General features: G+C 44.3%; 53 protein-coding genes (1 of these 53 running past the window's edge). 26 read left to right on the plus strand and 27 right to left on the minus strand.

Annotation, left to right across the window (positions count from 1 at the left end; translation table 11 throughout):
- Nucleotides 1-310 (plus strand): hypothetical protein (locus LZ23_RS25125; RefSeq protein WP_232300504.1); only part of this gene is annotated, 310 nt, incomplete at its 5' end.
- 64 nt (nucleotides 311-374) lie between these two features.
- On the opposite strand, the gene tsf is transcribed toward LZ23_RS25125, so the two are convergent.
- Nucleotides 375-974, minus strand: a complete 600-nt coding sequence (tsf, locus tag LZ23_RS14600; protein WP_045215205.1) for a translation elongation factor Ts — start codon at nucleotides 972-974, stop codon at nucleotides 375-377.
- Complete coding sequence (rpsB, locus tag LZ23_RS14605; RefSeq protein WP_045215559.1) at nucleotides 975-1775, minus strand: 30S ribosomal protein S2; 801 nt, start codon at nucleotides 1773-1775, stop codon at nucleotides 975-977.
- A gap of 255 nt (nucleotides 1776-2030) precedes the next feature.
- On the opposite strand from rpsB, the gene rpmE reads away from it, so the two are divergent.
- The 10 genes from rpmE (at nucleotide 2031) to LZ23_RS14660 (ending at nucleotide 10595) form a co-directional block, all read left to right on the plus strand.
- Nucleotides 2031-2249 (plus strand): 50S ribosomal protein L31, encoded by a 219-nt coding sequence (gene rpmE / locus LZ23_RS14610; RefSeq protein WP_045215207.1) that lies wholly within the window; start codon nucleotides 2031-2033, stop codon nucleotides 2247-2249.
- Nucleotides 2250-2464: 215 nt separating this feature from the next.
- Complete coding sequence (prfA, locus tag LZ23_RS14615) at nucleotides 2465-3535, plus strand: peptide chain release factor 1 (protein ID WP_045215209.1); 1071 nt, start codon at nucleotides 2465-2467, stop codon at nucleotides 3533-3535.
- Nucleotides 3536-3540: 5 nt separating this feature from the next.
- A complete protein-coding gene (prmC, locus tag LZ23_RS14620) occupies nucleotides 3541-4392 on the plus strand; it encodes a peptide chain release factor N(5)-glutamine methyltransferase (RefSeq protein WP_052507407.1) in 852 nt (283 codons plus the stop codon).
- A 147-nt stretch (nucleotides 4393-4539) separates the two neighbouring features.
- Nucleotides 4540-5463, plus strand: a complete 924-nt coding sequence (lpxC, locus tag LZ23_RS14625) for a UDP-3-O-acyl-N-acetylglucosamine deacetylase (protein ID WP_045215211.1) — start codon at nucleotides 4540-4542, stop codon at nucleotides 5461-5463.
- Nucleotides 5464-5604: 141 nt separating this feature from the next.
- Entirely contained in the window at nucleotides 5605-6285 is a 681-nt protein-coding gene (locus LZ23_RS14630; protein ID WP_045215212.1) for a DUF554 domain-containing protein, read from the plus strand.
- Between the two features lie 491 nt (nucleotides 6286-6776).
- Nucleotides 6777-7700, plus strand: a complete 924-nt coding sequence (gene era, locus LZ23_RS14640; protein ID WP_045215214.1) for a GTPase Era — start codon at nucleotides 6777-6779, stop codon at nucleotides 7698-7700.
- A gap of 55 nt (nucleotides 7701-7755) precedes the next feature.
- Nucleotides 7756-8823, plus strand: coding sequence for a M24 family metallopeptidase (locus LZ23_RS14645; RefSeq protein WP_045215216.1), 1068 nt, complete (start codon nucleotides 7756-7758; stop codon nucleotides 8821-8823).
- The gene (locus tag LZ23_RS14650) at nucleotides 8820-9056 is read left to right on the plus strand and encodes a DUF4911 domain-containing protein (RefSeq protein WP_045215217.1); all 237 of its coding nucleotides are present in this window, start codon (nucleotides 8820-8822) and stop codon (nucleotides 9054-9056) included. The genes LZ23_RS14645 and LZ23_RS14650 overlap by 4 nt, the downstream gene beginning before the upstream one ends.
- 405 nt (nucleotides 9057-9461) lie before the next feature.
- Nucleotides 9462-9860: a hypothetical protein gene (locus LZ23_RS14655; RefSeq protein ID WP_045215218.1), complete on the plus strand. Its 399-nt coding sequence runs from the start codon at nucleotides 9462-9464 to the stop codon at nucleotides 9858-9860.
- 15 nt (nucleotides 9861-9875) lie between these two features.
- The gene (locus LZ23_RS14660; RefSeq protein WP_045215220.1) at nucleotides 9876-10595 is read left to right on the plus strand and encodes a Crp/Fnr family transcriptional regulator; all 720 of its coding nucleotides are present in this window, start codon (nucleotides 9876-9878) and stop codon (nucleotides 10593-10595) included.
- A 19-nt stretch (nucleotides 10596-10614) separates the two neighbouring features.
- Here the strand turns inward: LZ23_RS14660 and LZ23_RS14665 are convergent, their stop codons facing one another.
- From LZ23_RS14665 to LZ23_RS22790, 11 genes are all read right to left on the minus strand, one after another.
- Complete coding sequence (locus tag LZ23_RS14665; RefSeq protein WP_045215222.1) at nucleotides 10615-11433, minus strand: TatD family hydrolase; 819 nt, start codon at nucleotides 11431-11433, stop codon at nucleotides 10615-10617.
- Between the two features lies 1 nt (nucleotide 11434).
- On the minus strand, nucleotides 11435-11635 hold the full coding sequence (locus LZ23_RS14670; RefSeq protein WP_045215224.1) for a Trm112 family protein: 201 nt from the start codon (nucleotides 11633-11635) through the stop codon (nucleotides 11435-11437).
- 100 nt (nucleotides 11636-11735) lie between these two features.
- Nucleotides 11736-12578, minus strand: coding sequence for a CheR family methyltransferase (locus LZ23_RS14675; RefSeq protein WP_045215225.1), 843 nt, complete (start codon nucleotides 12576-12578; stop codon nucleotides 11736-11738).
- 382 nt (nucleotides 12579-12960) lie between these two features.
- Nucleotides 12961-13464 carry a chemotaxis protein CheW gene (locus LZ23_RS14685; protein WP_045215228.1) on the minus strand — a complete coding sequence of 168 codons (504 nt, stop codon included), beginning with the start codon at nucleotides 13462-13464 and terminating at the stop codon, nucleotides 12961-12963.
- Between the two features lie 83 nt (nucleotides 13465-13547).
- Nucleotides 13548-15608: a methyl-accepting chemotaxis protein gene (locus LZ23_RS14690; protein ID WP_045215230.1), complete on the minus strand. Its 2061-nt coding sequence runs from the start codon at nucleotides 15606-15608 to the stop codon at nucleotides 13548-13550.
- Between the two features lie 77 nt (nucleotides 15609-15685).
- A complete protein-coding gene (locus LZ23_RS14695; protein WP_045215232.1) occupies nucleotides 15686-16750 on the minus strand; it encodes a protein-glutamate methylesterase/protein-glutamine glutaminase in 1065 nt (354 codons plus the stop codon).
- Nucleotides 16751-16947: 197 nt separating this feature from the next.
- Nucleotides 16948-19080 carry a chemotaxis protein CheA gene (locus LZ23_RS14700; protein WP_045215234.1) on the minus strand — a complete coding sequence of 711 codons (2133 nt, stop codon included), beginning with the start codon at nucleotides 19078-19080 and terminating at the stop codon, nucleotides 16948-16950.
- 323 nt (nucleotides 19081-19403) lie between these two features.
- Nucleotides 19404-19766, minus strand: coding sequence for a response regulator (locus LZ23_RS14705; protein ID WP_045215236.1), 363 nt, complete (start codon nucleotides 19764-19766; stop codon nucleotides 19404-19406).
- Nucleotides 19759-20088, minus strand: a complete 330-nt coding sequence (locus LZ23_RS14710; protein ID WP_045215237.1) for an STAS domain-containing protein — start codon at nucleotides 20086-20088, stop codon at nucleotides 19759-19761. Before LZ23_RS14710 ends, LZ23_RS14705 begins: the two co-directional genes overlap by 8 nt.
- 245 nt (nucleotides 20089-20333) lie before the next feature.
- Nucleotides 20334-22175: a methyl-accepting chemotaxis protein gene (locus LZ23_RS14715; protein ID WP_045215239.1), complete on the minus strand. Its 1842-nt coding sequence runs from the start codon at nucleotides 22173-22175 to the stop codon at nucleotides 20334-20336.
- Nucleotides 22176-22511: 336 nt separating this feature from the next.
- Nucleotides 22512-23279 carry a response regulator gene (locus tag LZ23_RS22790; protein ID WP_052507408.1) on the minus strand — a complete coding sequence of 256 codons (768 nt, stop codon included), beginning with the start codon at nucleotides 23277-23279 and terminating at the stop codon, nucleotides 22512-22514.
- A gap of 398 nt (nucleotides 23280-23677) precedes the next feature.
- Here LZ23_RS22790 and LZ23_RS22795 point away from each other — a divergent pair, with 398 nt between their 5' ends.
- Nucleotides 23678-25366 carry a GGDEF domain-containing response regulator gene (locus tag LZ23_RS22795; protein WP_052507409.1) on the plus strand — a complete coding sequence of 563 codons (1689 nt, stop codon included), beginning with the start codon at nucleotides 23678-23680 and terminating at the stop codon, nucleotides 25364-25366.
- 177 nt (nucleotides 25367-25543) lie between these two features.
- Here the strand turns inward: LZ23_RS22795 and LZ23_RS14735 are convergent, their stop codons facing one another.
- Entirely contained in the window at nucleotides 25544-26008 is a 465-nt protein-coding gene (locus LZ23_RS14735; RefSeq protein ID WP_045215243.1) for an RT0821/Lpp0805 family surface protein, read from the minus strand.
- Nucleotides 26009-26275: 267 nt separating this feature from the next.
- On the opposite strand from LZ23_RS14735, the gene LZ23_RS14740 reads away from it, so the two are divergent.
- Complete coding sequence (locus LZ23_RS14740) at nucleotides 26276-27622, plus strand: dihydrolipoyl dehydrogenase family protein (RefSeq protein ID WP_045215245.1); 1347 nt, start codon at nucleotides 26276-26278, stop codon at nucleotides 27620-27622.
- A 54-nt stretch (nucleotides 27623-27676) separates the two neighbouring features.
- Here the strand turns inward: LZ23_RS14740 and LZ23_RS14745 are convergent, their stop codons facing one another.
- A complete protein-coding gene (locus LZ23_RS14745; protein WP_045215247.1) occupies nucleotides 27677-28147 on the minus strand; it encodes a CBS domain-containing protein in 471 nt (156 codons plus the stop codon).
- A 45-nt stretch (nucleotides 28148-28192) separates the two neighbouring features.
- Nucleotides 28193-29449: an HD domain-containing protein gene (locus tag LZ23_RS14750; protein WP_045215248.1), complete on the minus strand. Its 1257-nt coding sequence runs from the start codon at nucleotides 29447-29449 to the stop codon at nucleotides 28193-28195.
- A gap of 242 nt (nucleotides 29450-29691) precedes the next feature.
- Here LZ23_RS14750 and rplM point away from each other — a divergent pair, with 242 nt between their 5' ends.
- From rplM to LZ23_RS14770, 3 genes are all read left to right on the plus strand, one after another.
- Entirely contained in the window at nucleotides 29692-30120 is a 429-nt protein-coding gene (gene rplM / locus LZ23_RS14760; protein ID WP_045215251.1) for a 50S ribosomal protein L13, read from the plus strand.
- Between the two features lie 20 nt (nucleotides 30121-30140).
- Nucleotides 30141-30533: a 30S ribosomal protein S9 gene (rpsI, locus tag LZ23_RS14765; protein WP_045215253.1), complete on the plus strand. Its 393-nt coding sequence runs from the start codon at nucleotides 30141-30143 to the stop codon at nucleotides 30531-30533.
- 127 nt (nucleotides 30534-30660) lie between these two features.
- A complete protein-coding gene (locus LZ23_RS14770; RefSeq protein WP_045215254.1) occupies nucleotides 30661-31920 on the plus strand; it encodes a radical SAM family protein in 1260 nt (419 codons plus the stop codon).
- A 3-nt stretch (nucleotides 31921-31923) separates the two neighbouring features.
- On the opposite strand, the gene purM is transcribed toward LZ23_RS14770, so the two are convergent.
- From purM to LZ23_RS14790, 4 genes are all read right to left on the minus strand, one after another.
- Nucleotides 31924-32970, minus strand: a complete 1047-nt coding sequence (gene purM, locus LZ23_RS14775; RefSeq protein ID WP_045215256.1) for a phosphoribosylformylglycinamidine cyclo-ligase — start codon at nucleotides 32968-32970, stop codon at nucleotides 31924-31926.
- Between the two features lie 681 nt (nucleotides 32971-33651).
- Nucleotides 33652-34956 (minus strand): TRAP transporter large permease, encoded by a 1305-nt coding sequence (locus tag LZ23_RS14780; protein ID WP_045215257.1) that lies wholly within the window; start codon nucleotides 34954-34956, stop codon nucleotides 33652-33654.
- A gap of 663 nt (nucleotides 34957-35619) precedes the next feature.
- Nucleotides 35620-36093: a TRAP transporter small permease gene (locus LZ23_RS14785; protein ID WP_045215259.1), complete on the minus strand. Its 474-nt coding sequence runs from the start codon at nucleotides 36091-36093 to the stop codon at nucleotides 35620-35622.
- A gap of 29 nt (nucleotides 36094-36122) precedes the next feature.
- Nucleotides 36123-37133: a TRAP transporter substrate-binding protein gene (locus tag LZ23_RS14790; protein ID WP_045215260.1), complete on the minus strand. Its 1011-nt coding sequence runs from the start codon at nucleotides 37131-37133 to the stop codon at nucleotides 36123-36125.
- A 781-nt stretch (nucleotides 37134-37914) separates the two neighbouring features.
- Here LZ23_RS14790 and amrS point away from each other — a divergent pair.
- A complete protein-coding gene (gene amrS, locus LZ23_RS14795) occupies nucleotides 37915-38925 on the plus strand; it encodes an AmmeMemoRadiSam system radical SAM enzyme (RefSeq protein WP_045215262.1) in 1011 nt (336 codons plus the stop codon).
- Nucleotides 38926-39568: 643 nt separating this feature from the next.
- Here the strand turns inward: amrS and LZ23_RS14800 are convergent.
- Together LZ23_RS14800 and fliJ are read right to left on the minus strand one after the other, a co-directional pair.
- Nucleotides 39569-40168, minus strand: a complete 600-nt coding sequence (locus LZ23_RS14800; protein ID WP_198146004.1) for a MotE family protein — start codon at nucleotides 40166-40168, stop codon at nucleotides 39569-39571.
- Nucleotides 40128-40571 (minus strand): flagellar export protein FliJ, encoded by a 444-nt coding sequence (gene fliJ / locus LZ23_RS14805; protein WP_045215567.1) that lies wholly within the window; start codon nucleotides 40569-40571, stop codon nucleotides 40128-40130. The genes LZ23_RS14800 and fliJ overlap by 41 nt, the downstream gene beginning before the upstream one ends.
- 353 nt (nucleotides 40572-40924) lie before the next feature.
- Here fliJ and LZ23_RS14810 point away from each other — a divergent pair, with 353 nt between their 5' ends.
- A complete protein-coding gene (locus tag LZ23_RS14810) occupies nucleotides 40925-42859 on the plus strand; it encodes a molybdopterin biosynthesis protein (RefSeq protein WP_045215264.1) in 1935 nt (644 codons plus the stop codon).
- A 243-nt stretch (nucleotides 42860-43102) separates the two neighbouring features.
- Here the strand turns inward: LZ23_RS14810 and LZ23_RS14815 are convergent, their stop codons facing one another.
- A complete protein-coding gene (locus LZ23_RS14815; RefSeq protein ID WP_232300513.1) occupies nucleotides 43103-43825 on the minus strand; it encodes an adenosylcobinamide-GDP ribazoletransferase in 723 nt (240 codons plus the stop codon).
- A 5-nt stretch (nucleotides 43826-43830) separates the two neighbouring features.
- On the minus strand, nucleotides 43831-44694 hold the full coding sequence (locus LZ23_RS14820) for a YitT family protein (RefSeq protein WP_045215267.1): 864 nt from the start codon (nucleotides 44692-44694) through the stop codon (nucleotides 43831-43833).
- 253 nt (nucleotides 44695-44947) lie between these two features.
- On the opposite strand from LZ23_RS14820, the gene LZ23_RS14825 reads away from it, so the two are divergent.
- Nucleotides 44948-45811, plus strand: a complete 864-nt coding sequence (locus tag LZ23_RS14825) for a DUF2156 domain-containing protein (protein ID WP_045215269.1) — start codon at nucleotides 44948-44950, stop codon at nucleotides 45809-45811.
- Nucleotides 45812-45900: 89 nt separating this feature from the next.
- On the opposite strand, the gene topA is transcribed toward LZ23_RS14825, so the two are convergent.
- A complete protein-coding gene (topA, locus tag LZ23_RS14830; protein ID WP_045215568.1) occupies nucleotides 45901-48147 on the minus strand; it encodes a type I DNA topoisomerase in 2247 nt (748 codons plus the stop codon).
- A gap of 465 nt (nucleotides 48148-48612) precedes the next feature.
- On the opposite strand from topA, the gene LZ23_RS14835 reads away from it, so the two are divergent.
- Together LZ23_RS14835 and LZ23_RS14840 are read left to right on the plus strand one after the other, a co-directional pair.
- On the plus strand, nucleotides 48613-49620 hold the full coding sequence (locus LZ23_RS14835; protein WP_045215270.1) for a DUF933 domain-containing protein: 1008 nt from the start codon (nucleotides 48613-48615) through the stop codon (nucleotides 49618-49620).
- 57 nt (nucleotides 49621-49677) lie between these two features.
- Nucleotides 49678-50424, plus strand: a complete 747-nt coding sequence (locus LZ23_RS14840) for an RNA methyltransferase (protein ID WP_045215272.1) — start codon at nucleotides 49678-49680, stop codon at nucleotides 50422-50424.
- A gap of 43 nt (nucleotides 50425-50467) precedes the next feature.
- On the opposite strand, the gene LZ23_RS14845 is transcribed toward LZ23_RS14840, so the two are convergent.
- Together LZ23_RS14845 and LZ23_RS14850 are read right to left on the minus strand one after the other, a co-directional pair.
- Nucleotides 50468-52087 (minus strand): response regulator, encoded by a 1620-nt coding sequence (locus LZ23_RS14845; protein ID WP_045215273.1) that lies wholly within the window; start codon nucleotides 52085-52087, stop codon nucleotides 50468-50470.
- A 33-nt stretch (nucleotides 52088-52120) separates the two neighbouring features.
- Entirely contained in the window at nucleotides 52121-52951 is an 831-nt protein-coding gene (locus tag LZ23_RS14850) for a purine-nucleoside phosphorylase (protein ID WP_045215275.1), read from the minus strand.
- 191 nt (nucleotides 52952-53142) lie between these two features.
- Between LZ23_RS14850 and LZ23_RS14855 the strand changes: the two genes are divergently transcribed.
- The 5 genes from LZ23_RS14855 to LZ23_RS14875 all read left to right on the plus strand — a co-directional run.
- On the plus strand, nucleotides 53143-53901 hold the full coding sequence (locus LZ23_RS14855) for a motility protein A (protein ID WP_045215277.1): 759 nt from the start codon (nucleotides 53143-53145) through the stop codon (nucleotides 53899-53901).
- Nucleotides 53888-54628, plus strand: a complete 741-nt coding sequence (locus LZ23_RS14860; RefSeq protein ID WP_045215278.1) for an OmpA/MotB family protein — start codon at nucleotides 53888-53890, stop codon at nucleotides 54626-54628. Before LZ23_RS14855 ends, LZ23_RS14860 begins: the two co-directional genes overlap by 14 nt.
- Nucleotides 54628-55038 (plus strand): PilZ domain-containing protein, encoded by a 411-nt coding sequence (locus LZ23_RS14865; RefSeq protein ID WP_045215280.1) that lies wholly within the window; start codon nucleotides 54628-54630, stop codon nucleotides 55036-55038. The genes LZ23_RS14860 and LZ23_RS14865 overlap by 1 nt, the downstream gene beginning before the upstream one ends.
- A 215-nt stretch (nucleotides 55039-55253) precedes the next feature.
- Complete coding sequence (locus tag LZ23_RS14870; protein ID WP_045215281.1) at nucleotides 55254-56660, plus strand: ATP-binding protein; 1407 nt, start codon at nucleotides 55254-55256, stop codon at nucleotides 56658-56660.
- A gap of 59 nt (nucleotides 56661-56719) precedes the next feature.
- Nucleotides 56720-57671, plus strand: the 5' end (the start) of a protein-coding gene (locus tag LZ23_RS14875) for an acetyl-CoA carboxylase (RefSeq protein WP_045215283.1). 1289 nt of this gene lie beyond the right edge of the window; the window shows 952 of its 2241 coding nt (coding positions 1-952); the start codon lies at nucleotides 56720-56722; the stop codon falls past the right edge of the window.

Here is a 57671-nt window from a genome sequence, read left to right on the forward strand (position 1 = left end):
CCTTCAGCCTTCAACCTTCCAACCTTCAGCCTTCAGCCTTCCAACCTTCAGCCTTCCATCCTTCAGCCTTCCATCCTTCAGCCTTCAGCCTTCAGCCTTCAGCCTTCCATCCTTCAGCCTTCAGCCTTCCAACCTTCAGCCTTCAGCCTTCCATCCTTCAGCCTTCAGCCTTCCATCCTTCAGCCTTCAGCCTTCCATCCTTCAGCCTTCCATCCTTCAGCCTTCCATCCTTCAGCCTTCCAACCTTCAGCCTTCCATCCTTCAGCCTTCAGCCTTCAGCCTTCAGCCTTCCAACCTTCAACCTTCCTAGCCTGACAAACAAATTTCCACATAAAAAAGGGCCTGAAAAGGCCCTTTATCATTATTATTATGGATTACTCGGCGTCTTCGCCAAGAGCCATGCGGGTAAAGCGTCCTATCTGAATGCTTTCGCCCAGCACGGCAATAGTTTCATTAATAAGATCGTTTATTGTCTTGGAATCATCTTTAATGAAGGGTTGTTCCTGAAGGCAGACTTCCTTGTAATACTTTTTAATCCTGCCCTCTACTATTTTCTCGGCAATATTGTCAGGCTTGCCCTCTTCCTTGGCCTGATGAAGAAAAATCTGCTTTTCCTTTTCCAGCAAATCCTGGGGCAGCTGATCCGGAGTCACACATACCGGAGAGGTAGCAGCTATCTGCATGGCCAGATCCTTGGCCAGGGCCTGAAAATTATCACTCTTGGCTACAAAATCGGTTTCGCACTTAAGCTCCACAAGAACAGCGATTTTGCCGTTGGAGTGAACATAAGATCCAATCCAGCCCTCTGATGTAGCTCTGCCGGCTCTTTTTTGAGCTTTGGCAAGGCCTTTCTCACGCAGCCACACCATAGCCTTTTCTTCATTGCCATTGGTGGTTTCCAATGCCTTCTTGCAATCCATCATCCCTGCTCCGGTCTTGTCGCGCAGGGCCTTTACCATTTTAGCGTCAATCATTTATTTTTCCTCCTGAACTGCTTCAAGAACCTCTTCTTGCTGTTGTGTGGGAACTTGTGCATCATTTGTCTGAACTTCTTCCATTTCAGCCATATCATCAAGGCCATCCCTTTCTCCTGCTCTGGCTTCACCTTCAAGACAGGCATCTGCTATGCTTGCAGAAAAAAGCTTAATGGCTCTTATTGCGTCGTCATTACCAGGTATGACAAAATCAATCATATCCGGATCACAATTGGTATCAACCACAGCCACAATGGGGATGCCGAGCTTGCGGCATTCTTTGACTGCTATGTCTTCTTTTTTGGGATCAATGATAAAAGCTGCTCCCGGAAGATCTTCCATGTCCTTGATTCCACCCAGATCAGCGTTAAGCTTCTTAATCTCGCGCTGCATCATAACGATTTCTTTTTTTAGAAACCTGTTTACAGAGCCGTCTTCAAACATTTTTTCCAGACTTTTCAGACGCTCAATACTGCCTTTAATGGTTTGAAAGTTGGTCAATGTCCCGCCGAGCCAGCGGTTGGTGATATGAAACATACCCACTCTTTCCGCCTCAGTTCTGACTACTTCCCGTGCCTGACGTTTCGTGCCCACAAAAAGAACCTTTTTACCCGAGGCCACCACATCCACAATAAAGTCATCAGCTTTCTGATAAAGCTTGACTGTCTGTTGCAGATCAATAATGTGAATGCCTTTCCTGGAACCGAAAATATAAGGTTTCATCTTCGGATTCCAGCGCCTTGTCTGGTGACCGAAATGGACTCCGGTCTCCAGCATCTGCTTCATACTAACGTATCCCATAAATCCTCCCTGGGTTAATCCTCCGTCCGCCTGAATTTTCAGACAACTTATACCCAACGCAAAGAGCCTGACACCCAAAGGTTGAAGCGAACGTGTGATTTGAGAACTGGTTTTCATAGAATAAATGTAACTGGATTGCAAGCTTTATGATTCCTAATTGTCTACTTTTTTTGTTCTGCAAAGAAAATCTCTTGCCAACCGATAAACCTTGGGATATTTGATTACGTTATTTAATTTTTTTCGGAGGTAATATTTATGAAAAAAGATCTTCATCCAAAGCTGCATGATACCAAAGTGTCCTGTTCCTGCGGTTATGAGTTTGAATCCAAATCCACAGTGGGCGACAGCATCCATGTTGAAATTTGCTCCCAATGCCACCCCTTTTATACTGGTCAGCAAAAATTTATTGATACAGCAGGGCGTATAGACAGGTTCAAGAGAAAATACGGACAGACCACTGCCAAGCAGGACTAATTGTCCACTCATTGGGGCTGGTTTCCCCTAGCAGAACGGTTCAGATCAATTAAGGAAAGCAGGGGTTTTTATTCGTGTCTTTTTTGAGGCAGGTGGGTCCCGGAAAATCCAGCCCCCATCCCACATGCAAAGGGATAAACTGTTACTAATAAACAGGTACTGGCTGTCTGTCCCTGCTATCCTTATAATCAACCCGGCAAAATCAGGCTACGACTATGCAGACAAAGTTGGAACAGTTAGAACAGGAATACCTTCAAATAGAAAGCGATCTCAGCGATCCGGAAATTTTCTCTGATCAGGATAACTACAGGCGCTTATCCAAATCACATGCCGACTTAGCTCCTGTTGTGCATGCTTTTCGGGAGTTTCGGGACATCTTATCTCAAATTGATGAGAACACCGAACTTTTACGAGACAAGGATCCAGAGATGCGTCAATTGGCAGAGGCTGAAGACAAACGCCTCAGGCAGGAACGTGATGACCTTGAAGAACGCCTCAAAATTCTACTGTTGCCCAAAGACCCAATGGATGAAAAAAATATCATCCTGGAAATAAGGGCAGGCACCGGAGGCGAGGAAGCCGCTTTGTTTGCTGCAGATCTTTTTCGCATGTATTCAAGGTATGCAGAAAATAACAGCTGGAAGGTTGAACTTTTAAGCGTCAATGAGACAGGTACCGGTGGATTCAAGGAAGTTATAGCCTCCATAAGCGGCAATTATGTTTTCAGCAGGCTGAAATATGAATCAGGCACTCATAGAGTTCAGCGGGTTCCTGAAACCGAGTCTCAAGGTAGAATTCACACTTCTGCGGTTACAGTGGCTATTATGCCGGAAGCAGAAGAGGTAGATCTCAAAATCGATCCCAATGAAATCAGGGTTGATGTTTTCAGGTCTTCAGGACCCGGCGGCCAGAGTGTTAATACTACAGACTCAGCAGTAAGGGTCACCCATATCCCTACCGGATTAGTTGTTTCATGTCAGGATGAGAAATCCCAGCATAAAAACAGGGCTAAGGCTATGAAGGTCCTGCGTTCGAGGCTTCTAAGCATGATGGAGGAAGAGCAGCAGAAGGAAATGGCTGCTACCCGCAAAGCTCAGGTTGGTTCCGGTGACAGATCTGAACGTATAAGAACCTACAACTTCCCTCAAGGCAGGGTAAGCGACCACCGCATCAACCTGACACTCTACAACCTTGACGCAATTCTGGAAGGGCAGCTGGACGATATTGTAGAACCACTCATCCAGAACTTTCAGGCTCAGGCCCTGAAGGAAGCAAAAGCGGCCTAACTCTTGTGGCAGGCAACACTACCGCAGATCTTTTAAACAAAACTGCTGCAATATTAAATAAGGCGGAAGTTGATTCACCACGGCTTTCAGCCCGCCTGCTCCTGGCTCATGCAATGGGTTGTTCCCAGGAATACCTTTTTACTCACCCTGATCATATACCTTCGCCAGAGCAGACTGAACTCTTTCTAACCCTTATTGAGCGTCGCAAAGTTAGAGAACCGGTTGCGTATATCACTGGGCATAAAGAATTCTATGGACTGCCTTTTCTGATTAGTAAGGATGTACTGACCCCCAGGCCTGAAACAGAACTTATTGTTGACCTGGTGCAGCAATTTTACTCCACCCGTACCCCTTTGCTTTTTGCGGACCTTGGTACCGGGTCAGGCATTCTGGCTGCTGCCATCACTGCCATGATGCCTCAATCCAGATGCCTTGCCTGCGATATAAGTTTCCGTGCCCTCCAGACAGCTGCTGCCAACTTTTCAAATCTTAAGCTTAAAGACACCATTTTATCCCTTCAATCAGACATGGGACAAGGCATCAAAGAGAACAGCCTGGATTTCATTGTTTCCAACCCTCCATACATCTCTGAAAAAGAATACTTAGAAACAAGCCGTGAAGTAGTTGATTATGAACCGCGTATCGCACTTGTCTCTCATGATGCCGGCATGGGGCATATTAAGCTTGTGGAAGCAAGAGCAAGGAATTTACTCAAAAAAAACGGCATGGTTTTCATGGAAATGGGAAGTAATCAGACCCATCAGGTAAAAGATATCTTCTCAACCTGGAAAAGTTTCATGGTTCACCAGGATCTGGCCGGCTTAGACCGGATTATCACAGCAAAGATGAGGACATAAAAGTTCTTAACTGTTACAAAAAAACAAACTTTGTAAAAAAAGTCACAACTCATCCTGCACCCTCAAAAATAAAACCAAACAATTTCAAAGACTTACATAAACAAATTTTAGGAACACTTTTTGCTTATGCCTCGTCAGGAGGACTTCATGAAACAACAAACCATCAAAAAAGAAATCAAGTGCGCCGGTGTAGGTCTGCACAGCGGCCGCAAGGTCTCTTTATGTCTTCGCCCTGCCCGGGAAAACACTGGCATTGTATTTATCCGCAAAAACAAAGACGGTGAATGCAGACTGCCTCTGAGTCCGCACAACGTCACCTCCACAGAGCTTGCAACTACAGTAGGTACTAACGGAACCAGCATTTCCACGGTTGAACATCTGCTTGCTGCTGTTTCAGGGCTTGGCATTGACAATATCGAGATCGAGGTTGATGGTTCAGAACTTCCCATCATGGACGGCAGTGCAGCATCGTTTGTCTTCCTTATCCGCTCAACCGGCATTAAAAAACAAAATCAGACCAAAAACATCCTTAAATTTAAAAAACCTGTGGTTTTCAAGTCTGACAGTCGCTGGATCAAGGTTACTCCATACCAGGGCATGAGAGTGAAATACACCATTAATTTTGATCACCCCATGGTGGGCAGACAGAACTTTATTTTTGAGAACCAGCCACACCAGTTCATCAGGTACCTTGCCAAGGCCCGAACATTTGGTTTTTTGCGCGACGTAGAACAGCTTCAGAACATGGGACTGGCTCTTGGTGGATCATTAGAAAACGCAGTAGTCTTAGATGAATATGGGGTTATCAATCCTGGTGGCATGCGCTTCACTGATGAACCCGTCAGGCACAAGATTCTGGACTTTATCGGAGACATGTCACTGTTTGGTGCTAATCTCTGGGGATCTTTTGAAGTCCATTGTTCAGGGCACTCATTCAACAATGCCTTTCTAAGGTTTGTTGAAGAAAATCAGGAAGACTTTCTGTGTCCTGTTGATTTTCATACTTCTCCCAAAAAGGGCAGACAACCCTCCTATAGACCAATGCCCGTGGCAGAACCGGCCATGGCCTGAGTCTAATTTCCTGCTTCCTTTTTTTCATGGGATTCGTCTCACATTTCACCGACAAATTAATGTGGACAGTTCCCGCTTCAGAGAATATCTTCTTTCCACTACTTCGAGCATGACCGACCTAAAGCCCATTAGGACCATAAAATGCCTGTTGCAACCATTGTCAATGCCTGCGCCATTATCCTGGGGAGCCTTATAGGAGTACTTCTTGGACGGAACTTTCCTGATCGGGTCAGAACCATAGTTTATCAGGGCATTGGTTTGAGCGTGCTGGTCATTGGAATAGATATGGCCCTGAAGTATGACAACATAGTGCTTGTGGTATTTTCTGTTTTGCTTGGCGCGGTCACAGGAGAACTCTTGAGGCTGGATCAGAGACTTACCAATCTTGGAAACATTCTTAAAAATAGAATCAAGTCCAGAGATACAGGGTTTACTGATGGTTTTGTTACAGCATCATTGATTTTTTGTATTGGCTCCATGGCCATCCTGGGTTCCATAGACGAAGGCATACGAGGCGAACGAACCATTCTGCTGACCAAGTCCATTCTGGACGGATTCATCAGTATCCCTCTGGCCTCAACCTATGGAATGGGTGTACTTTTTTCCGCCTTGCCGGTCCTTATCTATCAAGGCTCCATTACCATAGCTGCATCTCAATCCCAGGCTTTTTTCACTCCCATGATTATCACCCAGATAACCGCTGTTGGTGGCCTTTTAATTATGGGCATTGGCATTTCTCTTCTTGACATCAAGAAAGTAAATGTAACAAATCTACTTCCATCCATCGTCTATGTTGTATTTTTTGCCTGGATTTTGAATTAAGGCAGGTTACGCACAAAATATTATGAAGCAACGCATATTCCGTGTCATTCTAAGTTTTCCTTGGGCATGCTTTCTTGCCCCTGAATAACCTCTTTTTAGCAAAGATTAGTGGCAAGGACATAGTGCTTCTTCTAAGTAACTAAAATCAAATTATTAACAAAATCAGACGGTTATAGTTTTCACAATTTTAAGATTTTTACATATGATTGATTCTCAATTACCAGAAAAGTTCCGTCAAAGATGAGAGCTTTGCGCCTGGCACAGGGACTGTCCCTCGCTGTGTAAATTTTTTCATTTAAGCAAATTTTTCCAGGAACCAATGCAGCATCAATCTTTTTTATAGTACCTCGCGGGGACTGTCCCAATTTCCAGAAAAGTGACAGACTCGTTAAGTTACTCACAGGTTCGACTACCGGACCGCCCGGGTGAAAAGATTTTAAACAAATTTCAGAGTCATACGCAAATGACTAAACAAATACAATTTATACCATATGAATCACAATCCATCTCAAATATCTCATTATCGTTTCGGAGTGGTAGCTTTGATAGGTTTACCCAATGCCGGAAAGTCGACCCTGATGAATACTCTTGTGGGAGAAAAGGTGGCCATTGTCACCCCGCGGCCCCAAACAACCCGAAACAGAATTACAGGCATCCTTACTAAAGATGACTGCCAGATAGTTTTCTTGGACACTCCCGGAATTAACAGGGCTGGAGGCAGAATGAATGATCTGCTCAACAGAACTGCCATGGAAGGTCTTGTGTCTTCAGATGCTGTTATACTTCTTGCAGATACAGCCCGCTATACCGGCAAAGAAAAATTATTGTTACAGGAGCTTAAACCCCTGGCAAGCCGGGTCTCTGATCTGCCCAACCTTCTTGTTGCAGCCAACAAAATCGACAAAATCAAATTCAAAGACAGCATGCTGCCTGTAATGGAGAATATTGGACAACTCTTTCCGGAAAGAGAAATATTGCCTGTAAGCGCTTACAAAAATGATGGTTGCCAGGAACTGCTCAAAAAGATAATTGCAATGCTGCCTCAGGGAGATGCCCTTTATCCTGCTGATCAAATTTCCACTTTACCAGTTCGTTTTATGGCAGCTGAAATTTTAAGAGAAAAGCTTTTTATGAAAACCAGACAGGAAGTTCCGTATGGTTTGGCTGTTGAAATTGAGTCATGGCAGGAAGATAATTCGTTAATCCGTATCAATGCGTTGATTTATGTCTTAAAAAGCTCACACAAATCCATTGTCATTGGAAAAAAAGGTCAGCTTTTAAAGCAGGTCGGCATTGAGTCCAGGCAGGAAATCCAGGACTTGACCGGCAAAAAGGTCTTTCTGGAAACCTGGGTCAAGGTCAGGCCAGGATGGAACGAAAACCAGGGCATACTTTCCGCCCTTGGTCTTGGTTGATCCAGAAAGTACGTTTATCAAAAAAATCACCAAATTATAATAACTCTGCAAAAAAATGAACTTATCAAAATACCAGCACAGAATTCAGCAATTACAAAGTATGATGAGTCAGAACGGTGTAGATTTTTTCCTGATACAAAGCCCTGCCAACAGGTTTTATCTCAGCGGCTTTGAACTTTTTGATCCTCAATGCAATGAGAGTTCCGGTTACCTGATTATTTCAAAGGACAAAACATATCTTCTGACAGACCCAAGATATCAGGATACAGCAAAGCAGCATAGTTCTATAAATGAAATTTTTATCTACTCTGCAGACAAATTCAAAAAAATTAATGAATTTCTAAAAAAAATTGGTGTAAAATCTCTTGCCTTTGAACCGCAATGGATGAAGTTTGATTTTTTTCAGAGCCTCTCCAGAGAGTTTGATCTCAAGCCAGTCCAGAATCTTGTTGAAAGCCTGAGAATGATAAAAGATGCTGAAGAAATTCGTTTGATAGAAAAGTCATGTCAACTTAACCACCATGTCTTCAGGCTTTTGGAAAAAATTATTGAACCAGGCATAAGTGAAACTGAGGTAGCCTGGAGAGCAGAAAAATATTTCAGAGAACATGGAGCATCAGGTTTGAGTTTTTCAACCATTGTGGCTGCTGGTAAAAACGCGGCTCAGCCGCATGCAATACCCCGTAACAGGCCAATTCCCGAGGAAACTCCCTTACTAATTGATATGGGTTGCCGTCTTGATGATTATTGCTCTGATCAGACCAGAACCTTCTGGGTGGGTAGTACTCCAACCAGAAAATTCATGGAAGTTAAGGACCTGGTTATGGAAGCCCAAAACATTGCTATCATGGAGATAGGGCCAGGAATGCCCATAAGGGAGGCCTATTTTCTTGCAAGATCATTTTTTGAAAAACATAAAGTACATGAGCACTTCACTCACGCTCTGGGCCATGGCATTGGCCTTGAAACTCACGAACCGCCAAGTGTTGGGCCAAGAACCACTGGCACGTTCAAGGCAGGCATGATCATCAGTGTTGAACCGGGATTATATTATCCTGATTGGGGCGGGGTAAGGTGGGAGTACATGGTACTAATTACAGATAACGGAGCCAGAATTCTTTGAGTACATCCTCTTGTTTTTCTCAACGCCTCTATATCCGTCTTAACCGCAAAGACATTGCATTTTTTAAGTTTTTGCTTGAGTCCCGGGACAATTTGGCTTACCTTACTGTTATTGATAAATACCTTGCCGTAGTTCAAATTGTCTTTGGTTACGGATTTGAGCATGCTATCCAGAACTTTTTGGATGAGGCCGGTCAGGATCTCGTTTTCAAGATCATTTATATGCCTGTTTGATTTCATAAACCCTGATATACAACACACAATGAATCTAAGTATCAGTTTAGCCTGTTTTTTTAAAGTTAGCAGAGGAACATGGCATCCCAGTCTTTTTTTTTTGATTTAAAAATAGTTTGTAACTTTTCACCATACAGCTGCCACTTTGTAAATCGAAATGCCCAATACTGGACCCCGAATCAAGTCCGGGGTGACGGTTAAAGCAAATTCTTACTCTTTACCGTCATTCCGGCGAAAGCACGGAATCCAGAAAAAAAAAGGGAGCACAGAAGACTGCCTGTAGAGAAGCATAAAAGTATGCTGAATAGATACAATAGACTTAACAAAAAAGGTACTGGAAAATCCAGTCTCTCTGACACATGCAAATGGCTAAAGGTTAGAACTGTTACTTAACTGGAGAAAAAAATGAAAATAAAAATTACTGCCCTCATGCTTCTGTCGTTTCTTTGCCTGGCCATGTCCGGCGCCCCTGGCATGAGTCCATCCGGAGCTGCTAATGACCGACTTTTCAGGGCAACCATCATTGATGAGCAGGACAACACATTTGATGTTCAAAACCTGTCTGCTGAGGGATCTACCCATCTTAAGGCACAAACCGGAGCAGCCGAGGCAAGCATAGATTTTGGCAAAGTAAAACTCATCAGGCTTTATCTCCAGGATGAGAAAGTACTGGCTAAGTTGCATTTTCTCAATGACGATGTCATGGACTTTTACATCCAGCCTGATACCACCTTTGTCGGACTGACTGACTGGGGTAGAGTCAGCTTTCAGGCCCGCGACTTAAAAGAAATTCAATTCAGATAATAAAGAGACAATATCGTGACACTTGTTGATCCAGGCACACAGATTATTTCCCAGGGTATGGAAGCTGACAGGATATATGTTATTCTTTCCGGTCGTGTGGATATCCTTTGCCACGGTAAAAAAGTTATTGAACTTGGACCTGAATCTGTTCTCGGTGCTGAGCCGGTTTTTTTTCCGGAAACCAGCTACCTCTACTCAGCAATAGTCAGCAGGCAAACAAGAATATCAGAATACCATTATTCTGATATTCTGGACATGATCAGCACCAGTCCGGATCTTTTCCATCAGATTTTCAGCTCCATGAGCAAACAGCTTGGTAAATTGTGGAATGAGATTGGTGAGAACGTTGAGCATGAACAGAATGACATGCATTTTGTAGGGGAAATCAGGTCATACACTGAAAACCAATGGGTAATTCAGGAGGGTCAGGAGGATACGGATATATTTCGCATTGTTTCTTCAGATAAAGGTCTTGAAGTGTCGCGCAGTGGTCACAAACTCGCTACATTGAATACTCCGGGGGAATTTTTTGGAGAAATGGCCATTATTCTCGGTGAAAAAAGGACAGCCAGTGTCAGATCTCTTGGCAACTCTATTCTGGAGGTATATCCAGGCCACCAGTTACAGAATATACTTGCAGACTATCCAGGCATAGCCATGAGAATCATAAAAGCCATGTCACAGCGCCTGGCTCATACCACTAAAGCTCTCGCTGACTCCACTGCAGGGCAGTGAAAAAAAATTGCATGTTCTTTTAAGCCTGAAAAAAATTACGGCAATTGTCTCCGGCCTGAATCCAGACTTTTTCCAGATCCATATCTTTTATTTCAGCTATTTTCTGAGCAGTAAATACCATTAAAGCAGGTTCGTTTTGTTTGCCTCTGTAAGGTTCTGGAGCAAGGAACGGGCAATCAGTTTCCATGAGCATTCTGTCTAATTCAATAATAGCTGCAGCACGACGCAAAGCATCATTTTTTTTAAAGGTAACACTGCCTGGTATGGATATGTGCCAGCCCATGGCCATGATTTTTTTTGCTTCATCAGGACCCTGCCCAAAACAATGCCATAAAAGAGGACGGTCTCTGAAACCCATATCCATGAGTATTTTAATGGTATCCTCATAAGCATCCCTGGAGTGCACAACCACAGGCAGGTCTAATGAAGAGGCCATTTCCAGCTGCATTTTAAAAGCTTTTTGCTGCTCCTCAACAGGACTGTGCTTGTAAAAATAATCAAGGCCGGTCTCGCCTACAGCCTTTACTCTGGGATTATGTTTTACAGCATTCCAAATTCTTTCATGTTCATCATCTGAGTAGTGTCTCGCTTCATGAGGATGAACTCCGTGAATGAGAAAAACCTGATCTAAATTATCAAAAAGCATATGTTGTTTTTCATAAGCTTCACTGCCGAGTACAACATTACCAATGGTGGTAACTCCACATTCCCTGGCCCTTATAATGACCTCATCAATTTCTTTTGCCAGATCGCCCATGGTCAAATGGGCATGACTGTCAGCTCCGCCTGGAGGCAAAACAAGATCTTGGGGCTGAGGCCTTGGTTTTTTCCTTGACATGCTATTTTTTCTCTCTAACGCCCTGTTCCCACTGATCAAGAGGAATGGCCTCGTCAATAAGCATTACCGGAATCTCCTCCCTGACAGGATAAACAACTACACAGCTGGAACATTTTAAACCTTCTTCATTGTTCATCAGCTGCAAATCCGACTTGCATTTGGGGCAAGCCAGAATATCCAGAAGTTCTTTATTCAGCGCCATTATATCTTCTCTCCTTTGCTGAAAATGTCTTACCCGGGCGCGCCCAGGTAAGACAGATGTTATTTGCTATGGTCACACCCGCTTTTGGAAAAATAAAAAATCAGGCTTTCCTGTAAACAGTAGGTGCTGCCTGCTCAAGACCAAGCTCCATACCGCTAAGGCTCTCTGAATGCCCAATGAATATGTATCCTTTTGGTGCTAAATGAGAAACAAAGTTACGCAATAGTTTTTCCTGCACTGCTCTGTCAAAATAAATCATCACATTGCGGCAGAAAATTATATCCATAGGCTCTCTGAAGCCAAACTCTTCCATAAAGTTAAGACGTCTGAACCTGACCCTGTTTCTAAGACTTGGTACAACCCGAACCAACCCACGTTTCCTGTCCTTGCTGCGCAATAGATATTTACGCCTTAGCAGTGGAGGAATGTTTTCCGCCTTGTCCTGAGAATATATGGCTCTTTCAGCCTTTTCCAGAACCTCATTATTGATGTCTGTAGCCACAATCGTGAATGAAAAGCCCTGGTGTTGTTCAGCAAACTCTGACAACACCATGGCGAGAGTATAGGGCTCCTCACCCGAAGAACAACCCGCACTCCAGACAACTAAATCCTTTTGGCCATTAAACCTTTGATACCACTTTGGCAGTACCTGGTTATACAGATAATCAAAATGCTTGGGCTCTCGGAAAAAGTGAGTTGTATTGGTAGTAACCGCATCCATCAGATGAGGCATCTCAATTTCTAAGCCCTTTAAGCTGAACAGGTACTCACAATAATCTTTGTAATCATTCATGCTAAGAGATCGTAAACGTCTTTGCAGCCGTGACTCCAACATAGTTCTTTTGGTGGGAGGTACTTTAATTCCGCACTCAGAACTGATAAACTGACTGAGTTTTTTAAAATCTCGATCAGACAGCTTCTTATTCGTAAGATTGGTTGCCATTTATTAAGTTTGATCCTCTTATGATCAACAGAGTATAAATATGATGAACAGTAAGCAATGCAGCCAAACTTATATGTTGGTACCAGGAAACTGGCTTTTCTGCCTTTAATATTATTATGCTGCTTAAAACTTTCCAACGGCAAAAATGCCTGTCCCAATATTTTAAAATATTTCGTAACAGTTTAGCCATTTGCATGTGGCACGGCTTCCTGCCCGGAGGCATACAGCCCGGAGGGGGACTGGCTCTCCCAGCCCTTGTTTTATTAGAAAAGAAGGGGACAGTCCCAAAACTCTAAGCTGTTACATACCTGCCTGCACTTAAAGTTAACGTGAGTTCTCACAAAAAATTATTACGCGGACGTACGGTAAACCAGACTTCTTACTATTCCAGCCTGCTATCTCCTGCTTCCTTGACCATGCCAATTTCTTCTGATGAAAAAACCTTATTAACATCAATAATTATTACAAATTCATCATTTTGTTTGGCCATGCCATATATAAATTCTGTTTTGACCTTGGCTCCCATCCTGGGTGCCGGTTCAATGTCTTCCGGTTTGATTTCAAAAACTTCCTGCACAGAATCAGATAAAGCTCCCATAATAGTTGATTCACCATCCATGAGCACCTCAACAATAATAATGCAGGTGTGTACGGTTCGTTCTGTCTTTTCCAGACCTAACTTGAGTCGTAAATCAGCAACAGGTACAGCTTTGCCTCGCAGATTGATGATCCCAAGAAGGAAGTCCGGAGTTCTTGGCACCTTTGTTACAGGTACATAATCCAAAACCTCCCAGACTTGCGAAATATCAATGGCATAAAGCTCATCAGCCAAAGTAAAGGTCAGGTATTGATTGGCCGCAATAGCAGTTTTATCTTTTTCAGCCATATCTACTCCTTATTATGGTAGGCTTGCATAAAGCAAAACTTCAGGCTTTCAGGTTCAGAAAAAATCATTTTTTATGTAATTAACTAAAACTTTTCAAAGTCTTTATCCAGGTCATCATCTCCCATATCTAAAGCAAAGCGACCCTCTCTGCTTTTATTTCCGCTGTTCAGAGATTGCTTGTTGTGAGGCTGTGGATTATTTTTAGTCTGTTTTTTTAAGGCAACTTTTGGCCTTGATCTTCTGCCTGAAAAAGCCTGCTCATCACCCACCTTGAAAAAGGCCATGGTGGCCTGCAATTGTTCAGCCTGGCTGGAGAGTTCTTCAGCAGTAGATGACATCTGTTCTGCTGCAGAAGCGTTTTGCTGAATGACCTGGTCAAGTTGCTGAACTGCCTGGTTGATCTGTTCCACACCTGAATTCTGCTCCCTGCTTGCAGCAGAAATTTCCTGTATAAGTTCAGCAGTTTTCTGTATATCAGGAACTATCTTTTTCAGCATTTCTCCTGCTTTTTCAGCTACTTCTACGCTGGATCCTGACAGATCGATAATTTCAGCCGCTGCAGTCTGACTTCTTTCCGCAAGCTTTCTGACTTCCGAAGCTACAACCGCAAAACCTTTACCGGCTTCGCCTGCTCTTGCCGCTTCAATAGCAGCATTTAGCGCAAGCAAATTTGTCTGGCGGGCAATTTCTTCGATAATTGAAATCTTATCTGCAATCTGCTTCATGGCATCCACTGCCTGAAAAACAACCTTACCGCCTTCTTCAGCATCTCTTGCTGCCTGGATTGCAATTTTCTCAGTTTGTGCGGCATTGTCTGTATTTTGCTTAATATTGGCTGCCATCTCTTCCATGCTTGAGGAAACCTCTTCCACTGAAGCAGCCTGCTCAGTCGCTCCTTGAGACATCTCCTCTGATGATGCTGATAATTCCTGGCTTCCAGAGGCAACATTTTCCGAGGCAGTCTTAACTTCCTGCACCACCTCGCTCAACTTGTTGCGCATGGCCTGCATTGCGCCAGCCAAAATACCTATCTCATCCTTTTGTTCCACATCAAGATGTGCAGTCATGTCACCTGCAGCCATTTTTTGTGAAAATGTCACACCCTTGGCTACAGGATTTGTAATTGCCCTGGTTAACAAAATGCCGAGTATTATAGCCAGAAAAACTCCTATGGCCATACCGGCTATGGCAATGGTTACTGCCTGGGCCGCGTCTAAGTTTGCCTGGGCAACTCCTTCTTCAGCCACCTGCTCGTTAATATGTATGACTCTTTCCAGGACATCCATGGTGGCCCGCTGTGCTTCCACTCCATCTACCATGGCCAGTATGTTCATTTCACCATAAAGTGCATCTGCCTCTTCAGCCAGATTAATCAACCGATAGAAATAGTCAAAGGTAGCGTCAGCAGCCAGCACCATAACGCTGATAAATTCATCTACAGCCAGCTGTTCATTATTCTGGTCAACATGGCTACGCACTTCAGCCACACTTCGGTGAAAGGCATTATGTCCTGGAACAATATCCCGCAGGATACTGTTAATCTGTTGATTGTCTATACTAAAATCAGACAGCCACCGCCCGAAATTACAGGCAGTCGGATCATCCTGTCCCTGAAAAGTCTGGCCGGTCAGAATCATCCTGCCGACATTATCCATCAAGGCATAGTGATCACCTCTAAACTGCTGCAACTGCCCTATAAACTCCTCTGTATTGAGGATTCCAATGGATTCAAGCTGCCTGGACATCTGCAGGAACTCATTGTTCACTCTGCCCCATTCCTGCAGTCTCGGCATAAAATCCCTCCAGATAGCAGCTTCTTCCTGGGTCTGGGGAAGTGGTTCAAACCGTTCAAGCGCGCGCTGATATCTGTCTCTTGCTGAATCTATATTGGCATATTGTTCCCTTCTGAGTTCCATGCTCAAATCAGGATTGAGCAGCGTACGAATTGAAACCATGATATTTTCAAATTCAGCTTCAATCTGTCTAAGATAATCTATACTGGGCAACCTGACTTCACCAATTTCTTCGATATGACCGGACAGATTGTTTGCACCCCGCCAGCCAAAAAAGCCTACAATGAGAACAATAACTGCCACCACAATAAATCCACCAAGCAATTTGACTCCAAGCTTTATGTTCTTCATCTGTAACCTCCTTGGGCTTTTGGCACTAATTCAGCCGTTACTCGATATTAATAAGCGTCATGACTGAAAGTATGTAATTACTTTCTGATGACAGCCTTAATCAACTCCCGGGGTATAGCCTGCAATGGTGCTACTTTGTCCACACCACCAAGCTTTATTGCCTCATGCGGCATTCCGAATACTACACTTGTCTCCTCGTCCTGAGCTATACAAAAGGCACGGGCATCGTGCATTTCTTTCATACCTTTGGCTCCGTCATCGCCCATGCCTGTCATTATGATGCCAATGGCGTTTGCTCCTGCATATCGCGCTGCAGAACGAAAAAGTACATCCACTGAAGGTCTGTGTCTGGAAACCAGCGGACCATCTTTAATCTGAACAAAATATCTTGCACCGCTGCGTTTGAGCATCATATGCCTGTTGCCCGGGGCAATCAATGCATGCCCCCTTAACATTGTTGCACCATCTTTCGCTTCCTGGACAGAAATCCTGCAAATACTGTTGAGACGGGCAGCAAAGGCTGCAGTAAAATTCTCAGGCATATGCTGGACTACGGCAATGGCAGGACAGTCTAAGGGCATGGCTTCCAGAAAAATGCGAAGTGCTTCTGTACCTCCTGTTGAGGCACCTACAACAACAACTTTTTCTGTAGTTTCGGCCATTGCCCTGGTGCTTGGCGGAGGCAGAACAGCGTCTGCACTCATTTTTTTCTTAACCTGAACCATTTTGGACAGAGGCTTGAGCTTGGCCTGAGCCGCAGCTTTTACCGCATCGCATATTCTAACCTTGGACTCTTCAAGAAATTGTCTTGTACCAACTTTTGGCTTTTGAATGATTTCCACAGCACCGTATTCCAGAGCCTTCATTGTAGTTTCTGCACCCTGGGTGGTTAATGTGGAACAGATAACCACAGGAATAGGATGTTGCGTCATGATTTTTCGCAAAAATGTAATACCGTCCATACGGGGCATTTCTACATCTAAGGTCAGAACATCAGGAATCTGCTCTTCCATTTTTTTTACTGCTGCAAAAGGATCAACTGCAGCGCCGATGACCTTGATGCCCGGGTCACTGGACAATATCTCAGTCATGGTCTGCCTGACCAAAGCTGAATCATCAACAATCAGTACTTTTATTGCCATATTGATATCTCTCTAAGTAATGCTACAGCACAACCTCATTATTGACCTGCCTGAACTGGCAGTTCTGTATCCTGGGTTTGCAGGCATTTGACAGCTGAAAAAATGCATGCCCCAATTTGAAACATCCTGGAAAAATTGATAAGTTTTGCTATAGTGATAATATTTTTTCAAGCTCTCATAGACTGCATGAAAGCTCGCTATTGTTCAGCCACAACATCCTCAACCAGGGTCGGCACATCAAGGATTAAAGCCATGCTCCCGTCTCCACGCACTGTGGCCCCGGATAAGCCCCTTACGTTCTGATAAACATGACCAAGACTCTTGATTACTGTCTGATGCTGCCCGACAACCTTGTCAACAACAAGTCCCACCCGCTGATTTTTAACATTGACAATGACAATCTGCTCAATATTGAGTTCATGGCTGGTAATATTGAACCAGTCACCAAGTCTGACATAAGGTACTATCTCACCGCGCAGATTAATAACACTTTTAGATTCTTTGGCCTGACCGTCAGATTTCAGCTCTACACACTCCTCAACAACAGAAAGGGGTATGACCAGATTGTCATCGCCTACTTTAATCTGCAGACCGTCAATAATGGCCAGAGTTAGAGGAAGTTTAATGGAAACCCTGGTGCCTTTATCCTTTTCACTTTCCAGAAAAATGTGCCCCCGCAGGGCTTCAATGCCTCTTTTTACGACATCCATACCTACACCGCGGCCTGAAACCCCGGTCACCTTAGATGCAGTGGAAAAACCCGGCTCAAAAATCAATTGCTGCACTTCTCTGTCACTTATATCAGAATCAGCAGCAATCAGGCCCCTTTCTACTGCCTTTTGTCTTATGACCTGGGAATCCAGACCTTTGCCGTCGTCTGCTATTTCAATGACCACTTCTCCCCCGGCATGAGCTGCAGAAAGAGTTATGGTCCCCTGCTTGTTTTTGCCGGCTGCCTTTCTTATGTCAGGATCTTCAATTCCATGATCGATACTGTTACGCAGTAAATGAACAAGAGGATCGTTGAGGCGTTCTATCACAGTTTTATCAAGTTCAGTATCAGCTCCCTTGGTAACAAGCCTGATTTCCTTATTTAGATCTTTGGAAAGATCCCTGACCAGTCTGGTGAACTTGCTGAAGGTTGCACCTATGGGCATCATCCTGATACCAAGGGTGCTGTCACGCAAAGAATCGGAAAGTCTTTCCATTTCTTCTGCAAGAGACTGGAGACTGGAAGAGTGAATCTCTGTAACGATTTGATTAAGCCGGGCCTGAGCTATGACCAGCTCACCCACGAGATCCACAAGATTATCCAGCTTGCCGGAATCAACCCTGATGCTGGCAACTTCAGCAGTTGCCTTTTTACGTGACTCAGCCTTTTGGACTATCTCCTGTTCAGCCAGTGCGGAAGCTACTTCCTGGGCTGACACTTTACCACTTTGCACAAGCATGCTGCCGATTTTTTTCTGCAGCCTTAAAACTTCATCAACATCATCAGGCGTCAAGGCGCCCCTTCGTATAAGAATCTCTCCAAGCTTGTCATGTGCCTCTTCTGTATCAATTTCACCGGACCGGGTCAGTTTTTCAACTATCAATTCGCAATCATCTTCTACAAACATGAAGATATCCCTGATGGCATTCTCATCCTCGGTTGTAGTCAGAATAATATCCCACCAAGTATAGCACATCTCCGGATTCATTTCTGAAATGTCAGGAATGGCATCTGTCCTGGCAATTATCCTGCAAAGAGGGCTGTCCTTGGGAACATCCGACTTAAGCTCACAAATCCCCATGTCGAACAATTCGTCCAGCAGGGCCAAAGGCTTGGCACCTGTAAAAAAAATATTTTTATCCGGCTTGAACTTGACTCGGTAGGTATTAAGTTCACCGGCTTGATTGTCATCATCAGAGTCCTCATCTAAAGCATTATATTCTGAATCTTGGGCAGTTGTATTTGACCCTACATTTTTCTTAAGATTTTCAATGATCTCCTTTGTTCTGGCCGGCCTGTCCTGTCCACGATCATAAAGCATATCACTTATAAGATCTCTGGATTTGAAAAGAATATCAACAAGTTCCATATTAAGAGCTACTACGCCTTCCCTGACCTGATCCATAACCGTTTCAACTTCGTGGGTAAAATCAGCGATCTCATCAAAGCCAAACATTGAACCTGATCCCTTAATGGTATGCATGGCTCTGAAAATTCGGTTGATCAAGTCTTGATCGTCAGGGGTTTGCTCAAGATCAAGCAGCCCCTTCTCAAGTTCGTCCAGAAGTTCCGCAGCTTCTACCAGATAAGCCTGGCGGCCTTGATCAGCAATGGACATTCAAGCCTCCTGATGGAATGAAAAAAAAACAAGATTACATTGAACTTTTGTGCAAAAAAACATCTATATAGACTTACCGCTTTAATCCTGTAACAAAAAAAAGAAAATTACTTGACACCGACAAGAGCAGTAATATCCATAACCCTAAACCTTCAGCCTTTACCGCTAAAATTCCAGTTCTCCCCCAAATTAAATGTTCATGTATAAAATGCGTTATGAGCACAGCCAGCATTAGCACGGCAATAAGAGCAAACAATAACGTAAATAGACAATGCAGGACCGCCGGATTTGGGCTTGATTCACTACTTTATGATACCAGACTCTCAGCCCAGTACCTTTTTAACAACAGCAAGCAATTGTTCCGGCTTAAAAGGCTTGACAATCCATCCTGTAGCACCGGCCTGCTTGCCCTCCTGCTTCTTTTCAGCCTGGGATTCTGTAGTCAGCATAATGATAGGAATAAACTTGAACTGGCTCTGTCCCCGTGCCTGACGTATCAGTTCCAACCCATCCATATTGGGCATATTCAAATCTGTAATTATCATATCTACAGGAGAAGACAACTTGCCAAGAGCGTCCTGCCCGTCCACAGCCTCAACTACATCATAGCCAGCGTCTTTAAGAGTAAAGGCAACCATCTGTCGCACACTTGCAGAGTCGTCTACTGTCATAATTTTTTTAGCCATCAACATCTCCTTTCCAGAAATATCCCCCAGTATACTCCTCAGTAAAACCCATTTTTTCAGCTTTATTCTGAATTCTATCTGGAACTGGGTCAAAAACAAGCTTTTTACCTTCTATTACCGCCTCTTTATATAAGGCGCATACAATCTGCAAAAAAGAAAGATCAACCCCATCCACTTGTGCCATATCCACCCTTATGACCTCGTGTACACTTATGGTATCAACAATAACATTGTGAAGCTCTTTGGCACACTCGATATTCAGATTGCCCTGCAATATCATTACAGCACCTTGATCATCTGTTTTAATTTCTACTTCAGCCATTAACGACTCCTTAACTTAACCATTTTAGCGCACAATTTATTGTGCAAACAGCATGGGAGCATTGCCCGTTTCTGAAAAGTCAATTGGGGACAGTCCCGAAGCCAGGGACAGTCCCTGTGCCAGACCGTCACAATCAATTTTTAACTCCAAAATAGTTATGACATACAGCTCGGATTTATAGTTTTCAAAAACACGTAATGCTCCCAAAAGCATACTGCTTGCTGTAAACGTGAAAACTTTATCAGTTAAAAAAGCTCTATATTATCCCCAAAATCATCACCATCCTGAGTCTCCTCATTTGCGCCCTGCTCGTCATCATCCCAGAATATTTCATCCTGATCCTGGGTTTCTCCTTCAAGCTGCACTTTATGCACTAAGCGCTGTGACTCCATAGTATATCTGTCAAACATCCTTTGCAGGTTGGCCGGCCATTGAGTATCTTCAAAATCAGAGTGAAACTCTGACTCTGTCTGCTGAACAACCTGTTGTAAAAAACTTTTGGCTTCACTGATGCCGGTGCTTACTTCGTGATGAAAATCCAGATTTTCAGACAGAAAAGAAATGGTACTGGACAGGTTTGAACCTTCTGAGATAATCAACCCGAGTTTTTGTTCAATTTCAGCGTTAAGTTCACTCATTTCATTAAGGCTTCGATCTATTTTTTTGCTTAAATCATCAAAACCGCTAAAGTCTACTGCCTGTGCAGTGAGCTTCTGCAGCTCCTCTGCATCACTGGATATGGAGTTCAAGGTAGCAGTAACCGCTCCTGTTTTTTCCCTTGCTCTGCCTGACAACTGCTGAATGGCAACGGCAACAACCCCAAGGGCCATGCCTTCAGAACCTGTATGAGCGGCCCTTACACTGGCATTAAGGGCAATGAGCTCAATCTCTGATCCCACTTCTTCAATATCATTCACAAAATCCGACATCTGGGATACACTGCCGCCTACAGTTTCCATGACAGTGCTTATTTCGTGGCTTTTACCGGTAAAATCATGAATGCTGAGTTTGACATGGGCTATTTTTTCTCCAATATTTACCAACAGATTGCCCTGTTCATCGTCCCCTAAACCTAAGGACTGCTTCAGTCCTTCTGCCATGCTGGATACACTTGAAGCAATGGAGTCAAGACCTTTCTTAAGGTTCTCAACAGCCTCATAAAAGGAAATCCCCGCCTGATCCATCTGCTGAATCTGAAGTGAACAGACTTTATTTATCCATCCAGCAAGCTGGGTAGAAGTATAACTCTTAGTCTCCGAGCCGTTTCCATTATTTTTAATAAGATTGACGACTTCTTCCAGGGTTTCCTGCACATGTTCCACAATCTGTCTGGTGATATCATGAAACTGCATCGAGGAAACCATTTCCCGAACATAGGAAGTGATCTCAGAAGCTTTCTGAGCCAGGTCCTCTGAAGCTGCTTTGGAGCTTTGCCTGATTGTCTCCAGATCATTGAGGTTAGAATTGATATCCTCCAAAACTTTCTCTACACCGGATTTCTGATCCTGCACCAGCATCTCAACTCTAATTTTAGCTGATTGTACCAGGTCATACAAAGTTGAAGATTCATCTACAATCCTTTGCCAGTGACCTACCATCTTCCGCCCCAGAGCTTCAACATCATCAGCCAGAGTCATAAATCCCCTGCCAATATCTCCAAGTCTGGCGCTTTCAATTCTTGTGGTAAAACTCAGCACATTAAGAGTTCTGACAATCTTTTTGAAATCATTCATCTCTAAAGACAGCGCCCTGCTCTGGTCAAGCACATTACCTAAAAGCTCAGTGCTTTTCTCCCCCCAGCCAACATCACAATACTCGGTAATATCCTTGAGTTCATCCTGCAGGTCCTGCTGGGCATTTAATATTTTTTCACCACTGGTCAGCTTCATCAACTCATCCGCCATATTAGAAAGCCCGGCTGACTTTGATGATATTTCGTGCAAGTTCTGACCGAGATCAAGAAAATCCTGCTCTTTATCCTTGATTATAGAACCAAGAAATTCAGATACCTCACTCACTTGACGGGCCCAGTCTTCAAAAACTGCACTGCCATGCTGATCAGTAATTTCCACTGTCTCCTTTTTCATAAATAGTCTTTGCTTTGTTATTGGTTGATTAAGGTTAAAACCTTTCAGCCAGGTGTACCCTGAAAAGAATTCTCGGGTCTGCCGGGAAACATATAAGCTCTCTTTTAATGCTGGTCCCGGTAATTTTTATAAAATGAACGAATAGCTCCTGTTAAAAAAAGCAGGGGCCAGACACCCCAAGCACCACTTGATCAACAAACCATGTTTGAAGCATGCCATTTTTGAGGCAAGTGGTTTCCTGAAATGCCAGTCCCCCTCCGGGCTTTATGCCTCCGGACAGGGGAGCAGTGCACATCCAAAGGTCTAAACCATTACTCATAAGGTACTGCAATTCCATCAGGCGTTCAAATCAATAAAATGTTTTTTTGCGGGCTGCTTTTTTTCTGCTATGCACAAAACGCCCGTTACATTGTTCTGATCGTCTCTTACAGGAACACATCTAAAACTGTCAGCTGGTATACATGATCCTGAATGTCTGCTGATTTGAGCTCGCCCCTCTTCACCTTCAAGGGCCTTCTGGGCACAGATCAGGAGTTCTTTTCCGCATTTTTCTTCAAGACTGACACCTCTTACCGAACTTGAGTCAATGAGATTAAGAAAGGCCGGGTTACACTCGCGTATAATCAAACCTGCATCAAGGTATACAACAGGAATATCCAGACAGTTCATAAGAGCCTGGAACTTACTGTCTTCGGATAGAAACATTCTACGAACAAAAGAATTTCTTTCCACTGAGTATTTTATTGATCGTGCCAGCAGTCCACCGTCAAAATTTCCTTTGGGCAGATAATCCTGCGCACCGAGTTTAACTGCCTTTACACCAAGTTGCTCATCATTTATGGTAGTCATCACGATGATTGGCAGCTCAGGGAAGCCGCTCATAATGCGCTTCACTGTATAAAGTCCCATACTATCAGGAAGACCAAGATCAGAAACCACCAAGTCAAAGTCATTGCTTTCAAGATTTTGCAGAGCCTCTGACAAGGTGCCGGCATTGGTCAGCTCAATACGTATCCCCCGCAGCTCTTTGGCTATCTCCTGGAAAAATCTTACATCCATGGGATTATCTTCGAGATAAAGAACTTTATAAATCTGCTCATCCATAGTAAGGATTCTCCTTGAAACAATTGGTTGATAAACCCGACTCATGCAACGGAATCATTACACGATTATGAAAACTGAAACAAGACATACTTTTGAATAAAAAACCCGAACCCAGCTTCTTAAGCAACTAAAAACGAAACTAAATTTCAAACTACAGAAATATAGCACTACTAACAAGTAAAAAAATTGCCGCTTGTGAAAATTATTTCATAGCTACCAGCTCAAAATGTTTTATGTATAAATTGACAAAAGAGTGAAACCAGTACATTCGGCCTTGAGCCTGGGCTTTTTATTTTCGGAAGCCTCATTTTTTTACCCTGGCCGGGTTTGGCCGCAACCCAGCTGAAAGCAAAGTATCGTAAATTTTTTCCAAATAATCCAAATCAGCTTATTTTATCATGCCTCAAGAAAATAACTCAGAAAAAATTCTCGTGGTCGATGACGACCCCACAGCCAGGCTTTTTGCGTCAAGAATAATTCGCAAAGCAGGTTATGAGGTAGACGATGCAATTGACGGCAACACAGCACTGAAAAAAGTCAGGCTGTTTGAACCTGACCTTATTCTGCTGGATGTAATGCTTCCCGACATCAACGGAATAGAGGTCTGTAAAACCATTAAGGCTGACCCTCGCCGGCACAGCCCATATATTATCCTTTTTTCTGCCATCCAGACAGGTTCCAGCGACAAGGCTCTGGGACTGGAGTCAGGAGCTGACGGATACCTTGTCAAACCTGTCAACACTCGCGAACTTCTGGCCCAGATTCGCGCAATGCTCAGACTAAAAAGGGCAGAAGAAAGACTGTCCAATCAGAAACAATGGTATGAAACTGTTCTTAACAGTTTGCAGGAAGTAGTCATCTGTATGGATTCAAACCTTAACATCACCTGGGCCAACAAGTCTGCTTTAGACTCCATAGGGCTTCAACAAATAGATGTAACTGGAAAAAAGTGCAGTGATGTATTTGATTGCACCGTAGACTCCATGCAGAAATGTCCTGTACAGAAATCCATCCGCACAGGTCAGACTGAAGACGCATTAATCAAAACCCAGGATGGCCGAACCTGGGATACAAGGGCCTATCCGGTTTTTGACCAACATGGCAATTTGAATGAACTGGTTGAAGTAGCCATGGATGTAAGTCAGAACATAAAAACCCGGAAGGCCTTAGAAAGAAGTGAAGCGCTTTTAAGCGAAGTCACCACCAGAATGCCTGGAGCTATCATACAATACAGGGTTCTTGACGGACAGCGGCTGCAGATGGTTTATATCAGTCAGGGCATATTCAATCTGACAGGCATCAGTGCCGAAGCAATCCTGGCATCCCCTGAAAAGTTCGTCTCCATCATATTTGCAGAAGACTATGAACGAATCTTCAGCCAGCTTATGGAGAGCTTAAAGAAAAACAAAGCTTTTGGATCCGACTTCAGAGTTTATGGACCCGGCAATAACATAAAATGGCTGCGCTTAAGTACAGTCCCCTACGAAACAGATGAAGTTACTGCCTGGTATGCCATGCTTACAGACATAACCCCTCTGAAAATTGTAGAGCAGGAACTGACACGCAAGGCTCTGCATGACCCTTTGACAGGTCTCCCCAACAGACAACTGTTTAATGATCGTCTGAGTCAGGCCCTGTCCTATGCAGAACGGTACTCTCAGAAGGTAGGTCTCATTTTTATTGACTTGGATAATTTTAAACCCGTCAATGACCAGTATGGACATATGTTTGGGGATGCTGTCCTGCAGACTGTAGCCCACAGACTCAACACATGTGCAAGAAAAACCGACACTGTGGCCAGATTTGGAGGAGATGAGTTCGTAATTATTCTGTCCAGTCTGGCGTCACGTGAGGATGTTGACAGGATACTAAAAAAAATTACCGAGATATTGCAGACAGACTTTTATGTGGATAATCTCCATCTGCAATTAGAGGCAAGCATTGGAGTAAGCATCTACCCGGACGATGCAGAAGAAAAGGAAGATCTGGTAAAAGCAGCTGATAAGGCCATGTACAGCACCAAACAGGACAAGGGGATAACCATAAGGTATTATGATGATATGTCGGAATCAGACAGCCGGTCCTGATTGCTGTAACTGATCGAGGCTTCAGCAGGTTAAAACTGACTGGACAATAAAATTATCATGCAAACTTTTGGTTTATTATAAAGGGCGAACATAAGGTTCGCCCTTTGTAAGAATACAATCAACGTATCTGATTCATAATCATACAAACTTAAACCATGGGCTGAAAAGTGATAGTCCTCAGCTCACAATTTCCCATGCACCGTCATCTCTACGGCACGCCTTGCCATAAGCCTTTTCCACTTCACCGCCAATGATGACTTCAGTGGTATATTCCCGGCAGTATCTTCCGGTGTCAGGCTGCTGAAAAGTATTTGTAGGAGTTACCTTGTAAGACGTATTAGTGTCAGGATTGCTCCATTGCGTTGTGGTACCGGTAGGACGGGTTTCCAGAGTGTTGTTCAGATTTCTTTTGTCCATCTGATCCATGCGGTCAAGATAGCTGCCAACATAACCGCCAAGGGCCGCGCCGAGAAGAGTGCCACCGATTATAGCCGCTGTCTGACCTGTTCCTTTACCTATTTGAGCACCTGCTATACCGCCGGCTATGCCGCCAAGAGCGGCTCCACCAACAGTATGTTTACTTTCTCCGCAGCCGGCCAGCAACAGAACCGCCAGTAAAGGAAAAATCATAATTGTTTTCATACCTTAAACCTCCTAAAATGTTCAAAATATTCTCAAAAGTTAAACTCGCTCGACAGTCAAAGATGAGGTAACAAATATTGACATTGCACTGCTTGTCTGAAATTGAATAATGTCAATTTTGTTACAGGCATACTGAGTTGCAATAATCTTAACTGTCGCTTATAGATATAGCAATGAAAAATTCAGTAGACAAGATATATTTTTCAAATCAAAAAAACAGTCGGGCAGAAGTAATTTAAGCCCTTCGTTCTAAATGCAGGAGTATTTATGAAAAAGTATGATGTTATTGTCATTGGAGCGGGTCCGGCCGGAGGAGCCTGTGCTTCAACCTGTGCAAAGGAAGGCTTGAAAGTAGCCATGATTGAAAGTTATGGCTTTGGCGGTACTTGTCCATTGCGCGGTTGCAACCCCAAAAAAGTCCTCACAGGTGCTGCAGATATAGTTGCCCTTGCCCGGGGCATGACCGACAAAGGACTTATGGCCGATAATCTCAGCATTAATTGGGAAGATCTGGCTGCCTTTAGGGACAGCTTTGTATCCGGCAAAAAGGAGAAAATTCAGGAAGCTTATGCAGGTCTTGGTATTGACACATTCAATGCGCAGGCTGTTGTGCTGGATGATTATCAGGTTCAGGCTGGTGAAGATATTATGACTGCTCAAACCATTGTCCTGGCATCAGGCATAAAGCCCGCTCCCATTAATGTGCCTGGAGCAGAGTACATATCCACTTCAGACGACTTCTTAAGCCTTGAAAAGCTCCCTGACAGCATCGTTTTCATCGGTGGTGGTTTTATTTCATTTGAATTTGCATCCATAGCAGTCAGAGCAGGCTTAAAAACGACCATAATCCACAGAAGCGCTCAGGTGCTCAAGCAGTTTGACCCTGATCTTACAGCTGAACTTGTGGAAGCTATGCGGGATGCAGGCGTTACAATTAATCTCAATACCGACATTAAATCCATTACCAGGGATAAACAAAAAATTAAAATTCAGATAATGGAGAATGGAAAAACCTCAACCATTGACGCACACATGGTGGTGCACGGCGCAGGCAGAATTCCGGATGTTGATAAACATACTCTTGAAAAATATAGTATTAATGTCAGTTCTGTAGGGGTTGAGGTAGATGAACATATGCGCTGTAAAAATAATGATCGCTTTTTTGCTGTGGGAGATGTTGCGTCCACTCCATTTGCCCTGACTCCTACCGGTGACATGGAAGGCAGGGTTGCAGCCTCCAACATCATCAAACCTGGAAGCAGTGCAGTTGATTATACTGGCACGGCAAGTGCGGTTTATACAGCCCCGCCTCTGTGCGCAGTTGGTCTTCTGGAAAAACAGGCCAGAGAGGCTGGCATCAACTTAAGAATAGTCAGAGAAAATATGGCCCAGTGGTTTTCATGGACACATCTGGGGCAAAAATTTGCCGGCTGCAAAATCCTCATTGATGAGGACAGGGATGTTATTGTGGGTGCCCATATTCTCGGTGCAGGTGCCGAAGAGATGTCCAACCTCTTTGCCATGGCCATCAGGATGCAGACACCCGTCAAAGAGTTAAAAAAGGTTTTATGGGCTTATCCCACCAAGGGATATTACTTTAAATATATGATATAAAAAAATGTAATGCCCGCAACTTCCTGCAATTTCCTGGTTTCGGGCATTACAATCTCATACTTTGACTGCAATTTCCCGGTATACATCGTCCAGCATGATAGCACCCATAACCTTGTCTCCCTCTTCCACCACAGCAATATCCTGTCGATAGTCCAGAAAGGCTTCCAGAACTCTGGCCAGAGTATCGTTAGGACGAATCCTGGCTGCTTCTTTCTGATAAACTTTCCTGATATCTGCCTGAGCACCCAGTTCGCATGAAAGTTTGAAGGCTTTTTCATAGTTTTCCGTATCTTTTACCTTTGATGCATTTTTGAGCAGTTCAGGCCCCATTTTCTTGACTATATCCCAGGTAGTTATGATTCCGGACAGCTTTCCAGCCTTACTCAGCACAACTGCACTATTATTGCCCGGATAAACTTTTCGGCTTTCCTGAATCTTCAAAATAACATCTTTGATTGATACTTCCTCATCTACTTTGGGAAAATCATCATGCATGATATCCCAGGCTCTTTTTCGGTAAAGCATTTTGTTCCTCCTGAACTGTACATGAATCAATTAAAACCAAATCCCTTAATCAAAGTCCGCCAGTAAAGCTCCTATATGCACTCCTTCAATGTACGGCTCGTTTTGATAAAGATTGCGGATTTTCCATTGGGCATGCTGCAGCTGTTCATTGGTAATGCCGTTTCTGGTAGCAGTATAAGCCTCGATAAAAGCCGCAAGATTATCGCAAACCTTAAGCAGATAACCATCTTTGGGATCAAACTTGTCAAAATTATACTTTTGCTGAAGCTCCTCCCAGCTGACTTTACTGACCTTGCCATCTACTGAAATTGTATTGTCGAATTCACTAACTTCATCATTCCCAAGATAATACCGCAGCCTTTGCGCGAGGCCAGTATATTCGGGTTCCTGAAGGAGGGAAAAAACCCTTTTTTCCAGTTCTTTGTTTTCATATTCTTTGATTATATCCCCCATGGTCTGAACTGATTTTTTAACAGGAGAAATGATATCTCGGGTAAGAAGTTCCGGTAAATCATGTATCAGCCCTGCAAAAAAGTTATTCTGCCTCCTCATGGGACAGGCGTTAACCGACATGCTGAAAAAAAAGGCATAGCATGCAACTATAAACATGTGACCAAGAACTGAAGTCTCTGGAATTCTTGGAGTTTGTGACCAGCGCTTTTGAAACCTCAGCCTGCCGCAGAGATTCATGAATCCACTCAGCCCGCCCTGACCTCCCAGCATGAGTTCTTCCATACCCTTGAGATCACTATATTGCTTTAAAAGATTCAAGAAATTGTCTTCAATCTCTTTTAGCTCCATATCACCTGGATTTATTCCTTTAATCAGGCTGAACTCCCAACTGCTGGCAAAGACATGAGCGCCGTTAAGTATTCGTCTGGCAAAAGTACTGTCCTCAGAGTCCTGCAGGTAGGTCTGCAATTTTTCTTGGAATTCTGAACCAAGGGGCTGCAGCCTTGGCTCAAGTTGTTTAATAACCCAGCTGGTCAATTGCCTGTAATGCACTGGATTAGACTTGATTTCATAAAAAACAGGTGGTTTGATGTCTGTAATAACCAACCTGTAAAGGTAGTCAAATATCCCTCCCAGAATAACTTCTTCATACAGATCAGCCTTTTCCTCCGTCGACATGGACCTGGAATTCAGGTTGAGCAGAGCAAAGGCGGTAATCATTTTATGAGCCTGCTTATCCACTTCCACAAGCTCCACTGGTCGTAGCTTGTCATTCCATCTTTTCATGAAAGAACCGGAAAAAATTAGCTGCAGGAGACCTTTTCTTACACTTGGAAGTTGTGATACCATGATATTTTGCTCTTAAAAAAAATATTGAATGTCGAGATCAGGATAGTTTTTGCTGAACCACTTCCTGCCAGACTTTTGACAGGATCATCCAAAGGTCTAAACTATAATGGTAAATTAAATAACTCCGTGAAGCAAGAGCCAACTACATGCAAAAAATCTTGCTATTTGGTCATTTTTATATTGACACCTGCAGCAAAACTCAATAATAATCCCTTTCTTTCAATTCAGACAGGAGTTCCAAAATGAAGACATATAGCCCAAGACCCCAGGACGCCAGACGCGACTGGCATGTAATAGATGCTGAAGGAAAAATTCTGGGCCGAATGGCTACAGAGATCGCCACCAAACTGCGAGGAAAGAATAAACCGGAATTCGCCCCGCACATGGACATGGGTGATTTTGTTATCGTAGTCAACGCCGATAAGGTAAAGGTAACCGGCAACAAACTCAGTCAGAAAAAGTACTATCGTCACACCGGATATCCAGGCGGCATCAGAGAAATATCTCTGGAAAAACTTCTGGACAAAAAACCAGAAGAAGTAATCCGTCATTCAGTACGTGGAATGTTGCCCAAAAACAAGATTGGTCGCAATCTGCTCAAAAAACTCAAGGTCTATTCCGGGCCTGACCATCCGCATAGTGCTCAGAAGCCGCTAAACCAGGATAACTAACCCTGCTGGGAGTATATCAGATGAAACAAGATTTTTATTACGGCACAGGCAGAAGAAAAACATCCATTGCCAGGACAAGACTCTATAATGGCTCAGGACAGATACTAATCAATAACAGACCCTATGATGAGTACTTTCCACGGTCCACACTGCAGATGATCATTAATCAGCCATTAAAGTTAACCAAAGTTCACGGCAAATTTGACATAAAAGTCAATGTTACGGGCGGCGGGCTGGCAGGACAGGCCCAGGCAGTACGACACGGTATTAGCAGGGCTTTGCTTGAGGTCAGCTCTGATAATCGTCCGATCCTTAAAAAAGCAGGACTGCTGACCAGAGATGCCAGGGTAAAAGAAAGAAAAAAATATGGCCAAAGAGGTGCCAGAGCACGCTTTCAGTATTCAAAGCGTTAAAATCAGCACTTCTGAATACAGATATGTTTACTCAAGGCAGGGTCCGTTGTTGCGGCCCCTGCCTTTTTTATTTTTGTATCTGCATAGCTGTACCTGCAAAGCTTTGATGAAGTGAAGAAGTTAGAAAATGAGCAAGAAGTCAATACCGCGTATGATAAGCGCAGATGAAAACGGAGAGATTTTTGAAGATCCTGAACTGCTGATGCTCTTGCGCCAGGGCGAGGGATTTGTGCCGCCCAGGCCTGATGAACTCATCCCTTTGCCTGCAGACAGTGACCTATTTCTTCTTCCAGGACGTAAAGCCATAGGGCTCGATCCGCAAAGGGGTACTGTCATGGCAACTGACAGCCTGGCTGTAGCTGGTTTTGCCAGTCCTGGACATACACTTGCCGGGACCGCCGCCTATATTACTGACTCTGAGGCCCCTGATCTGCCTTTATACGCCTATGGAGCAATTGGATATATGCATGACCAGTTCTGGATTGCAGCCAGAAAGGTGGACAAAGACATGCGTCAGGTTTTTTCTCCGGAACTGCTGCAAAGCATCCCGGGAAAAGTCAGAAATTTGATTAAAAAGTATCCCCGCAATCGCCTCATTCAGCATCTGACTCATTGCGCTCTGAATTCCTGCTGTCCAGCAGCCAGAAACCTTGCGCTTGGCAGGTTTGAAGCCCCTCTTCCTACATCAAGAAACTGCAATGCCCGCTGTGTGGGGTGCATTTCATTTCAGCCGGCTGGATCAAGTTTTCAATCCACTCAGGACAGGATTTCATTTACTCCGACTGTTGAGGAAGTGGCTGAAGTCATGCTTGCCCATGGCTCAAGGGTTAAGAAGCCCATCTTGTCCTTCGGGCAAGGCTGCGAGGGTGAACCGCTCACTATGGCTGATCTTATTTGTAATGCCGTGGCAAAGGTTAGAAAAAAAATTCCCAAAGCTACAATCAACATTAATACAAACGGTTCCATGCCTGATCATGTTGAGGATCTGGCCCTGGCTGGGGTTGATTCATTCAGGGTAAGTCTCAACAGCGCAGATCCAGATCTGTATTCCAGATACTACAAACCTGTAAATTACAACTTCAGTCAGGTACAGGATTTTATTTTGAAAGCAAAGAAACATGATTGCTTTGTATCGCTGAATCTTCTGTATTTCCCGGGGATTACCGACACTGAATCTGAGATAGATTCCATGACCAGACTCATATCTGACACAAAGCTGGACTATATTCAGATGAGAAACCTGAATCTTGACCCGGAAATATATCTGCACCTTATGCAGAATAAAGATTTTGGACCACAGACAGGTCTGTTAAATTACATGAAAAGACTGAAAAAGGAATGTCCCTGGATTGAGTATGGCTATTTCAATCCCTATCTCGGGAGATGAAAATTAGAACTTAATATCCACAGGACTTGCGGCATGCCGTGACTCCACCACACTGCCAATATCCCAGGCAGGACAGTTCATGGCTTTAAGACGCGAAAGAACGTCCTCACGATAGTCATTTGAAACCACTATTATATATCCAATACCACAGTTAAAAACCTGCAGCATCTCTTCCCAGGACATCTCAGCTTCATTTTTAATCCAATTAACTACCGGGGGGATATCCCAGGAACCAAAATCAATCTGTACAGACATCTTTTCCTGAATAACTCTGGGAATATTATCATAAAATCCTCCGCCAGTGATATGAATCATTCCGTTGATAGGTATATCCCTGGCTATGCTTACCACCTCGGGCACATATATTCTGGTGGGTTCCAAGAGAACTTCTTTGACTGTACTTGCAGTATTGGGAAAAATATCATCTCCGGAAAGCTTGGATTGTTTCAGAATTTTTCTTGCCAGCGAGTAACCATTGGAGTGCAGACCTGATGAAGCAAGCCCTATGAGCGTATCACCGGGACGCACATCTCTGCCGTCTACTATTTGACTGTTATCAACCACTCCAACACAAAAGCCTGATAAATCATACTCCCCAGGCGGATAAAAATCTGGCATTTCAGCTGTTTCTCCACCCAAAAGAGCACATCCGGATATTTTACAGCCCTTTGCTATTCCGGCGACCACCTGCTCAGCCTTTTCAGGCTCAAGCCTGCCTGTTGCAAAGTAATCCAGGAAAAAAAGCGGTTTGGCTCCCTGAACCAGAATATCATTGACTGACATGGCTACCAGGTCAATGCCTATGGTATCATGCATATCAAACAAAAAAGCCAGCTTGAGCTTGGTGCCTACTCCATCTGTGGAGGCCACCAGAACAGGCTCTGGCATGTCTTGAGTGTCTAACTTAAAAAGGCCTCCAAATCCACCAATATCAGCCATGACCCCTTTAATGTGGGTGGACGCAACTATGGGTTTTATCCTCTTTACAAACTGGTCAGCTTTTTCAATATCAACCCCGGCCTCTTTATAAGACTCTGCGCGACTCGTCATGTAATCTCCTTAAGGTCATTTTGACAGCAGGTGAATTAATTAAAAAAACCAAGTAACAATTTAGCCTTTTTTAAGATAAGCAGGACGGGACCCACTTGAGCTAATAACCGATAATTTAAACGTGTCATTTATGATGCAAGTGGGTCCTTTAAGAGCCAGTCCCAGTGCCACATCCAAAAGGCTAATCTGTTACACAATATCTTTTTTTGCCGTTAAGTTCAAGACATATTAACACTGCAGACAAACTTAGAAATAAACCCCATGGGAACAGGGTCTCTCAATAGTCATTTATCATGGACATATCGCTTACAAGTAACTATAGTCGAATATGAAATAAATTCAGATATTTACAGTTTTCACATTTTGATGATTTTTGCTTATGAATGATGCACATTTGCCTGAAAAATTCCGTCAAAGATGAGAGCTTTACGCCTGGCACAGGGACTGTCCCTCGCTGTGTAGATTTTTTCATCAAAGCAAATTTCTTCCAGGAACCAATGCAGCATCAATCTTTTTTATAGTACCTTGCGGGGACTGTCCCAATTTCCAGAAAAGTGACAGACTCGTAAAGTTACTCCCAGGTTCGGTCCCGGTCCGCCCGGGTGAGGGGCTTTTAACTCTCAAGCTTTACAGAGCAGTTAAAAAACCTTCAAGCATCAAAACTCTACGCCTGGCACATATTCAATATAACAAACCTGGTAAAAAAGTAGCAAGACCGGGCATAATAATTAAAAGCAGCAAGAGCAGCACAAAACAGGGCAGAAAAAGCAGAACTCCCTTAAAAACCTCCGGCAGCTGAACACCGTGCCCCATGGAAGCTACAATGTAGGTGTTAATACCAACAGGTGGAGTAATGGCGCCAAGAGTTGTGACCACTGTAATAAATACTGCAAACCAAACTGGATCATAACCCATGGACTGAGCTACTGGAAAAAATATGGGAATGGTGATGATCAGCAGCGCCAGGGCATCCATAATGGCTCCACCTAAGATGTATACCAGGCCAATTAGTAGAATTACCAGAAATGATGGTAAGGCCAGTTCTCCCACTATGCCGGCCAGCTCAAATGGCAGCCTGGTAACAGCAAGAAACCTTCCAAAAATGACTGCCCCAAGTATAATGGCCATAATCATGGCCGAAATGCGCAGGGTATCTGTCAAGGCAAGGTAAAAACCGCGCAGGCTCAGATTGCCTCCTGCCACCCCGATAACTAACGCAATAAATGACCCCACAGCCCCTGCCTGGGTAGGTGTAAAAAAACCTTTAATCAATCCTGCCATGACCAAAACAAACAGTATTAATATTTCAATAGTGCCTTTTAAGGATTGAAGCTTGGCCTTGATTGAAGTGACCTGCCCTGGAGGACCAAGCTCTGGTTTTCTGCGACAGGCCCACCATATGGATGCAATAAAAAAAATACAAAGTAAAAAACCAGGGAGCAAAGCTGCCCAGAACAAAACGCCGATGGCCTGACCGGTCTGCAGACCTATGACAATCAGCACCACGCTGGGAGGAATAAGAACTCCAAGCGTTGAGCCCGTGGCAACACTGGAAGCACTGAGAACTGGACTGTACTTGTATTTTTTCATCTCCGGCAGGGCCACTGATCCCATAGTAGCTGCTGTGGCCGTATTGGATCCGCAGATAGCGGCAAATCCTGCACAGGATAAAATAGTAGCCATGGCCATTCCTCCCCGGATATTCCCCATCCATACATAGGCAGCATGGTAAAGACGCCTGTTCACCCCGGCATGGAAACTTATCTGTCCCATAAGAATAAACATGGGGATAACTGTCAGACCATATGAAGAAAACACCTCCCATACTTCGTCACTGAGCATGCCCATGGCGGCATGCGGGTTCACTACTATTGCAAAACCAGCAAACCCCACCATGGCCATGGCAAAGCCTACTGGAATGCGTAGAAAAAATATTATAAGCAAAAGTGCTACTATGCCGATAATTCCAATCAGTGTCAGGCTCATTCCAGAGAAAATCCTTAAATATTATATTATGATGAAAAATTTTTATGCTCTTTGCATGTGCACAAAAAGTGTTATGCATGCACCCCTCACAAGAGGATCAAGTTGTAACTTGGTAAGCACTTTACCCGTGCGGCCCCGGGATCTAACCTGTGAGTAACTTGAAATCAGCCTTAGCGCGAGATTGCTTCGCTTCGCTCGCAACAAGGATTGCCGCGCTCGAAGACTCGCTCGCAATGACACCTGAGCTGTCAGGAATGTAGTTGCTCAAAACCTGTCACCCACGAGGGAGCCTGAGCGACCGAAGCAATCTGTATGGTAAAACCATAATATTTTGAATTTATTATTAAAACGATTGTAGTTACTTGTAAGCTCCTCCCCCGGGCGGCCCGGGACCAAACCTGCGAGTAACTTTAGGATACTGTCATTTTTCTGGAAATTGGGACAGTCCCCGCGAGGTACTATAAAAAAGATTGATGCTGCATTGGTTCCTGGAAGAAATTTGCTTTGATGAAAAAATCTACACAGCGAGGGACAGTCCCTGTGCCAAGTGCAAAGTTCCCATCTTTGACGGAATTTTTCAGGCAAATGTGCATCAATCATAAGCAAAAATCGTAAAAATATGAGAATTGTAACCGTCTGATTTTGTTAGCAAAACGATTCCAGTTACTTAGAAGCTCTGAAAACCTGCACCACAATAGTCAGCAAAAGAGCAGCAAAGCCAAAGGCTACAATGTAAACCAATGGGTAAAATGGGATGCGCATACTCTCGGAAAGCTCGCCAAAAAGCTTTAGAGATGAACCAAGCAAAATCAGCTGGCGAATTATCAGACCGAAAAATATAATCAATATGGTTTGAGAAATAATATAAAGTATCTGCCTGAATTTTTTAGGTATAAAACGGTCAAAGAGATTGACGGTTATATGCCCTCCAGACTGCTGTGTAGGGGCCAATGCAAGAGCTGCCACCAGGGCGCCCAGAAAGCCCGTGGCCTCATAAGCACCTCTGATGGGTTGGCCATAAAATCCCATCACCATGTTAAGGGTGGCCAACCCCATCATTAAACACAACAAAACAGCACCTGCTGCTACAAGTACTTTGTTGATAATATTTGAAAGTCTGCTGAAAAATTCTGTCATTGCCATTTATCCTGATCCATCCGGTTCCATCAAATGCCTAACTCATTCTCGTAGTATTCTTTCAAACGCATCATATCAGAAAAAATTTCTTCAGCAGGTAACCCTCTTTTCTCTGCTTCCAGTTTCCATTCATCAACCAGACCGGCAAGTTTCTCATCAATTATGTCATATTCCTCAGCAGTCAGCTCGAATAGTTGTGCATCATAATTTTCTGCAGCATAGTCCAGAGCTTTCTTAACATGGGCATCCATATACCTGCCGGTCCATAAGGCCTGCTCTCTGCCCAGGTCTTCCATAACCTGCTGCACTTCTTCAGGCAGACTGTCCCACTTGCGCTTATTCATTATCACCGCGAAAGGATAAATCTGCAAATCAAGCAGGGTCTGATAAGGGGTATATGCAGCGAAATTAAAGTCCAGCAATACTTCCATGGAAGACAGCAAACCTTTGACCATCCCGCGCTGCAAGGCCTCAGGTGTTTCGGGCATGGGCATGGAAACAGGTACAGCCCCCAGAAGCTCCAGAATTCTTGAAGCTGTGCCGGAAGCCCTGATCTCCAACCCCTGCAGATCCTCAAGGCTTTGTACAGGTTGTCTGGTCATGAGGTTGGAGGGCGCATTGGCAAACATGGTCAATACCTTAACCTGTTCAAACTCTGCAGGCTGATACTTTTCATAAAGATCCCAAAGAACCAGGCTGGCCACAGCAGCTGAAGTGAACCCCACAGGCAGTTCGAGCACTGTAGTCATGGGAAAAACCCCTGGCTGATAAGACATGGACAAATTGCCAATGTCTGCCTGCCCCTGAATGACTCCCCGAAACATGTTTCTGGCTCCAAGCAAGCTTCCACCTGGATATGTTTCCACCTTAACCATTCCTTGTGTTCTTTCTTCCACAGCCTCCTTCCATCTTTCCATCTGAACTGAAGGAAAAGTGTTGGCCGGCGGAAAATTGGCGTAGCTGATTCTTATAACTTCAGCTCCGGCAAGCCCACTTGATACCAGAATCAATAAAAATGTAAGCAAAATTTTTTTATACATGCTGATGCTCCCTTTTTGCAGCGCTGTAACGCTATGATTGAAAGATGAGAAGGATCTGCCAAAAAAAGGCCGCCAGGCTTTTCAGCCTGCGGCCTGAAAACTGTTATTGCTGATTATTTACGCAGTACCACAATGAAGTTATATTGTTAATTAGAAGCTCCTCACCCGGGCGCCCCGGGACCGAACCTGTGAGTAACTAAAAAATCAACCTTAACACGTTAGAGATTGCCGCGCTCGAAGACTCGCTCGCAATGACACCTGAGCTGTCAAGAATGTAGTTACTGAAAACCTGTCACCCACGAGGGAGCCTGAGCGACCGAAGCAATCTGTATGGTAAAACCATAATACTCTGATTTTATGAGCAAAACGATTGTAGTTACTTTTAAGCGTCTCATCTAAGGGGGTATAGACCAAACATGCAAGCAACTGTCTTCATTAAGCCGAGCCTGCATCCTGAAGCTATTGAACAATTGTCGGCTGGAAGCCGTCTCTACGTTAAAGGACAGCCCCTTTTCTAAAAATTTGGGGTAGTCACTGGACGGTTATGCAACTGCTGATTAAGATAAGACTACTGAAGGTCAACAACACTTCCACAGAATTTAGTTTGACTGTAAAATGTTTGTCAAGGACTTTGTCACTGCACAGGGCCTGTAAAGTAAACAACGGTCTATTTTGGTCCAAGGTCTAAGGTCTAAGGCATTCTTTTTGAGACTTTGGACGTCAAAGTCATTCAGCAATAAGCTGCTTAAGCTCGTTAACATCAAAAACCAGGGAGGACGCCATGTCACAAGCCATTCTTTGGAGACAAATAAAGAATCAGAAAGTGCAATGTATGGCCTGCAGTCATTTTTGCCTTATTGCACCTCATGAAAAGGGAAAGTGCGGGGTAAGAATAAATGTAGCAGGCGATTTAATCAGCTTGGTCAGAGATAAAGTAGCAGCAATGAACCTGGACCCCATTGAAAAAAAACCGCTTTACCATTATTTGCCTGGCAGCCATACTCTGTCCATGGGAACCATGGGATGTAATTTATCATGTACATTCTGTCAGAATCATTCTCTGTCTCAGCCCCCCAAAAACAACGAACCTGTCCAGGGTAATGCAGTATCATCAGAACAGATCATTGCTCTATCCAGAGAGTACAACGCCAAAAGTATTTCATACACCTATTCGGAGCCCACCATTTTTATAGAATTAGTAAGGGACATAGCAATACCCTCCAAAGCAGCAGGTCTAAAAAATTTAATTGTCAGTAATGGCTTTCAAAGCAAACAATGTCTTCAGGAAATGTCTGAATACATTGATGCGGCCAATATTGACTTGAAAGCCTACACAGAGAGGTTCTACCGGGATTATTGCGATGCTTCGCTGAAGCCTGTTCTGGATAACCTGGTAAGAATAAAGGAAATGGGATGGTGGTTGGAGGTCACTACCCTGCTCATACCTGGGCTTAACAATTCTGAGCAGGAAATAAAAGACATGGCCGGATTTATACATGATAATCTTGGATCTGATACACCCTGGCATATTTCAGGATTTCATCCAACTTACAAAATGACAGACAGACAACCAACTAAAGTTGAAGATCTGGAAAAGGCTTTTGAAACAGGTAAAAGCAAGGGGCTGAAGTTCGTTTACACAGGAAACTCACCCGGACATCGTGGAGGGAATACAATCTGCTCTTGCGGGGAGACGATTGTCAAAAGATCAGGCTTCAGAATTCAGGAAATAAAAATCACTGACAAAGCCTGTCCTTCTTGCGGACAGATTATTCCAGGAGTATGGGATTAGTAAATATCTGAAATGCAAACAAACGTTCATTGTTTTGTAATCGCCTCACACGGAGGGACCGGGACCGAGCCTGTGAGTAGCTTATACCCCTCGTTCCCAGGCTCCAGCCTGGGGACGTCTTACTCTTGCGGCTCCAGCCGCTTCTTCATACCAAAGCCTGGATTCCGGCTTTCGCCGGAATGACGGTAAAGAGTAAAAACTTGCTTTAACCGTCACCCCGGACTTGATCCGGGGTCCAGTTTTTTTTGAAGTTACTTGGAAGCTCCTCACCCGGAGGGACCGGGACCGAACCTTCGAGTAACTGAAAATGAGTCTCCTCTATGGACATTGGGACAGTCCCCGCGAGGTACTATAAAAAAGATTGATGCTGCATTGGTTCCTGGAAGAAATTTGCTTTGATGAAAAAATCTACACAGCGAGGGACAGTCCCCCTCCGGGCTGTAAGCCTCCGGGCAGGAAGCTGTGCCAGGCGTAAAGCTCTCATCTTTGACGGAACTTTTCTGGCAAATGTTCATGTATCATAGGCAAAAATCGTGAAAATATGAAAACTGTAAACGTCTGATTTTGTTTATAATTTGGCTTTAGTTACTTAGAAGCTCTTCACCCGGGCCCACCTGGATGAAACTTTCACAAGGAGTTGCAACTACTCAATAAACGGGGTTTGCAACTCTGTAAGCAGTTCAGAAAGCCTTGCCGCCTTTCTGGAATTTACATGGGTCAGGATATCACCGGCCTGCCGCCCACGCATCCCGGCCAGAATTTTCACTGCGATATTTTCATCTATGGTTTCCAGAACTTCAGCTGCCTGCTGTGGGCGCATATTTGCGTAAACATCAACAAGGTGTCTGATTTTCTGATCCTTGACGACATCAGCCTCTTCGAGCATCCTTTCCAGACCTGCTTCCAACCGTTGAAGCTCTGCCAGTTTTTCATCAAGCTCGGCTTCAAGCATACGCAGGTTTCTTTCTCTTCGATCTATCTCTTCTTCTCTGGCTCTTAGTCGTCTGAACTCTTCAGTAATGTTCTGCTGCGGTGCCTCTTCATTGACTGCCTCTCCTTCTTCTTCAGCGGCAATGGCCGGCTTTACTTCCAGCATTGTTGCCCTTGGGACAGGAGTCGTCTTTTTTTGGGTTCCATCATCAAACATGGTGAACATGAACCCGATTTTAAGAACCGCAAGAACCATTATTACTTGTAGAAGCTTAGTAGGTCTTGGGTTTAAAACGGACCACTGCCATTTCATCGAATTCTTTTTGCTCTGCTTTTTCTTGTTCATGATTAAACTTCATTTTCTGGTTTACTTTCAATTTTTCTATGATTTTTTTTTCTTTACTCTTTTCCAACAAATTCTTTCTTTTCAGCGTCAATTCTTTGGCTATTTTTTGCAGTATGACCTCTGCATGGCTTATGTCAAAATTCAGTCGGTCAATGTACTGATTCCAGAGCCAGATATCGCCCTGACTGACATCCTTTTTGCTCTGAAGCTCTTGTTTGGCCTGGCTTAACTCATACCTAAGATTATCAAGGACATAGTTCTGTTCCTGGTACTGCTGACGCGCTCTTGCCAACGCCTGCTGAGCCTTTTCTTCCAGACTGACTCGAAAATCTAAAATTTTTTGTAAATTAAATATAAATTCTTTTCTCATTTTTGACAACCGGGTATGATTATCTTCTTTACAAAAAGCATGCCTGAAAATACATTTGTCTGTGAATAAAGATACAGGTTGACCACTGGACTGGCTTTGCCCTGCACACACTTGCACCGGAACCATCCTGGCACTAACCTGTTACCAGCAACCCCGGGCGAGTTGTTGTGATACCGCTCCATGGTGAAAGTATTTTTCACACAAGAAGATTACCGCTCTGATCTTATCCAGAAATGCAGTCCTTTGGTAAAAAAAACTGCAGCAAAATATAAACCGTTCAGCACCTTGAAAAATCTGGCGGGCAATGTATAATTACAGCTGTGGCAATCAACATCTAACCCAGGTGACTACCAATGAAAAGAAATATTTATCTCAACACTGTCAGTATAAAAGATGCACTGGAAACAGTTAAACAGGCCATCGACCCTGAAAAACTGATGGGAACTGAGTCAATACCTGCCCAGGATGCTCTGTCCCGCGTTACTGCAGAACCGGTCTGGGCCAGATTCTCATCTCCAACCTATCACAGCGCTGCCATGGATGGGGTGGCTGTCAAATCTCATGATACATTTCTCGCCCGTGAAGGCAGCCCTGTTGCTCTGAAAAAAGGCGTTGATTATGAGGATATCAACACTGGCAATCCCCTGCCGGGAGACATGGATGCTGTAATTATGGTTGAAAAAATAATACGCGAGGACCAGGAAACCATCCTTATAGAGCACCCGGTTTTTCCCTGGCAGAATGTGCGCCGGGTGGGTGAGGATATTGTTGCCACTGAACTGCTTCTTCCACAGAACCACGAACTTTCTCCATATGATATAGGATCCCTTTTAAGTGCAGGAATATGGAATATTAAAGTCAGAGAAAAAGTCTGTATTCATGTGGTCCCCACAGGCGATGAAGTGCTGGACTTCACCCTGCAGCCAGAGCCTCAACCAGGCCAGGTCATTGAAAGCAACTCTCAAATTCTCATGTGCCTGACGTCAAAATGGGGCTGCACGACCAGAAGAACCCCTCCAGTAAAGGACGATCCTGATCTGCTTGGCCGGGCTATCGAGGAGGCCCTTGCTTCCCATGCTCATATTGTGGTTATTGGTGCAGGGTCTTCTGCCGGAAGCAAAGACTACACCAGAAACATCATAGAAAAACTCGGTACTGTTCTCGTTCATGGCATCAAGGCCATGCCTGGAAAACCGACTCTCATTGGTGTTTCCGGGCAAAAAATTATCATTGGTGCACCTGGCTATCCTGTAAGTTCGGTAATTTGTTTTGAACAAATTTTACAACCTCTGGTGTATTGGCTCTCCCGCAGGCACAGCAGACAACAGGAAACTATCAAGGCCAGACTCACAAGAAAGGTTCCATCCAGACCGGGTATGGAGGAATTTGTCAGGGTTTCAGTAGGAAAAGTTGATGGAAGCTATGTTGCCACTCCCTTATCCAAGGGAGCCGGCATGATTACCACCCTTACCAAGGCCCAGGGCATCACCAGAATAGATCAGGGAATGGAAGGCGTCTCAGCGGACAGGGAAATTACAGTTGAACTGCTTCGTCAAAAACCTGAACTAGATCAAGTACTCATGGCAGTCGGCAGCCATGATAACTTGATGGACATGCTTGCCAATGAACTTATGGGCCTGCAAAACCCCATCCATCTTGCTTCCACTCACCTTGGAAGCATGGGCGGCATTACAGCTGTAAAAAACCGTGCTGCGCATCTGGCAGGTGTTCATCTTTTTGACCCGGAACTGGATGACTACAACTTTTCATTTATTGAAAAATACGCACCAGACCTCAAATTCAGGCTAATTAACCTGGCCATCAGGCATCAGGGACTCATTGTAGCGCCTGGTAACCCCAAAAACATTGGAGCAGTACAGGACCTGACAAGACAGGACCTGACTTTTATCAACCGTCAAAGAGGAGCTGGCACCAGAATTTTACTGGACCACCATCTCAAAAGTGCAGGTATTTCATCTCAGAACGTTCAAGGTTACGACAAGGAAGAGTTCACACATATGTCTGTGGCAGTCAGCGTACTAAGCGGAACGGCTGATTGCGGAATGGGTATTATGGCTGCAGCAAGAGCTCTAAACTTAGATTTCGTACCTCTCACCAGAGAAAGATATGATCTGCTCATACCTGACTATGCTTTTGAGGACACCAAGATTCAGACCCTGCTGGAGATTATCCGCCGGGATGATATCAAAAACAAAATTCTCGCCACAGGAGGCTATGAAACAGATCTGACTGGACAGGAAATGCGCCCTGGACAGGGGTTGGGATAATCTAATGCGGGCTGTGCCCACAACTCAATTTAAACAAGGATCGTTAAGTTGGGGCGTTAACCGTATTTTTCAGGCTGAAGGCTGAAGGCTGAAGGCTGAAGGCTGAAGGCTGAAGGCTGAAGAATTAAAACTATAGACCTTATTGGTCTTGTCAATGTATAAAGTTTTCTTGTTTTTTTACTACAGGATTGGAGCGGTAAGTGACTAAACCCTGACCTCTGATCTCTGACCTCTGACCTCTGATTACACTACAAAGGCCAGCAAAGCGCTCAACTCTCCCCAGATAACAGCAGCGCCCAGGAAATCACCATTGATGCCCTGGTATTTTTTCCCAAGTCCGTGCAGAAAAATAATGCCTGCCGTCATAAAAACAGCAGACAGAACAGTCACCTTGATGGGCAGTATAAATACTGCAAACAGGCACAGCACAAATATATTGAATAGAACTGTGCCTGCGCCTGTTCCCGCAAGAAAGCTGTTACCAAGGCCCGGCACTGCCCTTCTTTTGCCGACATATGCCACAATAACTGCTGAACACCTGCCCAGACCCAGCGCCCAGACTATGACTGCCCATTGTCCTGCCGCGATTACTTCGCTTACAAGAACAATCTGACCTGTCATACCTGTGACAATCCCCATAACTCCAAAAGCGCCAACCCTGCTGTCTTTAAGTATCAGCCAGAATTTATCCACATCAGGCTGAGCAGCCCATCCATCCCATAAATCAGCCCATCCATCCCAATGCAGCCCCCTGGTGACTAAAAAGCCCAGTCCAACTGTAATCCAGGCCTGAACCAGAGAACTGCCGGCAGCTATTCCCAGCCATAAAGGCAGAGTGATTACAACTCCTATGATCAGCCCCACTATGGTGAACCAGTATAATGATCCGGCAATGTCCTTCTGGTCAACTACCCTGGCTGGAGCCAGAATACTCAGAAAAGACAGGGCAAAAAGAAAACTGCGCACCAGCTTCAAAAGACCATCCTTTTGGAAAAACCTTTACCGAGAACATTAAAAGTATTCTCAATAATAACAAAGGCATCAGGATCATTGGTAAAAATAATTTCCTCCAGTCGCTTGAGCTGAAAATTATTGACTACTGTCAGAACAATTTTTTTTCGTTCTCCGCTGTATGCCCCACGACCATAAAGAAAAGTCGATCCCCTTTGCACCTGCTGGCCAATGAGGTTGACCATTTTTTCAGGCATCTGGGTTATAATTAGCACCATTTTGCGCTGGTTGAACATGGCCATGAAATAGTCGGCCACGAGAGCTGTAACAAAAACACTGGTCAAAGAATACAGCATTAGATCAGTATTTAAAAACATAAAACCAAAGCCGAATAGAACCAGGTTAAATATGAAGCCGCTTTGACCAATGCGAATATTAAATTTTTGAAAAAGTATAACTCCAATAATATCCAGTCCTCCAGTAGAACCAAAAGAACGTAGACTAATTCCCATGCCTGCCCCAAGCAAAATACCGTAGCTAAGCGCAGCAAGAAAACTGTCTGTGATGGGCAGTTCAAGATGAACTGTTTCCAGAAAAAAAGCTGTTGCCAGCAGTCCATACAGGCTGTAAAAGAAAAAACGCCTGCTCACTAACCACAACCCAACCACAAATACAGGTATGTTAAGGACCAGCATCCAAATCCCCGGACTCATTATCCCTGTTATATAGAATAGAAAAAGACTCAGCCCTGAAAAACCTCCGGCAATGAATTCATGATGAATAGCCACTCCATTTATTCCTACAGCTATTATCAAACCAGCCAGGGTCATGAGACCAAGACACCAGGCATGTCCATAAACAAAGCTTCTAAGAAATGTAGACATAATAATTTACTCCTTTATTTACTCTGACAATCCAGGCATCTTTAACCACTTTGATGGAATCCGGCAAATCCTGTTTTTTATATCGAGTTTCGCAGCGACTTGACCCTTTATCTCCAGTACACTATCCTGTGATATTGTGATCATCAGCCCTCGTACAACTTATAAATTAAGTATCTGTTCAACTTTATTAAAGTGTGGGGACAGGCACTCTCCATACCACAAACAAGGCATAGATACATATTCAGGTTAATCAATGAACTTTACCCCTATTTCTTTAAAACACCAGGATCAGTTCAATGTTCTTTTACAGAATACTGATCAAATAGCATCTGACTACAGCTTTGCGAATATCTATGGCTGGGCGGACGAGTATGGTCTTGAAATATCTTTCAGTAATGATCTGGCATGGATCAGACAGACCAGGCCGCGCACAATGTATTGGGCACCGGTGGGTAACTGGAAAAGAAACTGGACAGAATCATTTCAGCATATCCCGACCAAAACTGAAATCGTCAGAATTCCTGAAAAACTGGCCGAAATATGGCAGAAAGACTTGCCGGGTATGAGCATTTTTTCCGACAGGGAACACTGGGATTACCTTTACTCAGTCAGTGAACTTGTGGAACTTAAAGGCAACAGGTTTCATAAAAAGAAAAACCTCTATAATCAGTTTATAAAAAAATATAATTTCAGTTATGTGGAGTTAGAAAAAAAATATATTGAAAAAGCCCTGGCCCTTCAGACCGAATGGTGCCTGTGGAAAGAATGTGACGACTCAGGAGCACTTGAGGCGGAAAACAATGCTATTGTCAGGGTTTTTTCACGCTGGGAAGAACTCACCGGCCTTTTCGGGGCTGGACTTATGATAGACCAGGACATGGTAGCCTACACAGTAGCCGAAGCACTGCCCGACAACACACTGGTTATTCACTTTGAAAAGGGGTGCCCCGGCTACAAGGGAGTTTATCAGGCCATAAACAAGCTCTTTCTTGAACACTCAGCATCTGAATACACTGTGGTCAACCGCGAACAGGACCTGGGAGATCCAGGACTGAAAAAAGCAAAGGAAAGCTATAACCCCATTGATTTTTTGAAAAAATTCAATGCCAGGCTATAAAAACATGAAGCTTGCGGAACATGGCAAGATTGATTCAAAAACGCGTCTGCTTCGACTTTAAAAAATAGCCAGCTTTGAAGACTTCCTGGTTATTCTTCTTCCAGCTTATGCCAGTATTTGCATTTCTTTTCCGGACAGGCAAGGTGCTCACCTCGGGTTTTAGTGGATTTACGCACCAGGATCCTGGAATCGCATTCAGGGCAAGGCTCCTCAACAGGGTAGTTCCAGACAGCGTAATCACATTTTGGATACTGGTCACAACCATAGAATACCTTACCCCGTCTGCTGCCCTTTTCCACAATTTGACCCTGACAGCCATCCACAGGACAAGGTATGCCTGTAGAAAAAGGCTTGGAAAATTTACATTTTGGATAATTGTCACAGGCAATGAATCTGCTTCCTGTACGCGCCTTTTTCATAACCAGATCGCCCTTACAGTCAGGGCAGATTCCTACTTTCTCTCTTATTACAGGTTCTGCCTCGAGAACATTTATTTTACCATCTTCATCGCGATTGAAATTGGCCGTACTTTTACAGTCAGGATAACCTGAACATGCCAGGAAGGCCCCGTTGCGCCCAAACCTGATGAGCATGTTTTTTCCGCATTTCTCACACTTGATATCAGTTTCCTTGCCTGCCTTGACTGTAGCCATTTCCTTTTTAGCTTTATCCAGAGTTGGATAAAACTCATCTGTAAAATGCTTTAAAAGCATAACCCAGTCTTTGTTCCCTTCTGCTACTGTATCCAGATCACCTTCCATCTGGGCAGTAAATGTAGTATCCATTAATGAAGAAAAGTGTTTGACAAGCAGGTCACATACCTCGGAGCCAAGCTCAGTGGGCAGGAAGTTTTTCTCCTCAAGAGTAACGTATTCCCTGTCCATAAGCGTGGAAATAATGGCCGCATAAGTTGAAGGTCTCCCAATGCCCAGTTCTTCAAGTTTGCGCACCAGTGAAGCTTCCGAATATCTTGCTGGAGGCTGGGTGAACTTCTGGTCTTTAGTCAGATTTTCCAGATCAAGGATTTCATCTTTTGTCAGCTTGGGCAATGAGATATCATCCTTTTTTCCTCCACCTGAATAAACACGGAGAAACCCGTCAAAAATCAGGCGCTCACCTTTACTTCTCCACAAAGTATTGGCTGCGGACACGGTCACTGTGGTATCCCAGAACCTGGCTGCCGCCATCTGAGAAGCCATGAATCTTTCCCAGATAAGTCTGTACAGAGAGTAATCCTGTTTCGCAAGATAGGGTTTGACATCTTCCGGGGTTATCAGAGGATCAACCGGTCTGACTGCTTCGTGAGCGTCCTGAGCTGATCCTTTGGATTTGAAAAACCTTGTCTTTGGGGGATAATAATCCTTGCCGAGACTGGATACAATCCATTGTTTGGCTGCCTGCTGAGAATCCTTGGACACTCTTACCGAATCAGTACGCATATAGGTGATCAGCGCTGTAGTTCCTTTAGCCCCAAGCTCCAGCCCTTCATAAAGACGCTGAGCCACAGACATGGTTCTTTTGGCTGTAAAGCCCAGACGACTGCTGGCTTCCTGCTGCAGGGTAGAGGTGATAAAAGGCGGCTTGGGGTCGCGCTTGCGCTCCTTTTCCTCAACAGAGTCAACCTTGAACTCTGCCTTTTTAACAATAGCTTCAAGGTTATCAGCCTCTTCCTGAGAACCTACATGGGCCTTTTTATTGTCTATCTTCCAGAGTTGAGTTTCAAAACCTTCTTTTTGTGCATTGGCAAGCATGGCCTTGAAAACCCAGTATTCTTCAGGCTTAAACGCCTGTCTCTCCCTTTCGCGCTCCACTATCATACGCAGAGCCACAGACTGAACCCGTCCTGCTGACAGACCACGCTTAACCTTGCTCCATAGCAGAGGCGAAATCTTATATCCCACCAGTCTGTCCAGAATTCGTCTGGCCTGCTGGGAATTAAACAGATTTTCGTTTAATGCGCGAGGGTTTTCCAAGGCTTCCTTAACTGCCCTTGAAGTAATCTCATTAAACTGAATTCGACTGATATTTGTATTTTGTTTTTTTATCAGTTCAGCAATATGCCAGGCAATGGCCTCTCCTTCCCGGTCAGGATCAGGGGCCAGATAAATTCTGCCTGCTTTTTTGGCACTTTGCTGGAGCCTGGTAACAATTTTCTTCTTGCCATAAATAATTTCATATTCAGGCTCAAAATTGCCGTCTTCACTCACTCCGAGGGTCTTTTTGGGAAGATCCCGAATATGACCAACCGAAGCATCAACAAGATAATCCTTGCCCAGAAACTTCTTTATGGTCTTAACCTTAGCCGGTGATTCTACTATAATTAAATCCTTGCTCATAATGGGCCTGCGTATAAGCATAGGCTTTTGCTTTGGCAAGTAAAAAATTTATTTGTCGATTCTTTTACCTTGCCTTGAGCTCGAATTTTCATTATCTGCCAACAAATCATATCTATCGAAGCACGGGAACTGGCTCTTTCTGGACCCACTTGCCTTAAAAATGACAAGTTTTTAATGCACCTCGCTGGGACTGTTCCAATTTCCAGAAGAGTGACAGTTCTTCAATGTGGAGGCGGCTTCCAGCCGCCTGGAACTAAATAGCCTGCAGGATGCAGGCTCCACTTTAAAGGCAGTTACTCGCAAGTTCGGTCCCGGCCCCTGGTGAAGATCCTAAAAATGACAAGTTTTAAATATCGGTTATTGCTCAAATGGTTCCCTAAGCGCCTGCCCCTCTATTTTCCCTGAAAGCGCTAAACTATTACCAGATTTTCTATATTTCGCTGAAGTGATATTGGAGTTAAACTAATGAAAACAGCTATAGTCGGCTTTGCAGGATGTGGAAAAACAGAACTTTTCAGGGCCCTGGCTGGTCCTGGTTCTGCCGCGGCAGGCAGAGCCATGGTCAAAGTGCCGGAGCCAAGGCTTGACCCTTTAATCAAAGTCTTTAAGCCTGGAAAAGTTACCAGAACAGAAATTGAATATAATGATATGCCCGGCAGCGGAGGCTCCAAGTCCATTGGCAACAAGGTTTTAAACGCTGTCCGGGGTTGTGACTGCCTCCTGGCAGTGCTGGATGCCTATTCAGGAACTGCAGATGCGCAGGACCAGCTTGATGCTATAGAAGCGGAGCTGATTGTGTCTGATCTGGCGGTCATTGAAAAGAAACTGGAAAGACTGGCCCAGGATAAGCAGAAGGCAAAGCATTTATATGATCCCAAAGAGGAAGAACTGCTGCAAAAAGCCATGGCTTTGCTCGAACAGGAAAAGCCCCTTCGCATGGACTATGACTTGAGTACTGAACCCTCACTCAAGGGCTTTTCCTTCCTGTCCGCCAAACCCATATTATATGCCTGGAATATATCTGAAAACAAAATGGGCAGCTTTGAGCCCCCGCAAGATCAGTTTTCCATGGCCCATATCGCGGTTTCTGCCATGCTGGAACGCGAAATGGCCGAACTGGAAGACCCTGAAGAACTCCAGATGTTCATGCAGGACCTGGGAGTGGAACATTCTGCTCTGGACAGAGTAATTTACAAAACCTACTCCCTGCTCAACCTCATTACGTTTCTCACAGCAGGAGAAAAGGAGGTTCGCTCCTGGGCCCTCAAAAAAGGATCTACAGCTGCTGAGGCTGCAGGGCTAATTCATTCTGATATTCAAAAAGGATTTATCAGGGCAGAGGTTCTGGGCTGGAGTGACTTTCTGGAATGCCGGGATATGAAAAAGGCCAAAGAAAAAGGTGTTCTGCGCCTTGAAGGAAAAGATTACATTGTCAAGGACGGCGACATCATAACCTTTCGGTTTAACGTATGATTCAAAATCTGACAACTATATAAACATCAAAACAAGCAACAATTCACAAACCTTACAATGCTTACCCATGTGTCAGTAGTTCTTTGCAGGCCCAAGTTTTCTGAAAATATTGGTTCAGTGGCCAGAGCCTGCGTAAATATGGGGTGTTCCAGCCTTGTGCTCGTAAGCCCACGCAGTTTTGACCTGAAAAAGGCAGCTCCTCTTGCCACATCTAAGGGCAAAGTCCTTATTGAGCAGGCCCAAGTCCATGACAGTCTTGAAACAGCCTTGAAAGATTTCCACCGGGTTTACGCCACAACCGCCAGAGTGGGAAAATGGCGCAAGGGCATCCTGAATCCATGGGAAGCAGCTCAGAGCATTATGGATGTTGAAAAATCAACACCTTCGTGCGCTCTGGTGTTTGGCCCCGAAGATAAAGGACTGACTAATGAAGAAGTGGAGCTTTGCTCCCATATTATATCCATTCCCACCTCTAAGGAGGCCTGGTCCCTGAACCTGGCTCAAGCCGTTCTAATAGTGCTCTATGAGTGCTTCAAACTCATACCTGCTTCAGATTGCCGCCAGATCAAACCAGGAGATTCACGTCTTATCACCCGGCAGGAGTCCATGATCCTGAACCAGAACATCCGCGAAGCCCTTCTGACCATAGATTTTCTTGACCAGGACAATCCCGATTATTTTATGATGCCTCTCAAGCGTCTGCTGTCCAAAAAAGACCTGCGCCATCATGAATTCAATCTGCTTATGGGCATTTGCAGGCAGATCAAGTGGATGGCGCATAAAAACAATCAGGGACCACAATAAAAATGACTATAACAGTGGTGCATTACAATTAAGCCGGTATGAATCAACAGGAAGATTCCTGGTAAACACTGGTCAGACTCTCTTTGGAAAAAGGCTTGAAAGTAATATCGTTTACTCCGGCATTTCTCGCGTCTTCATTATCCTGCGTTTCATTCTGGGTGGTAACCATAATGACAGGCAGATCATTTTTGGAATAGATTTCTCTTATGCCCTGGATCAAATCAATCCCGGTCATATCCGGCATATTCAAATCAGTAAAAACAACCTGGGGTTTGTTATTCTTAAGCCAGTCCAGGGCCTTTCTCGGAAATTCGAATAAAACAGGCTCAAACCCCATTTCGTAAAGAGTGCTCTTGTATATATTCAAGATCATCTTGGAGTCATCTACAGCCACAGCCACAGGTCTTGCTGCAGCCTGAGGCTTTTCACCTTCAATCTTTTCAGCCAGGTGCAGGTATCCATATTTCTGCAGCAGAGACTGAAAAAAATTCTGCAGGTCTGGAGCAGCGTTTTTAGTTAGATAGCCAAGAGCCATGTCCTGAAAAAATGGATATTCGATCAAAGCAATAAAAAGGTTTTTGGCTTGAGCGCTGATTATAGACCTTACTGTTTTAAGTGCATCATGGTCACGTTCTTTGACCATGTTCTTGACACCAGCCACAAGAACCTCATTGAGATTACGGTCAATGGCTGATGCAGCCGCCACACACACATGTTCTTCCTTGTCCGTCAATCCTCTGGCCAGAATGTAAGATCCCTTATCAAGAGGCAGCTGACCCAGGGTCTCGTAAGCAGCAAAGCGCACATTGGCATCAGCTGGTTCCTGGCTGAGCAGCTTTCTGATGGGAACAAGGGCAGAGGAATCCCCAATGGCCCCGAGAACATTAAGTGTATGCACCTGCAGGTCTGGGTCGTTGTAAAACAAATTTTCTCCAAGGGTCGGCACTGCTTTTGCCCCAATACGAGTCAGTTTAGCCTTGGCATAATTTCTTAAATGTGCATAATGCGAACCAATGGTCTGATTAAGTTTGTTTATGGAAGTCTGATCCTGAATCTGAGAAAAGACATCCAGAATAAGAATATCGATCTGATGATCAGCTCCCATTTTTTCCGCTAACCTCTGCATGGCTGTCGGCGTCCCTATCCTTCCCAGCGCTCTGATGGCTTCAAGAATAAGAGTTTTATTGTTGGAATATAAAAACTCACTTATGGCGTTGGTGGCCCCAGGAAAGCCCAGCGTCCCAAGTCCTATTATGGCTTCCTTGATGACCTTTTCATCAAGTTCATTGGCCATTATATTCAAAAGTACTGCCGACGCACCGTCCACCCTGGCCTCAGCAGCAATATTGATGAACAGCTCTCTTGGTTCAACCTTGTCCATAATGGTCTTGAGCAGAAAGTCAGGCTGTTCTAATGATTTGGAAATCAGAATACCCCGAATATCTGGAAGGTTGGTAGTGATGGACTTGTTCTTCTGTATCAGCCCTGTAAGCAGAGGGATGGTAAAATCCGGATCACCTTTTTCCAGAAGGTTAATAATCTTTTTCTGGGTATCCTTGTCAGTGTCATTAAGGTAGGCAAGGACTATATTAGCCTTAATGGTATCCTTTTTATCAATATTGTCCGATAGCTCAGAAATCAAATGCTGCGGGTCAACGTCCATGAAAAACTCCTTAAAATAATATGTTGATTTTTATCATACCCCGCATGACTCAAGGGCAAGTTCTTTGAGAAACAGTGTAAGCTGCCTGTTGGTTCTGTCAGCCACCTGCAGGATCTCTTCGTGGGAAGTTACCTGCATGCAGTCAGGAAGATTATGATTGGTCAGACACGAAAGACCAAGGATACTTTTTCCCATATGTGCTGCAGCAATGGACTCCAGTACTGTGGACATGCCTATGGAATCAGCCCCAAGTTTGCGAAATGCCCTTGTCTCTGCTCGCGTTTCAAGACAGGGCCCTTTAATGCCCATATACACTCCCTGGTGCAGATGAAACCCCATCTTGACGGCAGTTTTGCGGGCAGATGTCAAAAGGTCCTGACAATACAGCCTGCTCATATCTGGAAATCGGGGTCCCCACTCATCAATATTTTCTCCGCACAAAGGGTTTTCACCTGTCAAATTGATCTGATCAGTAATACCCATTATGGTTCCCGGTTCAAAAAGTGGATTAAGGGAGCCAGCCGCATTGGTCAAAAAAACAGTCTCGGCCCCCCAGAGACTGATGATCCGCAAAGGGCGAACCACCTCTTGCGCTGTATACCCTTCATAAAGATGAACCCTGCCTGAAAGAACAGCAACCTCGCTTTTGCCGAGTCGACAAAGCATAAGCCTGCCTGTATGTCCTTTTATGGTTGACCGGGGAAACCCCGGTATTTCACTATAATTAATGCTGTGTACAGGGTTAAGGACACCCGTCATGCTCCCAAGCCCACTGCCCAGAACCATAAGCAGTCGGGGCCTGAAATCAGGATAACTGTCTTTTAGAAATTTCTGCCCCTGCAGTACTTTTGTTTTTTCAGACATAGTGCTAATGTTTACCTCATCGAGTTATTGATGTATGTACCTCTTAACGAAAAAATTCATCACTTTAAAAAAAGTCCACTGGGTGCGGCACGGAAACTTGATTTTTTACGACTGATGTCGCCCTGTGATGAACCACCGGACATTAAAAAGTATAACTTATGTGTTAACTGATTTCTTTTTAAGGACCTTTAATGGATATTGCAACTTTTTTTGGGATCATAGTCGGGTTTTCTCTGGTTATTGGAGCCATTATCATTGGTGGCGCTGTTGACACCTTTGTCAACATACCCGGCATGATGATTGTCATGGGCGGCACAATGGCGGCCACCACCATCAACTTCCCAGTCAACCAGATCAATAAGGCCTTCAGAGCTGCTTTTTACATTTTTTCCAAAAGAAGTGTGAACTCCAATGATGTTGTCAATACCATGGTCAGAATCGCTGATATCAGTCGCAGGGACGGTTTGCTGGCTTTAGAAAATATCAAAACTGAAAATGCTGTTTTAAAAAAAGCCTGCCAGCTTATTGCCGACAACACAGACCCAATGATGATTGCTGAAACCCTTCGTATTGAAATTACTTCTCTTAGAAACCGGCACGCCATTATTCAGGATGTCTTCAAAAAAATGGCCACCTTTTCTCCAAGCTTTGGCATGATCGGCACTCTCATCGGTCTCGTGCAGATGCTTACCAGACTGGATGACCCGGCCACCATAGGACCGGCCATGGCAGTGGCCATTCTGACCACATTTTATGGGGCTTTACTGGCTACTCTGCTCTTTTTACCCATTGCCGGAAAACTTAAAAGCAGGACACAGCAGGAAACCCTGCATCTTGAGATTATTTTTCAGGGAGCTCAGTCAATCCTGGAAAACAACAACCCCAGAATAGTCTACGAAAAGCTTTCATCATTTGTACCGCCTTCGGAGAGAAGAAATGAAAGAAGATAAACATACTGCAACATACTATGACGACGAAGATGATGACACCAGAGCATGGGTGACTACCTTTGCTGACATTGCCTTGCTGCTTCTCGTTTTTTTCATCCTTCTGTTCTCCTTTTCAACCTTAAGCGATCAGAAATTCGAGCAGACTATTCTTTCCGTGCGTCAGTCTCTTGGCAAGCAGGAGACCGAAGACTGGGGGCTTCGGATAAGAACTGACACTTCAGGTGTGCTGATGGATCAGGCAACCATGTACAGACAGATGCTTGAAGCACAACAACAGGTTTTTTCAGATATACAATACTATTACAGTCAGGAAGGCCTTGACGGCATAGTGGGTGCCCGTCTGCAGGAAGGGCTAATCACCCTGCGTCTGCCAGCCAGCGCTCTGTTCGGCCTGGGACAGGTCGAGCTCACCCCTGAAGGCAAACGCATCCTGGAACAAATGAGAGAAGTATTTATCAGACATCATGATCAGCAGATAAACATTCAGGGACATACTGATAATATTCCACCCAGGACGGGTGGTCGTTTTCAGGATAATTGGGAAATTTCATCCCTGAGAGCCCTTAATACTCTGCGCTACCTTATGGAACTGGGCATTGAACCAAAAAGGATGACCGCTACCGGGTTTGCGGATCTTCAACCACTATTTCCCAACAACACGGAAGAAAACAGGGCCCGCAACAGGAGGGTGGAGTTTGTACTTGAAAAGAGAATTGGAGGTCAGTAATGGATATGTTTAACGATCAATTACAAATAGACTACGAGAGCTCATCACCAAGAAAAGCCTATCGGGTTGCAGTGCCTAATCTCAAGGCAAAAATAAAAAATATGCCTGAAGAGTTCCCGGCCCTTGATATAAGTGCAGGTGGAATGGCCCTTTCTCTTTCTCATATGAAAGAGCACGGACTTGAAGAAGGTCTTGAAGTTGAACTTTCAATACTTATAAAAAACAGGGTTTTCCTTGACGAGATTAAAGGAAAAATTGTCAAGATAGATGATAATATGGCAGCCTGCCAGTTTTCAGAAATAACTCTGCGTCAGGAAGCCAGACTTGACAAACTGATTCTGGAAGTTCAGAAAAAAATGCTTGAGTTTCACAGAAAAAAGAAAGAAAATGAAACAAAACAGGAAACGTGATGAGACCATTTCAAGGGACAGTCTCATTTTCCAAATATGAGACTGTTCTTTAATGTGGAGGCGGCTTCCAGCCGCCTGGCCTTAATAGCCTGCAGGATGCAGGCTCCACTATAAAGACAGTTACTCACAAGTTCGGTCCCGGGCCGACCGGGTGGGAAGCTCTCAACTATTAACAATTAACTGATAACTTTTAACTCTCAAGTTATTTTACTATCATGAACAAACACAATATACTGATTGCCAATAGAGGAGAAATAGCTCTCAGAATAATGCAGGCATGCATAGAGCTTGGCGCAAGATTCACTTGCGTCTACACCAGAGAAGATGCCAATTCCGAACATTGTACCGAAGCCATGAAAAAGGGTGGTGAAAAAGCTCTTTACCGCATAAGCTCATATCAGGATCCTAACGAAATCTTTGCTGTGGCAGATGCTGCAGGATGCACAGCCGTTCACCCCGGATATGGTTTTTTTGCCGAAGATTACAGGTTTGCCAGGCGGGCTGAACAAAGGTCCAGAAAACTTGCTTTTATTGGTCCATCATGGAATATAATTCAGGAACTCGGTGACAAGATAAATACCAAAAGGCTGGCTAGACGACTTGACGTGCCCACAGTACCGGGATCGGATCGGCCCATCTTTGATGACATGGAAGCTGAAGAGCTTGCAACCTCCCTTTTTACCTTTCAAAAGGAAATCGGGGTGCATCAACCGGTCATTCTGGTCAAGGCCTCTGCAGGCGGGGGGGGGATGGGCATTGAAGAGGTTAACGATCTGGACAGGTTCAGAACAGTGCTCAGAAGAATTAAGAACTATTCCAAGCGTCAGTTCAGGGATGAAGGCGTACTCATCGAGCAGAGAATTTTTGATTTCAATCATCTTGAAGTGCAGATTCTTGGTGACAAGCATAAAGGAGCAGTCCATTTCGGAACCCGGAACTGCACAGTGCAGAGTATTGGCAGACAAAAACGCATTGAAGTAGCCCCTGGATTTGATCCCGAAAACATCAGCTATGCCTTTGATGCCTCCAAAGTGCTTGAAGATATCACGGAATACTCTTTGCGCATGGCAAGAGAAGTGGGCTATGATAGTGTGGGGACCTGGGAATGGATCATAAGTCCCATGGGACACCCGTTTTTAATGGAAGTCAATACCCGCATTCAGGTTGAAAACGGCGTGTCTGCCATTATCTCCACCATCAATGATCAAGAGGTTAATCTCCTCAAAGAGCAGATCAGAGCAGGTCTGGGATTTGAGCTGGGTTACGATCAAAGCGATATCGTCTTTAACGGGGTAGGCATAGAATACCGTATTCTTGCAGAGGATCCTGACAATAATTTCACCCCCTGGGTAGGCCGCATAGAAAAATTCAGCTGGACTGATTACCCCTGGCTGAGAATGCACACTCATGTTCCTACTCAAAGGCCATATGACATACCTACTGAGTTTGATCCCAATCTGGCACTGGGCATTGTCTGGGGTGAAAACCTTGATCAGGCTAAAATGCGGGGAGAAATATTTCTTGAAAAACTGATTCTTCAGGGGACCAATCCGGCCGGAGAGCCTCTCAAATCCAACATTGAATTTTTAAAAAGCAAAACCCGCGATATTCTTGTTTTTTAGTCAATCGCGTCCCGCTCACTCAGCTTTCCAAGCTTTAACATCAAACCAAGTGCACCAATATGAATCAAGCAGAAAAACAGATTCTGGATTTATCAGAACGTCTCAGATACATTGAAGATATTTTCGGCAACCGTGAAAACGCCAACGTTGCCCTGCTCAGATCCAAACTGAATGATTTTAAAAAAAATCAGTCCAGCTTAGATGCCGGGCAAATTAAAAGGCATCTCTCTTCTTTGCAGGATCTTTTTCACTTCCTGGAAAACAAACTGGAAAAAGAACTCACACCCATGGACCGGGTCAGAATCGTCAGACATCCTCAAAGAATATCTCTTAAAGATATCCTTGAAAATGTTTATGACAATTACACGGAAATAGGTGGGCAGGATGAGTACAGCATTGATCCGGCCATGATCATTGCCAGGGCATACATTACCCGCAAGGTGGGCAAAAAGATCTACAAGCAGCCGGTTATGGTCATAGGCCAGGAAAAAGGTCATGGACAGGAGTTTCGCAACGGCGGATCTGTGAAGCCCTGGGGCAATGCCAAGGCACTGGAATACATGAAAGTTGCAGAAACAGAAAATATCCCTGTCCATACATATATTTTTACTCCTGGAGCATTTCCCATTGAAGATTATCCGGGAGCAGCCCAGCAGATTGCCAAAAATATTTACACCATGGCCGGCCTTAAGGTTCCTGTTATAGCAGTTATTTCCGAGGGCGGATCCGGTGGTGCTGAAGCCATTGGCCTGGCTGACACCAGGATAATGATGTCTCACGGATACTATTCCGTAATTTCCCCTGAAGGAGCAGCTGCCATTGAAGGAAGGCTTCGGGGAGGAGCAAGAGCTACTCCTGAACTTGTAGACCGATGTGCTCAGCAGCTTAAAATCACAGCTCAGGATAACCTCAGAATGGGCTATATAGACCGTATTCTGCAGGAACCACCTCTCGGAGCCCGCTCAGAGCATTTTGACTTTTTCAAGAAACTGCGCCAGGAAGTTATCCTTG

Source organism: Desulfonatronovibrio magnus (assembly GCF_000934755.1).
Classification (GTDB): domain Bacteria; phylum Desulfobacterota; class Desulfovibrionia; order Desulfovibrionales; family Desulfonatronovibrionaceae; genus Desulfonatronovibrio; species Desulfonatronovibrio magnus.

What these genes read in the sequence shown, in the direction of transcription:
- tsf (WP_045215205.1), bottom strand. Translation starts at nt 974, where the DNA reads ATGATTGACGCTAAAATGGTAAAGGCCCTGCGCGACAAGACCGGAGCA.
- rpsB (WP_045215559.1), bottom strand. Translation starts at nt 1,775, where the DNA reads ATGGGATACGTTAGTATGAAGCAGATGCTGGAGACCGGAGTCCATTTC.
- rpmE (WP_045215207.1), top strand. Translation starts at nt 2,031, where the DNA reads ATGAAAAAAGATCTTCATCCAAAGCTGCATGATACCAAAGTGTCCTGT.
- prfA (WP_045215209.1), top strand. Translation starts at nt 2,465, where the DNA reads ATGCAGACAAAGTTGGAACAGTTAGAACAGGAATACCTTCAAATAGAA.
- lpxC (WP_045215211.1), top strand. Translation starts at nt 4,540, where the DNA reads ATGAAACAACAAACCATCAAAAAAGAAATCAAGTGCGCCGGTGTAGGT.
- LZ23_RS14630 (WP_045215212.1), top strand. Translation starts at nt 5,605, where the DNA reads ATGCCTGTTGCAACCATTGTCAATGCCTGCGCCATTATCCTGGGGAGC.
- era (WP_045215214.1), top strand. Translation starts at nt 6,777, where the DNA reads ATGAATCACAATCCATCTCAAATATCTCATTATCGTTTCGGAGTGGTA.
- LZ23_RS14645 (WP_045215216.1), top strand. Translation starts at nt 7,756, where the DNA reads ATGAACTTATCAAAATACCAGCACAGAATTCAGCAATTACAAAGTATG.
- LZ23_RS14655 (WP_045215218.1), top strand. Translation starts at nt 9,462, where the DNA reads ATGAAAATAAAAATTACTGCCCTCATGCTTCTGTCGTTTCTTTGCCTG.
- LZ23_RS14665 (WP_045215222.1), bottom strand. Translation starts at nt 11,433, where the DNA reads ATGTCAAGGAAAAAACCAAGGCCTCAGCCCCAAGATCTTGTTTTGCCT.
- LZ23_RS14670 (WP_045215224.1), bottom strand. Translation starts at nt 11,635, where the DNA reads ATGGCGCTGAATAAAGAACTTCTGGATATTCTGGCTTGCCCCAAATGC.
- LZ23_RS14675 (WP_045215225.1), bottom strand. Translation starts at nt 12,578, where the DNA reads ATGGCAACCAATCTTACGAATAAGAAGCTGTCTGATCGAGATTTTAAA.
- LZ23_RS14685 (WP_045215228.1), bottom strand. Translation starts at nt 13,464, where the DNA reads ATGGCTGAAAAAGATAAAACTGCTATTGCGGCCAATCAATACCTGACC.
- LZ23_RS14690 (WP_045215230.1), bottom strand. Translation starts at nt 15,608, where the DNA reads ATGAAGAACATAAAGCTTGGAGTCAAATTGCTTGGTGGATTTATTGTG.
- LZ23_RS14695 (WP_045215232.1), bottom strand. Translation starts at nt 16,750, where the DNA reads ATGGCAATAAAAGTACTGATTGTTGATGATTCAGCTTTGGTCAGGCAG.
- LZ23_RS14700 (WP_045215234.1), bottom strand. Translation starts at nt 19,080, where the DNA reads ATGTCCATTGCTGATCAAGGCCGCCAGGCTTATCTGGTAGAAGCTGCG.
- LZ23_RS14705 (WP_045215236.1), bottom strand. Translation starts at nt 19,766, where the DNA reads ATGGCTAAAAAAATTATGACAGTAGACGACTCTGCAAGTGTGCGACAG.
- LZ23_RS14710 (WP_045215237.1), bottom strand. Translation starts at nt 20,088, where the DNA reads ATGGCTGAAGTAGAAATTAAAACAGATGATCAAGGTGCTGTAATGATA.
- LZ23_RS14715 (WP_045215239.1), bottom strand. Translation starts at nt 22,175, where the DNA reads ATGAAAAAGGAGACAGTGGAAATTACTGATCAGCATGGCAGTGCAGTT.
- LZ23_RS22790 (WP_052507408.1), bottom strand. Translation starts at nt 23,279, where the DNA reads ATGGATGAGCAGATTTATAAAGTTCTTTATCTCGAAGATAATCCCATG.
- LZ23_RS22795 (WP_052507409.1), top strand. Translation starts at nt 23,678, where the DNA reads ATGCCTCAAGAAAATAACTCAGAAAAAATTCTCGTGGTCGATGACGAC.
- LZ23_RS14735 (WP_045215243.1), bottom strand. Translation starts at nt 26,008, where the DNA reads ATGAAAACAATTATGATTTTTCCTTTACTGGCGGTTCTGTTGCTGGCC.
- LZ23_RS14740 (WP_045215245.1), top strand. Translation starts at nt 26,276, where the DNA reads ATGAAAAAGTATGATGTTATTGTCATTGGAGCGGGTCCGGCCGGAGGA.
- LZ23_RS14745 (WP_045215247.1), bottom strand. Translation starts at nt 28,147, where the DNA reads ATGCTTTACCGAAAAAGAGCCTGGGATATCATGCATGATGATTTTCCC.
- LZ23_RS14750 (WP_045215248.1), bottom strand. Translation starts at nt 29,449, where the DNA reads ATGGTATCACAACTTCCAAGTGTAAGAAAAGGTCTCCTGCAGCTAATT.
- rplM (WP_045215251.1), top strand. Translation starts at nt 29,692, where the DNA reads ATGAAGACATATAGCCCAAGACCCCAGGACGCCAGACGCGACTGGCAT.
- rpsI (WP_045215253.1), top strand. Translation starts at nt 30,141, where the DNA reads ATGAAACAAGATTTTTATTACGGCACAGGCAGAAGAAAAACATCCATT.
- LZ23_RS14770 (WP_045215254.1), top strand. Translation starts at nt 30,661, where the DNA reads ATGAGCAAGAAGTCAATACCGCGTATGATAAGCGCAGATGAAAACGGA.
- purM (WP_045215256.1), bottom strand. Translation starts at nt 32,970, where the DNA reads ATGACGAGTCGCGCAGAGTCTTATAAAGAGGCCGGGGTTGATATTGAA.
- LZ23_RS14780 (WP_045215257.1), bottom strand. Translation starts at nt 34,956, where the DNA reads ATGAGCCTGACACTGATTGGAATTATCGGCATAGTAGCACTTTTGCTT.
- LZ23_RS14785 (WP_045215259.1), bottom strand. Translation starts at nt 36,093, where the DNA reads ATGACAGAATTTTTCAGCAGACTTTCAAATATTATCAACAAAGTACTT.
- LZ23_RS14790 (WP_045215260.1), bottom strand. Translation starts at nt 37,133, where the DNA reads ATGTATAAAAAAATTTTGCTTACATTTTTATTGATTCTGGTATCAAGT.
- amrS (WP_045215262.1), top strand. Translation starts at nt 37,915, where the DNA reads ATGTCACAAGCCATTCTTTGGAGACAAATAAAGAATCAGAAAGTGCAA.
- LZ23_RS14800 (WP_198146004.1), bottom strand. Translation starts at nt 40,168, where the DNA reads ATGAAATGGCAGTGGTCCGTTTTAAACCCAAGACCTACTAAGCTTCTA.
- fliJ (WP_045215567.1), bottom strand. Translation starts at nt 40,571, where the DNA reads ATGAGAAAAGAATTTATATTTAATTTACAAAAAATTTTAGATTTTCGA.
- LZ23_RS14810 (WP_045215264.1), top strand. Translation starts at nt 40,925, where the DNA reads ATGAAAAGAAATATTTATCTCAACACTGTCAGTATAAAAGATGCACTG.
- LZ23_RS14820 (WP_045215267.1), bottom strand. Translation starts at nt 44,694, where the DNA reads ATGTCTACATTTCTTAGAAGCTTTGTTTATGGACATGCCTGGTGTCTT.
- LZ23_RS14825 (WP_045215269.1), top strand. Translation starts at nt 44,948, where the DNA reads ATGAACTTTACCCCTATTTCTTTAAAACACCAGGATCAGTTCAATGTT.
- topA (WP_045215568.1), bottom strand. Translation starts at nt 48,147, where the DNA reads ATGAGCAAGGATTTAATTATAGTAGAATCACCGGCTAAGGTTAAGACC.
- LZ23_RS14835 (WP_045215270.1), top strand. Translation starts at nt 48,613, where the DNA reads ATGAAAACAGCTATAGTCGGCTTTGCAGGATGTGGAAAAACAGAACTT.
- LZ23_RS14840 (WP_045215272.1), top strand. Translation starts at nt 49,678, where the DNA reads ATGCTTACCCATGTGTCAGTAGTTCTTTGCAGGCCCAAGTTTTCTGAA.
- LZ23_RS14845 (WP_045215273.1), bottom strand. Translation starts at nt 52,087, where the DNA reads ATGGACGTTGACCCGCAGCATTTGATTTCTGAGCTATCGGACAATATT.
- LZ23_RS14850 (WP_045215275.1), bottom strand. Translation starts at nt 52,951, where the DNA reads ATGTCTGAAAAAACAAAAGTACTGCAGGGGCAGAAATTTCTAAAAGAC.
- LZ23_RS14855 (WP_045215277.1), top strand. Translation starts at nt 53,143, where the DNA reads ATGGATATTGCAACTTTTTTTGGGATCATAGTCGGGTTTTCTCTGGTT.
- LZ23_RS14860 (WP_045215278.1), top strand. Translation starts at nt 53,888, where the DNA reads ATGAAAGAAGATAAACATACTGCAACATACTATGACGACGAAGATGAT.
- LZ23_RS14865 (WP_045215280.1), top strand. Translation starts at nt 54,628, where the DNA reads ATGGATATGTTTAACGATCAATTACAAATAGACTACGAGAGCTCATCA.
- LZ23_RS14870 (WP_045215281.1), top strand. Translation starts at nt 55,254, where the DNA reads ATGAACAAACACAATATACTGATTGCCAATAGAGGAGAAATAGCTCTC.